This is a genomic window from Microbacterium sp. NPDC078814, from assembly GCF_040702645.1.
Taxonomy (GTDB): Bacteria; Actinomycetota; Actinomycetes; order Actinomycetales; family Microbacteriaceae; genus Microbacterium.
Window position 1 is genome coordinate 227,534 of record NZ_JBFBLT010000002.1, and the last position, 54,845, is coordinate 282,378.

Sequence of the window (54,845 nt, forward strand, 5' to 3'; positions counted from 1 at the left end):
GGGCGACCGCGACGAGCTCGCCGTTCAAGCCGCGTGCGAACTGGGCGTCGATGAGATCGTGCCGTGGCAGGCGGGTCGCAGCGTGTCGCGCTGGGAGGGGCCGAAGGCGGTGAAGGGACGCGAGCGCTGGGCGACGATCGTCCGCGAGGCCGCGAAGCAGGCGCACCGTGCCTGGGTGCCCGAGGTGGCCGCCCCGGAGACGACCGCACAGCTCGCGACCCGCGCGGCGACGCAGCGCGTGCTCCTGCTCGACCCGACCGCGCCCGCGCGGCTCTCCGCCCTGGTGCCGGATGACCGTGACCTGGTGCTCGTGGTGGGTCCGGAGGGCGGGATCGCTCCGGAGGAGCTCGAGAAGCTCACCGCCGCCGGCGCCGAACGCGTGCTGCTCGGTGACACCGTGCTGCGCACGTCCACGGCGGGCCCCGCGGCCATCGCCGTGCTGTCCGCGGCCCTCGGGCGCTGGTGACCGGCCGCGCCTCGCGTCCCCCCCAGTAAGCTGAGAGCATGAGCCAACCCTCGATCTTCACGCGCATCCTCACCGGGGACATCCCCGGGGAGATCCTGCTCGACACGGGCCGCGTCTTCGCGATCCGCGACATCGATCCGCAGGCGCCGCTCCATGTGCTCGTCATCCCCAAGACCGAGGAGTACCGCGACGTGACCGAGCTCGCGGCCGGGGATCCCGCGCTGCTGGCCGAGATGGTCGCCGCCGCCAAGCGCGTCGCGGAGGAACACGCCAACGGCGAGTACCGCCTCATCTTCAACAACGGCGCGACCGTCGCGCAGTCCGTCTTCCACGTGCACGCCCATGTGCTCGGCAACCTCGAGGAGAACAAGCTCGTTGGCTTCTGACGATCAGGAAAACGTCACCGAACGGCTCTACGCCGACGGCGTCGCGATGGTGCAGCTGCTCGGTCCGCAGGACCGGCTGCTGCGGATGCTCGAGCGCGAGCACCGCGACGTGCAGGTGCTCGTCCGCGGCAACGAGATCACGCTCACGGGCGCGCGCGAGGCCGTCGCCAAGGCCAAGACCCTCGTCGACGAGCTCCTCACGATGACCAAGGCCGGGCACGATCTCGCCCCGAGCGACGTGTCCAGCTCGGCGCGCATGCTGCGTCAGGACGGCGGCCCGCGGCCCAGCGAGGTGCTGGGCGAGGCGATCCTCTCCACGCGGGGCAAGGTGATCCGGCCGAAGACCCTCGGTCAGAAGGAGTACGTCGACGCGATCGAGGAGAACACGATCGTGTTCGGCATCGGTCCGGCCGGAACGGGCAAGACCTACCTGGCGATGGCGAAGGCCGTCCAGGCGCTGCAGCGCAAGGAGGTCACCCGCATCATCCTCACCCGTCCGGCGGTCGAGGCGGGGGAGCGCCTCGGGTTCCTCCCCGGCACGCTCACCGACAAGATCGATCCGTACCTGCGGCCGCTCTACGATGCGCTCAACGAGATGATGGATCCGGAGATCGTGCCGCGCCTGATGGCGACGGGCACCATCGAGGTCGCGCCCCTCGCGTACATGCGCGGACGCACCCTCAACGACTCCTTCGTCGTGCTCGACGAGGCGCAGAACACCACGCCCGAGCAGATGAAGATGTTCCTCACGCGTCTCGGATTCGGCACGAAGATGGTCGTCACCGGCGACATCACCCAGGTCGACCTTCCGCAGGGCGCCTCCGGCCTCCGCCTGGTCACCCGGGTGCTCGACGGCATCGACGACATCCACTTCTCCCGTCTCACCAGCGACGACGTGGTCCGGCACTCCCTGGTGGGGCGCATCGTCGACGCCTACAGCGAGTACGACGAGCGGCGCGTGGCGCAGCGGGCGGAGCGCGAGCAGGCGCACGAGTTCGCCAACCGCGCCGAGCGCCGCGGCGCCCAGCGACCCGGACCACGCGACCGCATGCCGAAACGAGGGCTCTCATGATCGAGATCAACAACGAGTCGGCCATCGATGTCGACGAGACCGTGCTGCAGCGGCTGACGGACTTCAACCTCGCGCAGCTCCACGTCAGCGCGGACGCCGAGGTGGCCATCGTGCTCGTCGACGAGGGCGCCATGGAGGCGCTGCACGTGCAGTGGATGGACGAGCCGGGGCCGACCGACGTGCTGAGCTTCCCGATGGACGAGCTCCGGCCCGGCACCGAGGACCGTCCGACGCCTCCCGGGCTGCTCGGCGACATCGTCCTCTGCCCGCAGGTCGCGGAGACGCAGGCGCAGGCCGCCGGCCACACCCTCATGGACGAGCTCATCCTGCTCACGACGCACGGACTGCTGCACCTGCTCGGGTTCGACCACGCCGAGCCGGAGGAGGAGCGGGAGATGTTCGGGCTGCAGAAGCAGCTCATCCAGGGCTTCGCCGCGTCCGAGCGCCGCCGGCGATGACGGAGCTGCTGCTGCTCGTCGCCGCGGTGCTGCTGGTGGCGTTCGGCGGCCTCATGGCCGCGATCGACGCGGCATACGGCGTGACCTCGCGCGCCGGGCTGGAGGACATGGCCACCGAGGGACGCCGTGCGAAGGCCCTCGGGCGCATCGCCGCCGACCTCGACGCGCACGTCAACGCCGTCGCCTTCATCCGTGTCCTCGCGGAGGTGACGGCCGCCGTGCTCGTCACCGTGGCGTTCACGATCGTCTTCGAGAACATCTGGTGGGCGATGCTCGCCGCCGCCATCCTGATGACCGGCATCACCTTCGTCCTCGTCGGGGCGAGTCCGCGGACGTTCGGTCACCAGCACGCCGAGAGCATGATCCGCGGGAGCGCGGCCATCGTGCGCGGACTCCGGATCATCCTCGGTCCCATCGCCCAGGGGCTCGTCGTCCTCGGCAACCGTGTCACGCCGGGGACCGGACGCAGTTCGTTCTCCAGCGAGGACCAGCTGCTGAGCATGGTCGACGAGGCCGCGTCCAACGACCTCATCGAGGAGGACGACCGCGACCTCATCCACTCGGTGTTCGACTTCACCGACCAGTTCGTCCGGGCGGTGATGGTGCCGCGCACCGAGATGGTCACCGTGGGTGCGGAGGCGACGACTGACGAGGCCATGTCGCTCTTCCTTCATCGCGGGGTGTCCCGCATGCCCGTCGTCGACGATGAGGCCGACGACGTCGTCGGGGTGCTGTACCTCAAGGACCTCGTGCAGTTCGCGTACCGGGACGACAGCGCCTGGCGCGCGGCCTCCATCCGTCCGATCGCCCGGCCGGCCACGTTCGTCCCCGAGTCGATGCGCGCGGAGACGCTGCTGCAGCAGATGAAGCGCGACGCCGTGCACGTCTGCCTCGTGATCGACGAGCATGGCGGGATCTCCGGCCTGGTGACGCTGGAGGACCTCATCGAGGAGCTCGTGGGGGAGATCTCGGACGAGTACGATCAGGTGTCCGCCGAGTTCGTCGACCTGGGCGACGGCCGCTATCGCGTGAGCTCCCGGCTCTCGCTGGAGGACGTGGGCGATCTGTTCGGTCTGGAGCTCGAGGACGAGGACGTCGACTCCATCGGCGGCCTGCTCGGCAAGACGCTCGGCCAGGTCCCGCAGCCCGGTGCGACGGCGACCGTCCACGGGCTCGTGCTCACCGGAGGCGCGTCGCGCGGCCGGGGGCGCGGGATCGCGACGGTGTTCGTGGAAAGGGCAGCAGAGCCCGAAGAAGTGCAGGATGAAGGAGAGCGGCGCGATGACTGAAGACACCCGGAGCGGGTTCGTGACCTTCGTCGGGCGGCCGAACGTGGGCAAGTCCACGCTCACCAACGCCCTGGTCGGCGAGAAGATCGCCATCACCAGCGAGAAGCCGCAGACCACGCGCCGCGCGATCCGCGGCATCCTCAACCGTCCGGACGGGCAGCTCGTCATCGTCGACACCCCCGGCATCCACAAGCCGCGCACACTCCTCGGCGAGCGGCTGAACGATCTTGTCGAGCAGGTCCTGGGCGACGTCGACGTGATCGGCTTCTGCGTGCCCGCCACCGAGAAGGTCGGTCCCGGCGACCGCCGGATCGCCGCCTCGCTGGACGGCTACCCGCGGGCGCAGAAGATCGCCATCGTCACGAAGACCGATGCTGCCGGGCGCGATGAGATCACCGAACGACTCATGGAGGTGGACTCCCTCCGCGAGGACTGGGCGGCGGTGATCCCGCTGTCGGCGCTGACGCGGGATCAGCTCGAGGTGCTGGCGGACGAGATCCTGCAGCTCATGCCGGAGGGGCCCGCGCTCTACCCCGAGGGCGTCACCACCGACGAGTCCGCCGAGGACCGGATCGCGGAGATCATCCGCGAGGCCGCCCTCGACGGCGTGCGCGACGAGCTCCCGCACTCGATCGCCGTCGTCGTCGATGACATCGCCCCGCGCGAGGACAGCGACCTCACCGACGTGCATGCCTCCATCGTCGTGGAGCGGGACAGCCAGAAGGCGATCATCATCGGCCACAAGGGCAAGCGCCTCCGCGACGTGGGAGCGCGCGCCCGCGCCGGCATCGAGGAACTGCTCGGGACCCGCGTCTTCCTCGGGCTCCATGTCAAGGTCGCGAAGGAGTGGCAGCGCGATCCGAAGCAGCTCGGGCGGCTCGGGTTCTGACATGCCGGGCAGCAGGACGTCGGAGGCGGCGGGCCGACCGCCGACCCCACCGACATGATCGGCCGCGGCGAAGACCCGAGCTCGCTGCGGAACGAGGTCTTCACACGAGTGTTCGACGAGCACTGGGCGACGGTGCGCCACCACATCGAGGGCGTCGTCCCCGATGACGACGAGGTCAGTGAGATCGTGTCGGAGGTGTTCCTCGTCGCGTGGTCACGACTGCGCCCGACCCGTCCCCCCGGGAAGGTCTGGCTGCTCCGACAGACGGACCGCCACCTTCGTGCCCGCGCTCGGCGTTCTCCCACCGCGCACGGTGCGATCGATGCCGTGCACGCGGGGCTCTCCGGCGACCCGGAGACCCTCGGCGGGTTCGGCCGCAGCGAAGTCCTCCGAGCTTTGGGTGTCCTCACTCCCGGGCAACGGCGTATCATCATGCTCACGTACTGGGATGGACTCGCGGTGGGGGAGATTGCGGAGCTGCTGCGCGCTTCGGAGTCCCGGGTGCGGAAGACGCTGGCGCGGGCCGAGGAACGGCTGCGCGCCACGCTGGGACTGGAGGAGACGGGGAGTGCGTGATGCCTGAGAATGCCCTGCTCGAGCGCGTGCTCGTCGAGGCCGATCCCGCGCGCACGCCGCGCGACGCCGAGCCGGACGCGCGCGCGATCGCCGCGCGCGACCGCATCATCCGGTCCGCTCCCGCGCCGCAGCGCCGCCGGCGGACCCGGACGATCGGCTGGGCCGCAGGGCTGACCGCCGCCGCCGCGGCGGTCGCCATCGCCTTCGCGGCCCTCACTCCGCCGCAGTCCGCCGTCGCGGGTGCTCCGTCGCCGCTGGTCTTCGAGAGCACCGGCTCGCTGAGCGACATCGTGGCCGACGCGGAGACCGAGCTGACGGTGTTCGCGCCGCCCGCCGACCCGGAGCGCTCGGTGCGGACCGCGTCCTGGTCGTTCAACGCGGAGATGGACACGGGGCGCACCGAGGTCATGCCGCAGTTCTCGACGTTCACCTGGCGGGAAGACCTCTCCGGGGAAGCCCTCGCCATCAACGGCGTCCCCTACGATCCCGAGGACGCGGTCGCGAACGGCGACTCCGAGATCGTGAGCAGCGGCGAGGTGGCCTCGCGCGTGACCTTCGCCCCCGGCGAGTTCGAGACCCCGGTCGTCGCCGCGCCGGGGGAGTCCGCCGCCGACGTGCGGGCGCTCCTGGAGGCGTTCGACATGCCGGACGACCCGACGGCCTTCGAGGTGGTGACCGCCCTCACCTCGGTCTTCGGTCAGTGGACGCTCACCAACGCGCAGCACGCCGAGGTGTTGACGCTCATCGAGGCCTCCGGAGGAGCGCAGGCGCTCGGCGAGTCCACCGACCGCCTCGGGCGTCCTGTCGCCGGTATCCGCGTGCTGTCCGCGGACGGCATCGTGAGCGACGACCTTCTGGTGTCCCTCGACACCGGCCGCATCGTCGGCATCGAGCGAACCGTCCTGAAGGACGACGGCGTCTTCCCGGCCGGTGCGGTCGTGGACTACCGGATGTGGGACATCCCTGAGGAGGTCGTGCAATGAAGCACTCGCGCCCGCTGACCGCGGTTCTCGTGGCCCTGGCTCTCGTCGTGACCGGCGGCCCCACCGTCGCGGCAGCCGAGGAGCCCGTCGATCCCCAGCTCTCCCAGTTGCTCGAAGAGGTTCCCGGCGGTGTGGTGACCGACGGCGGCAGCGCCGTCTGGCCGAAACTCGACATGGAGTACCGACCGGCCCCGGCGTCGTCGCGGGTCGCGGCGCGCTCCGTCGGCTCCTGCGCGACCGGGCGGATCTGCGCGTACAACGCCTCCAACCTCGGCGGTGGCATGCTGAGCTGGGGGAGCTGCACCACCATCACCATCCCGTCGTCGTTCGCCACACGTTCCGCGGCGAACGCGCGGACCTCGGGGTACATGCAGGTGCGTAACGGGGCCTCGGTGCTCGCGACCGTCAACGCCAATGCCTGGGGCAACGTCTCGGGTTCCGCGACCAACATCCGCTGCTTCCTCTGAGAGCCGGGGCGGGCCGGTACAGGAGACGATGAGGGGCGAGGGCATGGCGAAGCACTGGGTGGCGACGACGGCCGGGCCTCCCGAGTCGTGGGCTTTCGAGGAGTACGTGCCCGCGCCGCCGCGCCAGGGCGAGGTCACGATCCGGGTGCGCGCCGCCGGGGTGAATCCGGCCGACGCGAAGCATGTGGCGGCCGCTCGGCCGGGGCTCGAGTTCCCGGTCGCCATCGGGTACGAGGTCTCGGGTGAGCTCGTGGCGATCGGCCCCGGGACCCGCATCGGCTCGGGCGACGCCGGGGTCGGCGACGAGGTCGTGGCCTTCCGCGTCCGGGGCGGGTACGCGACGGAGCTCACGGTGCCGGCTGCCACGGTCTTCGCGAAGCCGACGACGCTCGCGCACCCCGAGGCGGCGAACCTCCTGCTCGTCGGCACGACCGCTGCCGAGATGCTCGCCGTCACCGGTGCGGCCCCGGGGGAGACGATCCTGTTGCACGGAGCGTCCGGTGCGGTGGGGGTCAGCGTGCTGCAGCAGGCCCGGCTGCGGGACGTCCGGGTGATCGGTACGGCGAGCCCTGAGCGCTTCGACGAGGTGCGGCGGTTCGGCGGCATCCCCGTGGCCTACGGTGCCGGGCTCGCGGAGCGGGTGCGCGCGCTGGCGGACGGTCCGGTCGCCGCGGCTCTCGATGCGGTGGGGACCGACGAAGCCGTCGACGTCTCCCTGAGCCTGGTGGCGGACCGCCGGAGGATCGTCACGATCGCGAACCCGTCACGGGCGTCCGCCGAGGGTTTCCTCGCGATCGCCGGGTCGATGCCGGACAGCGCCCGGTTCCGCGACGAGGTGCGCAGCGAACTCCTCGCTCTGGCGCAGAACGGCGACCTCGTGGTCCCTGTGGCACGGACCTTCCCGATGGCCGAGGCGCCGGAGGCCCATCGCCTCCTCGCCACCGGGCACCCGGGCGGCAAGCTCGCGCTGATCCCCGAGGGCTAGCCGATCTCCTGCAGTGCCGAGGTCACGATGACGACGCCCTCGCCGTACTCCTCATCCGCGACGTTCTGCATGGAACCGTCATCCCAGACGACCTGGAGCCAGACGTAGCCGCGATCGATGGACAGTGCGAGAGCCTCCGCGCCGAGGCGGCCGGCGATGTCGTTCTGCACGCGGTCGAGCTCCTCCGCCGTGCTGGTGCCGTCCACGCCGCCGGTGGGGTCCTCCGGCGCCATCGGATCGTAGAGCGCGAGGAGAGCAGGCGGCTCGGTCACCGTGAACCGCTCGCCGTCCCAGGCACCGGTGACCGCATAGGCCCCCCACTGCGTCTCTCCGGACGTCTCGCGGCCGTCCACGCCGTCCCAGCTCCACCCGTCGAGCGGCACACCGTCGCACTGCGGGGGATACGACTCGCGGATCGCGCCGAGGCACAGCCGGACATCCCCGGACTCGTCGAGAACGGTTCCGGTGCCGACCACGGGTCCTGTCGGTGGCGCGTGCTCCGCCTCCTCCCAGCGCGTGTCTGACGGCACCGTCGTGCTGGTCGGCGGTGCGGACGCTCCCGGCGCGGTGGTGCAGCCGGTCAGGAGCAGCAGAGCCGTCGCGGCGCCGACGGCGAGGGGAGAGCGATCGCGGAAGGACCTCATACCGACCAGTGTCGCGCGTGCACGGATCGTCTCAGGTGCTAGCATGACCACATGCCTTTCGGCGGTCTGCTTCTTCTTAGCTGCCGCGACGAGTCCTAGAGCTAGGGCCTTCCTCGTCGCGGCGCTTGTGTTGGCCCGTTCATTGTGACGAAGAGAAGAAGCCCCATCATGCAGAACACCCAGCGCCCGTCCGCGATGCCGATCCACAAGTACCGGCCGTTCCACGAGCAGATCGCCGTCCACCTGCCTGACCGCACCTGGCCCGACGCCCGCATCACCGAGGCGCCCCGCTGGTGCGCGGTCGATCTCCGCGACGGCAACCAGGCTCTCATCGACCCCATGTCGCCCGAGCGCAAGCGCGTCATGTTCGAGCTGCTCGTCGGCATGGGCTACAAGGAGATCGAGGTCGGCTTCCCCTCGGCGAGCCAGACCGACTTCGACTTCGTGCGTCAGTTGATCGAGGAGAACCTCATCCCGGATGACGTCACGATCCAGGTCCTGACGCAGGCGCGCGAGCACCTGATCGCCCGCACCTACGAGGCCATCGCCGGTGCGAAGCAGGCCATCGTGCACCTGTACAACTCCACGAGCGTTCTGCAGCGCGAGGTCGTCTTCCGCACCGACAAGCAGGGCATCATCGACATCGCGCTCGAGGGCGCCCGGCTGTGCCGCCGGTTCGAGAAGACGATCCCGGACACGCAGGTGTACTACGAGTACTCCCCGGAGAGCTACACCGGCACCGAGCTGGAGTTCGCGGTCGACGTCTGCAACCAGGTCATCGAGATCTTCGAACCCACGCCGGACCGCAAGGTCATCATCAACCTCCCCGCGACGGTGGAGATGGCGACGCCGAACGTCTACGCCGACTCGATCGAGTGGATGAGCCGTCACCTGAACCACCGGGAGAACGTGATCCTGTCGCTGCACCCGCACAACGACCGCGGTACCGCGATCGCCGCGGCCGAGCTGGGGTACATGGCCGGAGCCGACCGCATCGAGGGGTGCCTGTTCGGCAACGGAGAGCGCACGGGCAACGTCGACCTCGTCGCGCTCGGCATCAACATGTTCACGCAAGGCATCGATCCGCAGATCGACTTCAGCGACATCGACCAGGTCAAGCGCACGGTCGAGTACTGCAACCAGCTGCCGGTGCCCGAGCGCAGCCCGTGGGCCGGTGACCTCGTCTTCACGGCGTTCAGCGGCTCGCACCAGGACGCCATCAAGAAGGGCTTCGAGGCCATGGCCGCCAGGGCCGAGGCGCAGGGCGTGACGGTCGACGAGATCGAATGGGCCGTGCCGTATCTGCCCGTCGACCCGAAGGACCTCGGTCGCTCCTACGAGGCCGTCATCCGCGTGAACTCCCAGTCGGGCAAGGGCGGCGTCGCGTACCTGCTCAAGTCCGACCACGCGATCGACCTGCCGCGCAAGCTCCAGATCGAGTTCTCCGGGGTCGTGCAGGCCAAGACGGATGCCGAGGGCGGCGAGGTCACCAGCGAGCAGATCTGGTCGATCTTCACCGACGAGTACCTGCCCGCCGTGGACACCGAGGCGAAGTGGGGCCGGTTCGAGTTGCTCGCCACGCAGACCCGGAGCGACATGTCCGGCGACGTCGTGCTCGACGTCGTGCTGCGGGACGACGACCAGGAGGTCTCCGTGTCGGGCAACGGCAACGGTCCGGTCGCCGCGTTCGTCGAGGTGCTGCGTGGTCAGGGCTTCGACATCACGGTCTACGACTACGTGGAGCACGCTCTCAGTGCCGGCGGGGACGCGCAGGCCGCGGCCTACGTCGAGCTGCAGGTGGGCGACCAGCGCCTGTGGGGCGTCGGCATCGACGGCGACATCTCCACCGCATCGCTCAAGGCGATCGTCTCGGGTGTGAACCGTTCGATCCGCAGCCGTCAGCAGGAGCTGGCCGCCGTCTGAGCCTCGTTCGAATCGCGCGATTGGTCGTCTCCGGCCGCCGGATGGAGCCAATCGCGCGATTCGAAGCGGGGGATCAGTCCACCCACTGCACCAGCTGCCAGATGAGGCCGTTGGGGTCGGCGAACTGGCAGTACCGCTCGCCCCAGGGTTCGGTCTCGGGAGGGGTGACCACGCGAGCGCCCGCGGCGGCGATCCGGGCGAACTCCTGGTCGATCTCGTCGACGACGAAGACGATCAGAGTTCCCTGACCGGCGGATCCGGCGATCTCCTCCGGGCGGAACGTCGACAGCCCCGTCTCGAGGAAGATGACGTTCGGCACCGGCCCCGGGTGCTGCAACGAGACGAAGCCCTCCGCGGACATCGCCTCCTCGAACCCGAAGTGCGTCATGGCGAAGGCGGCGGAGGCGGCAACGTCGGGGACGTTGAGCGAGAGGGCGGTCTGCGTGATGTTCACGGTTCTCCTTATCGAAAGTCTGTACAGCGTACAGTGTTACGGCGCGAGCGGTCTAGGCTATTCCCGATGACCAAGAACCTCGTCGATCTGCTCTGGCGGCACAGCCCCGTGGCTCCCGCGACCCCACAGCGCGGACCGAAGGCGCGTCATTCGACGGATGACGTGGTCGACCGCGCTGTCGTGTTGGCTGACGCCGACGGGCTCGGCGCGGTGACCATCCGGTCTCTCGCGCAGAGCCTCGACCTGACGCCGATGTCGATCTACACGCACGTCAACAGCCGCGCCGACCTGCTCGTCCTGATGGCGGACGCGATGCACGCCAGGATGCTGGTCGCGCCTGCGCAGGCCTCCGGATGGCGTGCGGCGGTTCGGGCGATCGCCGAGGACAACCTGCGCCTCTTCCGCACCCACCCGTGGCTCATCGATGTCCGGGATCCGCGGGTCGCACTCGGCCCCGGCACCATCGCCAAGTACGACCGGGAGCTCCACGCCTTCGACGGCCTCGGCCTCGGCGCCGTGGAGCGCGACGCGGCGTTGAGCTTCGTGCTGGACTTCACCCTCTCCGCGGCGGCCCGCATGCGGGAGCAGCAGAGTGCCGAGTCGTTCGCGGCTTCCTGGGCGGAGGCGGCACCGCGTCTGGCGGCCTACCTGGGCGACGACCTGCCGCTCGCCCGGTCGGTGGGCCAGGCTGCCGGCGAAGCCATGGGCGCGCCCTACGACGCTCGAACGGCGTGGGAGTTCGGCCTCGCGCGCGTGATCGATGGGCTCGCCGCCACCTGATCGTCGTTCGAATCGCGCGATTGGTCGTATTCAGCGGCGGGATGGAGCCAATCGGGCGATTCGAAGTCAGTCCTGGGGCTTCACGATCGGGATGGCACCGGTCTCGGCGGCGACCTTGCGGCGGTAGAGACGGCGCTGCTCGGGAAGCGAAACATCGAACGTCACGGCGAGGATCCGGATCACGGCGGTCACGACGATGCCGATGACGGCCGCGAGGGGGATGGGCATCCCGACGGCGTTCGCCACGACGATGAACGTGCATCCGGCGGCCGCGGCCACGGCATACAGCGAGCCGACGTGCATGATCGCCGTCGGCAGGCCCATCAGCATGTCGCGGAGCACACTCCCGCCGACCGCGGCGCAGACCCCGATGAACACCGCGGGCACTTCCGGGATGCCGAAGGCGAGCGCCTTGCTCGTCCCGAAGGCGCCGAACATGCCGATCACGACGGCGTCCAGCACCACGATCGCGGTGTTGAGCCGCGTGAAGAGTCCGGCCAGCAGCATGCCGAGCAGGGCGGCACCCGCGGCCGTGACCAGGTACCACTGGTTCTGCAGGGTGGCGGGCGTCTGTCCGAGCAGGATGTCGCGGATGAGACCGCCGCCCATGCCGATCATGATCCCGATGATCGCGACGCCCAGCCAGTCGAGCCGGCGCTGGCCCTGGAATCCGGCGGCGAACATCGCGCCCTGCACTCCGCCGAGGCCGACGCCGAGGAGGTCCGCCCACAGCGGAATGGTGAAGAGCGGTTCGGTCACGCGTCCATTGTCGCGCACGGAGGATAATCGAAGGGTGCCCACCTACCGAGACGAAGCGGTGATCCTGCGCACCCACAAGCTGGGCGAGGCGGATCGCATCGTCACGATGCTGTCCCGGCGGCACGGCAAGGTGCGCGCGGTGGCCAAGGGCGTGCGGCGCACCTCGTCGAAGTTCGGCTCCCGCCTCGAGCCGTTCATGGTCGCCGACGTGCAGCTCTACGAAGGCCGCTCGCTCGACATCGTGCAGCAGGCCGAGTCGCTCGGAGCCTACGGCACGGACATCGCCGCGCACTACGACCGGTTCACCGCCGCGAACGCCATGGTCGAGACGGCGGATCGGCTCAGCGACGCCGAGGCCACCCCGGAGCAGTACCTCCTGCTCGTCGGCGGGCTGCGGGCGCTGTCCCGCGGCGAGCACGCTCCGCGCAGCATTCTCGATTCGTACCTGCTGCGGGTCATGTCCCTCTCGGGGTGGGCACCGTCCCTCGAGGACTGCGCGCGCTGCGGGGCTCCGGGGCCGCACTCCGTCTTCGTCGCGCAGCTCGGCGGCCTGGTCTGCCACGCCGATGCACCCGCCGGGAGCCCGCGGATCGCCGAGAAGACCCTGACACTGCTGCGCGCGCTGATCCGCGGCGACTGGGACCTCATCGACGCGGCGCCGCACGCTGACACCGCCGCCGCCTCGGGTCTCGTCGCGGCGTACGCCCAGTGGCACCTGGAGCGGGGCATCCGCTCGCTCGCGCACGTGTCGTCCACCCCCGGAGAAGGAGCACGGTGAGCCCGAAGCCCTACACGCACAAGGACGCCGTGCCGTATCGGCCGATCGACTGGACCGGCGTGTACCCGCCCGCGTTCCCGGCCGTCCCGGAGCACGTCGCCATCGTCATGGACGGCAACGGGCGCTGGGCGAACCGCCGGGGCCTCAACCGCATCGAGGGCCACAAGGCCGGGGAGGAGGTGCTGCTCGACGTCGTCGCCGGCGCGATCCAGGCCGGCGTTAAGCACCTCTCCGTCTATGCGTTCTCCACCGAGAACTGGGCCCGTTCCCCCGAGGAGGTCCGCTTCCTCATGGGGTACAACCGCGATGTGCTGCACCGCCGCCGTGATCAGCTCAACGAGTGGGGTGTGCGTGTGCGGTGGGCGGGGCGCAAGCCGCGCCTGTGGGGGAGCGTCATCAAGGAGCTGCAGTACGCCGAGCAGCTCACCCGCGACAACGACGTGCTCACCCTCACCATGTGCGTCAACTACGGCGGTCGGGTCGAACTCGTCGACGCGATGCGGGCCATCGCGGCCGATGTCGCGGCCGGGCGGGTGAAGCCCAACGCGATCAGCGAGAAGACGATCCGTCGTCACCTCTACGTCCCCGACATGCCGGACGTGGACCTGTTCCTGCGCAGCTCGGGGGAGCAGCGCACCTCCAACTTCCTGCTGTGGCAGTCGGCCTACGCCGAGATGGTGTTCCTCGACACGCTGTGGCCGGACTTCTCGCGCGAGGAGCTCTGGCGCGCGATCGGGGTCTACCTCTCCCGTGACCGACGCTTCGGCGGCGCCGTGGACACCCCGACCTCGGCCTGAGCCCGCAGCCAGCGCTCCGTCTCGCGCGGATGCGTCAGCCGCACGATCGTGAGGTGGGGGAAGCGCTCCTGCACCGCGGGAAAGCGCTCGGACCAGGTTCGCAGCGTCTTCGTCTGCCAGGCCAGGATGCTCTCCTCCGGCGGGGCCCCCAGCATCCGCCAGATCGGCTTCTCGACGTTGCCGTTCCACATCCGGGTGCGGAGGATGCTGCGGCTGAGGGTGCGCCGGAGCAGACGCGACCGCACCACGCGGTACGGGTAGTCGAGCCAGAGCGCGAGCTGCGCTCTCGGGGTCAGGATCTCGTCGGTGCCCTTGCTCGTGTACTGCCACTCGGTCACCCAGCGCTCCTCCGCGGCGAAGGCGCGCACGTCGTCGAGGAACTCCGCCCGCGGGGTCCAGTCCGGCCCGTGGAACAGGCCGTCGATCTCCACGTGACGGAGGTCCCAGAGGGCGGCGAGCCGTCGGGACAGAGTCGTCTTCCCCGACCCGGTGACGCCGGCGACGAGCACCCGTGCGGGACGGAAGGGCAGGGGATCGTCGGCGGCGAGCATCCGAGGATTCTACTGACGGAATACGTCGGACGCGCGGACGGTTGAGCACGGTGTGACTGAACCCATCGCCATCGACATCTGGTCCGACATCGCCTGCCCCTGGTGCTACATCGGCAAGCGCAACCTCGAGAAGGGGCTGGAGGCGGTCTCCGCCGACGAGGACGCTCCGCAGGTCACGGTCACCTTCCACTCCTTCGAGCTCTCCCCGGACACCCCGGTCGACTTCGACGGTGACGAGATCGACTTCCTCTCCGGGCACAAGGGGATGCCGCGGACGCAGGTCGAGCAGATGCTGGCCAACGTCACGAACGTCGCCGCGAACGCAGGCCTGCAGTACCGGTTCGACCTGCTGCAGCACACGAACACCGTGAAGGCGCACGAGCTGCTGCACTTCGCGAAGGCCGAGGGCCGCCAGCACGAGATGGAGGAGCGGCTCATGTCCGCCTACTTCACCGAGGGCAAGCACGTCGGACGCATCGACGACCTCGTCGCCCTCGCCGCCGAGGTGGGCCTCGATGCCGATCGCGCCCGCGCCGCACTCGAGAGCGAGCAGTACCTCGCCGACGTCCGCCAGGACCAGGCGCAGGCTCGCGCCTACGGGATCCAGGGGGTGCCGTTCTTCGTGGTCGACGGTCAGTACGGCATCAGTGGCGCGCAGCCGCCGGCGGCGTTCGAGAACGTGATCCGCGACCTCTGGGCGCAGCGCAGCGCGGCCGTCGAGGCCTGACCCGCATCGACAGACGACGGCGGGGACCCCGGGTCGGGGGTCCCCGCCGTTCTGCTGCCCGGGCTCAGAGGCGCTGCTGGCGCGGCCCGAGGGGGAGCGGCTCCATCGGCTGATCGTTCGCCGTCAGGTCGATGCCGAGGTCCCGCGCATAGACGACGCGCGTGGCGATCGTGACCTCCTCGCCGGCCTCCGCCAGCTCGAACACCCGGCCGCCCCGGAGGCGATTGCGCTCCGCGCCGGCCAGACCGTAGGCGCCGAAGCCGGTGCCGGGAGCGTATCCGAGCATCACGCCGTAGTAGTCGCCCATGTAGTCGTTGACATGGTCGTGGCCGACGAACACGCCCTTCACGTCGCCGCGCTCGAGGATCGCGTTGAACATCCCCGAGTTGAACGGCCCGGGGCATCGTCCTCGTTGCGCTCCCCGACGATGCCGTGGCGGGCCCTGCCGCGGGCGGCGTCGGCCGCCGTGCGGGTGTCCACACCGCCCCACCACATGAAGCGGTGCTCCCACAGGGCGATGTGGAGGAACATCAGGCCCGGGACCTTGCGCCCTCGGCGCTGCTCCAGCCGCTGCGACTGGTCGCGGTACCAGGCGACCTGGTCCATGCGCAGCCAATCCCATGCCGGGTAGCCGGCGAAGTCCTGGCCGTCGATGGCGTCCGGCGCGTAGCGGCCCGAGTCCATCAGCCAGAGCGCGAAGGCCTCCCGGTTCTTCTTCGCGGCGGAGCCGATCGTCACGATCGTGTTGCTCGTGCCCGTCACGCCGCGCGTGTTCTCGGCGTTCACGTTGTACTCGTACGACCGGTAGATCTGCAGCATCCCCGCCTCATCGACGCCGGACTGCGGCAGCGAGTCCTCGTCGTGGTTGCCGTAGGTGACCGCCCACGGGATGCGACGGGACTCCATCGGCATGACGACGTTGTTGATCGCCTGCTTCACCGCCAGCCGCGTCTCGCACCCGCCCGTGATCACATCGCCGTTGATGACCACGAAGTCCGGCTTCTCCTGGTCGAGCACCTTCTCCATCAGCTCGACGGTGCGGCGGTCGGTGAGCTCGTCGTCCTGCGTGTCGTTGAACTGCACGACCTTGAAGGTGCCGTCCGCGCGGAAGCGCAGGGTGCGCGCCTGGGCCGCGCCGGGCGATGCCGGGACGGTCACCGCGGCGGCGGGAGCGGCTCCGAGGGGGAGGGCGGTGCCGAGCGCGCCGAGCGCTCCGGCCGTGAGGACAGTTCGCCGGCTGAGGGGCAGTCGGTCGGGCATTCGTGGTCTCCTTCGTCTTCGGCGCGTGTCGCCGCGGTGAGACTAGGGACGCCAGATGTCCGCGGAGAGACCGGACGGTGAACGAGGGCGGCCTCGTCGAGCGCCGGAACGCGGTGCGCGCGTGACGCGGAGGTGAATGACGCTCAGCGGGGGAGCGCGGCCTCGATCGCCTGGACGATCTCCGGCGCATCGGGCTTCTGCTTCGGGCGGAAGCGCAGCACATCCCCGTCCGGGAGCACCAGGAACTTCTCGAAGTTCCACTCGACGCGGCCGGCCTTGCCGCCGGCATCCGGCGTCTCCTTGAGAGCCTTGTACAGCTCGGCGGCGTTCTTGCCGTTGACCTTGACCTTGTCGTTCACCGGGAAGGAGACGCCGTACGTCGTGGAGCAGAACTCGAGGATCTCGTCGACCGAACCGGGCTCCTGACCGAAGAACTGGTTGCAGGGGAAGCCGACAACGGTGAAGCCGCGGTCGCCGAAGCGCCGCTGCAGCTCCTCCAGCTGCTCGTACTGCGGGGTGAGCCCGCACTTCGAGGCGACGTTCACCACCAGCACCACGTCGGCGCCGAGATCGTCCAGAGTCTTCTGCTGGCCCTGGGCGTCGGTGAAGGGGATGGAACGGAGGGCGGGATCGGTCATATGCACAGCTTAGGTCGCCGCATCCCCACCGGCTCCGGGTCTGGGAGAATGGACACGCCATGACTCTCGCCACCGCCACCGCCCGCCCCCTCCGCATCGGCCCGATCGACCTCGACGTGCCGGTCGTCCTCGCGCCGATGGCCGGGATCACGAACACGGCTTTCCGACGCCTGTGCCGGGAGTACGGGGCCGGCCTCTACGTGAGCGAGATGATCACCTCGCGCGCGCTGGTCGAACGCAACGAGACCACGATGCGTCTCATCCGGCACCATGAGTCCGAGACGCCGCGCTCCATCCAGCTCTACGGCGTCGATCCGAAGACCATCGCCGAGGCCGTCCGCATCATCGTCGCGGAAGACCACGCCGATCACATCGACCTCAACTTCGGCTGCCCGGTCCCCAAGGTCACGCGCAAGGGCGGCGGCGCGGCGCTGCCGTGGAAGTCGAAGCTCTTCGCCGACATCGTCGATCAGGCCGTCAAGGCCGCCGGTGACATCCCGCTCACCGTCAAGATGCGCAAGGGCATCGACCGGGACCACCTCACCTTCCTTGACGCCGGACGTGCCGCGGAGGATGCCGGGGCCGCCGCCGTGGCGCTGCACGCCCGGACCGCGAGCGAGTTCTACTCCGGTCACGCCGACTGGAGTGCGATCGGCGAGCTCAAGCAGGCCGTGACCAGCATTCCCGTGCTGGGCAACGGCGACATCTGGTCGGCGGATGACGCCGTGCGCATGATGGCGGAGACCGACTGCGACGGCGTCGTCGTCGGCCGCGGGTGCCTGGGCCGTCCGTGGCTGTTCGGACAGCTGGCTCTCGCCTTCGGGGGAGAGGGCAAGACGGTCGACGCGACCCTCGGTTTCGTCGCCGACGCCTTCCGCCGACACGCGGAGCTGCTCGTCGATTTCTTCGAGGACGAGGATCGCGGCTGCCGCGACATCCGCAAGCACGTGTCCTGGTACTTCAAGGGCTACCCGGTGGGCGGCGACATCCGCACGGGCCTCGCCACCGCGTCGAGCCTGCAGGAGATCGACGACCTCCTGGGCCGACTCGACCGTGCGGCTCCGTACCCCGGCGCGGACGCCGAAGGGCAGCGCGGTCGCGCGGGACACCCGAAGAAGACGGCCCTTCCGGAGAAGTGGCTGGAGTCGCGCGAGCTCGCCTCGTCGGCGTCGGAGATGATGCGTGGAGCGGAGATCGAGAACAGTGGCGGATGACCCCCGGGTCGGCGCGCGCGCCGACGGCTATGACCCGCGCGACGCGGAGCGCTTCATCGCGGAGACCCATCGTTCCGAGCGGGACGACTTCGCCCGCGACCGCGCGCGCGTGCTGCACTCGGCGGCTCTGCGGCGGCTCGCCGCGAAGACGCAGGTGCTCAGCCCCGCCAGCACGGCCGACTTCGCCCGCAACCGTCTGACCCACTCGCTCGAGGTCGCGCAGGTCGGCCGGGAGCTCGCCGCGGCGCTCGGGGTCTCCGCGGACGTGGTGGACACCGCGTGTCTGAGCCATGACCTCGGCCACCCGCCGTTCGGCCACAACGGCGAGCGGGCGCTGAACGAGTGGGCGGCGGCCATCGGCGGCTTCGAGGGCAACGCCCAGTCGCTGCGCATCCTCACCCGGCTGGAGGCGAAGGTGCTCGACGCCGACGGCTCCTCCGTCGGCCTGAACCTCACGCGGGCCAGTCTCGACGCGACCTGCAAGTATCCGTGGACCGTCGACAGCCCCGTCCCCGACCCGGGGGGTCGGCTCAAGTTCGGCGTGTACCCGGAGGACGAGGCCGTGTTCCGCTGGATGCGCGACGGGGCACCGGGGCGGCTGCGCTGCATCGAGGCCGAGATCATGGACCTCTCCGACGACATCGCCTACTCGGTGCACGACTTCGAGGACGCGATCGTCAACGGCTACGTCGACGTCGCGCAGCTCGCCGACCCGGCGGCGCACGAGGCCCTGCTCAGCCGGATCCAGCAGTGGGTCGGCTACGACTTCACGCGCGACGAACTCGCCGACGCCCTCTACCGGCTCGCCTCGCAGCCGATGTGGCTGGCGTCCTTCGACCGTTCCCGACAGGATCTCGCCCGGCTCAAGAACCTCACCAGCGACCTCATCGGCCGGTTCGCGCGCGCGGCGGTCTCGGCCACCCGGGAGGCCTTCGGGGGCACGCGCCTGGTCCGCTACAACGCGCACGTGATCGTGCCCCGCGTCGTCGAGGTCGAGATCGCGGTTCTCAAGGGGATCATGGGTCAGGCGATCGTCACGATCGATGCCCGGAAGGGCGTCTACAAGGAGCAGCGGAGGGTCCTCAAGCGGCTGGCCGACGCCCTGTGGTCGACCGACACCCTGTGGTCGGCCGGCGCCGACGTGCTGGAGCCCGCGTTCGCCGCCGACTTCGTCGCCGCCGAGAGCGACGCGGAGCGGGCGCGGGTCGTCGTGGATCAGATCGCGAGCTTGACCGATCAGAGTGCGATCGACTGGCACAACCGCCTGGTCGGGGAGATCGACCCGGCGGAGGTCGGCATCTGGACGCCGCGTCATGCGCGCCCCGGCGCGCGCACGCCTGTCGAGAGGCGGCCCGTCGCAGAAGGCGCCCGCTGATGCCCCGCATCCGGCAGGCCGACGTCGACGAGGTCAAGGCCCGCACCAACATCGCGGACATCGTGGGGGAGCGCGTCGCCCTCAAGTCGGCGGGGGTGGGGTCCCTCAAAGGACTGTGCCCGTTCCACGACGAGAAGAGCCCCAGCTTCCACGTGCGTCAGCAGGTCGGCTACTACCACTGCTTCGGCTGCGGGGAGTCGGGCGACGTGTACTCCTTCCTCCGCGCGATGGACCACGTGAGCTTCACGGAGGCGGTCGAGCGGCTCGCGGGCCGCATCGGCTACACCCTGCATTACGAGGACGGAGGGGCGGCGCCGGAGACCAGTGGCCGCAGCCGGCTGTACGCGGCGAACACGGCCGCGGCGGAGTTCTTCCGGTCCCAGCTCCTGTCGCCGGATGCGGAGGCGGCCCGCCGGTTCCTCGGGGAGCGCGGCTTCGACGCCGGGGCGGCGGCGCACTTCGGCGTCGGCTTCGCCCCTCGGGGATGGGACGGCATGCTCAAGGCGCTGTCCACCCAGGGCTTCACGCGCGAGGAGCTGAGCACCGCAGGACTCGTCTCCACGGGACAGCGCGGTGTGTACGACCGGTTCCGCGGCCGCCTCGTCTGGCCGATCCGCGACGTGTCGGGGCAGACCATCGGCTTCGGCGCCCGCAAGCTGTTCGATGACGACCAGGGGCCCAAGTACCTCAACACCCCCGAGACCCCGATCTACAAGAAGGCCCAGGTGCTCTACGGGCTCGACCTCGCCAAGCGCGACATCGCCCGCGGCGACCCGCGCCGGGTCGTGGTCGTCGAGGGCTACACCGATGTGATGGCCTGCCACCTCGCCGGGCTCACGACCGCGGTCGCGACCTGCGGCACCGCGTTCGGCGCCGAGCACATCAAGGTGCTCCGCCGGGTCATGGGCGACGACAACGCGTCCGGTGAGGTGGTGTTCACCTTCGACGGCGACGAGGCGGGACAGAAGGCCGCGCTGCGGGCGTTCACGGAGGACGACCGGTTCAACGCGCAGACCTTCGTCGCGGTCGCCCCGGACGGCCTCGACCCGTGCGACCTCCGGCTGCAGCGCGGGGACGCGGCGGTGCGCGGCCTCATGGACGCGAAGCAGCCGATGTTCGAGTTCGCCATCGACCGCAAGCTCGCGGGTTTCGACCTTTCCACGGTCGAGGGCCGGGTCGGCGCCCTCCGTGCCGCGGCCCCGATCGTGGCGGAGATCCGCGACCGCCTGCTGCGCCCCGGCTACGAGCGGGTACTCGCACGCCGACTCGGCATGGACCCGACCGAGGTGCATGGGGAGGTCGAGCGCGCCGCGCGCGGTGCGCAGGCGGCCGCTCCTCAGGCGCGTCGGGAAGCCGCGCCGCGGGTCGATCCCGCCACGGGCGGGCCGGTCGTCGCGGCCGTGACGCTCGCCAGCCTGCCCCGTTCACCCGACGTCGCCGTGGAGCGCGATGCGCTCATGGGCGCCCTGCAGTACGGTCACCAGATCGATGCGGCGCTGCTGACGCGAGCGCTCGCGGAGCCGTTCCGCACCCCCGGCCTCGATGCCGTGCGCGAGGCGGTCGCCGCCGCCCCCGATCGCAGCCGTCCCGGCTGGGTGACGGACGCGGTGAACAGCGTGCGCGAGCCGTACCGCTCGCTCGCGGGCGAGCTGCTGATGACGCCGTTCCCGGCACGAGACGAGGCCGGCGCGGTGGCGTCGGCGACGGATCTCGCCCGACGACTGGTGGTGCGGCAGCTCGAGCACGAGAAGCAGGAGCTGCTGGGCGCGGTCCAGCGCGTCCCTGCCGACTCCGATGGCGGGCGCGCGCTGCGGGTACGGCTGCGGGACATCGACGTGGAGCGGCAGCGGTTCTTCGCCGAGTCGTAACCGGAACGGTCCCGGACGAGACGGCAGGATGGACATATGCCCCGCACGCCCGAATCCTCGAATGCGATCGAGTGCTCCGATCTGGTCATCGACCGGATCGGCCACGGCACGCCCAATCGCGCGGTCGACGGCGTGACGTTCTCGCTCGCCCCCGGCGGGCTCATCTGCGTCGCGGGGCCGACCGGCTCGGGCAAGTCGACCCTCGTCGCCGCGCTCGCGGGTTCCACCGATCCCTCGGTGCGGGTCGTCGGCGGCCGGGCGCAGGTCTGCGGCATCGACATCCGTCGTCCGGGTCGCAAGCACCGCATCCTCACCTACCGCACGGGCTTCGTGCCGCAGGGTGCCGGGGCGGACCTGCCGCCGCAGCTGACGGTCAACGAGGTCATCGCCGAGCCGATCCTCATCCGGGAGAAGCGCGTCAACACCCGGGCGCTCTCCATCCGGGTGGCGACGCTCCTCGACGAGCTCCACCTGCCGCTCGGGACCGCCGCGAAGTTCCCCTACGAGCTCAGCGCGGGCATGCGACAGCGCGTCGCGATCGCCCGTTCCTTCGTGCTGGAGCCGCGGGTGCTCATCGCCGACGAGATCCTCGCGAACCTCGATCTGGAGGTTCGACCTGTCGTCTTCGACGCCATCACCCGGCGCCGCAAGGAGGAGGGGATGGCGGCTCTCCTCGTCACCAACGACGCGGACTTCATCCGCGAGCTGAACGCGGAGACGCTCATGCTGCGCGGGGGTCACGTCGTCGCGCGGGGCGTCGGCAAGGACCTGCTCTGGGTGCCGAATGCGGAGTCGGATTCCCGCCGCTGAGCGCGACACGCCCGAGGGTCGCGGAAGGCGCCCCGGTGTCACGAACAGCGTCTCGAGTTTGCTAAGCTTGACGAGTTGCCCGCACCGCGGCGCACATTCCTCGGTAGCTCAATTGGCAGAGCAGCCGGCTGTTAACCGGCAGGTTCTTGGTTCGAGTCCAAGCCGGGGAGCCAACGAGAGAAGCCCCCTCCACGGAGGGGGCTTCTCTCGTTCCCGAACCGCTCGTCTGCGCCGCGGGACACAGGAAGAGCCCCTCCTCGCGGAGGGGCTCTTCCTGGCGGGGAGGACGGTTCAGCCGACGCCCTCCATGGCGCTCGTCTCGGTGTTGCCGATCCGGGCGATGACGTCAGGGCGACGACGGGCGAGGTAGGCGTACCGGGTGAGCGCGAGAGGGACGGTCACGAGGAACACGTACGGGATCACGTTGTAGGGGAAGGCAGGCACGGGCCACACGTTCGCGAAGAAGACGTACGCCATCGTCACGACCGCGACCGTGGCGCACACCTTCACGAGGCCGTTCCGCATCTTCGCCCGCTGCGTGTAGACCACGCAGGCGATGGCGACGAGGGCGTAGGCGACCATGTAGCCGTAGGTGCCCCAGGTGTTGACCCAGACGAGGATGTCGCCCGTCGCCGCCCCCGCCACCAGCAGCACGATGTCGACGGTGATCGCCGCGGCGCCCGCGAGGATGAGCACGCGGTGCGGCGTGAGGTGCTGCTCGTGCGTGCGGCCGAAGCGCTCCGCGACGACGCCTTCCTTGCCCATCACGTAGACGATGCGACCGATCACGTTGAGCGGGGCGACGACGACCGCGAAGAACGACGCCGAGACACCGAACGTGAGCACGGCCGCGAACCAGCCCGGCATGCCGATGAGGGCGGACATGCTCTCCAGCGGGCTCGCGGCGGTGGCGAGGTCGTCGCCGAGGACCGCGATCTGCGTGTAGGCGGCGAAGACGTAGAGCACGCCGACGCCGAGGGCGCTCCACATGATGGCGCGGGGGATCGCCTTGTACGGCTCCTTGGCCTCGCGCCCGAGGGCGTCCGCAGAGGAGAAGCCGACGAAGCCCAGGATGCCCAGGACCATGCCGGACGCGATGCCCTGGAACGACGAGCCGGTCGCGAGCACCTGCGCGGGGTCCCAGGCGGAGGGGCCCGCCCACGCGAGCGCCGCGATGAGGAGCACGAGGATGATGCCGACGGAGAGCAGCTCGAGGACGAGCGAGACCCGGGCGGAGAGCCGGATGCCGCGGATGGTGAACAGCGTCGCCAGCCCGCCGAGCACGATCGCCAGGCCGATGTCCCAGCCGAGTCCCTGGGCGGGGAAGCCCAGCATGCTCAGGAACTGCCCCATGTAGCTGACCGAGCCGCTGAGGGAGGCCGCCGCGATGCCGAAGCAGCCGATCAGCAGCGTCACGCCGGCGAGGAAGGCGCCGAACGGGCCGAGGCCCTTCGACACGTAGGTGTACAGCGAGCCTGCGGAGGCGTGCTTGCGGGCGAACACCACCACGCAGTAGCCGACGCACAGGATCACGATGGTGGCCAGTGTGAAGGCGTAGATGGTGCCGTTCCCGGCGCCGAGGAAGATGGCGGCGGCCGTGAAGGCGATGACGGCGCTGGGGGCGATGTTGGCGATGGCCTGGGCGGCGAGCTCGGGTCCGCTCATGACGCCGGTGCGGAGCCCGGCATCCTGCGGGGCGCCGGGCGGGGCGACGACGGTGTCTGACATGGTTCTCCTGGATTCGGGTTTCAGGGATGGGGGCCGCGCGTGGCGGTCAAGGGATGAGGAGGGTGCGCAGTGCCGAGCCGCCGTCGAGGTCGTCCAGGGCGGCGGCGGCCTCGGAGAGCGGACGGCGACCGGAGATCAGCGGATCGATCTTCAGCTGCCCGTCCATGTAGCGGTCCACGAGCGCGGGGACGTCGATCGACGGCCGCACCGAGCCGTAGTTCGAGCCGAGGATGCGCTGGTCGGCCTCGGCGAGGACGAGCGGCTCGAACGAGGCACGGGCTCCCGTGGGCGGCAGCCCGACGATGACGGCGGCGCCGCCGAGTCCGAGCATCTGGATGGACTGCTCGGTCGTGGAGGTGCGTCCGATCGCGTCGAAGGCATAGTCGACGCCGTCCGGGATGAGTTCGCGCAGCTGGGCCACGGCATCGCCCTGGGAGGCGTCGATGCGGTCCGTGGCCCCGAACTGCAGGGCCATCTGCGTCTTCTCCGGCCGCACGTCGATCGCGACGATGCGCTCGGCACCGGCGAGCCGTGCGCCCTGGACGACGTTGAGGCCCACGCCACCGCAGCCGATGACGGCGACCGTCGACCCCGGTTCCACGGCGGCGGTGTTCAGGACGGCGCCGACACCGGTCGCGACCGCGCAGCCGACCACGGCGATGACGTCGAGGGGCGCGTCGTCGCGGACCTTCACGGCTCCGGATGCGGGGACGACGACCTCCTCCGCGAAGGACGAGACGCCCAGGTAGTGGTGCAGCTGCTCGCCGTCGCGGCTCAGCCGGGATGTGCCGTCGAAGAGCACGCCGAGGGGAGCGACCACGGTGGCGACCTTCTGACAGCGCGCCTCGTGACCGGCGCGACAGTAGCGGCACTCGCCGCACGGCGGCACCCAGCTCAGCACGACGTGGTCGCCGACAGCCAGCGTGGTGACGCCCTCGCCCAGCTCGGTGACGACGCCGGAGCCCTCGTGGCCCATGACCAGGGGAGCGGCGGCATCCCACTCGCCGCGCTTGACGTGCAGGTCGGAGTGGCAGACACCGGCGGCGGCGATGCGCACGCGCACCTCACCGGCGCGGGGCGGAGCGAGGTCGACGTCGACGAACTCGATGGGCGACTGGGGGTCGCGGAAGACAACAGCTTTCATGACATCCTTCGGGAAGTGGGGATGCGCACGATGCTAGGAGAGAGCGGAAGCCCTCGGCATCCGACAGAAGGGTGAACAGAGTGAGCGCTCTTCGACAATCTGTATGATCGGAAGGTGGCTCGTGACGTCGCCTCCGTGGCCAGGTATCTCCGTGCGGAACTGCTGCCGGGCGCTGTCCCCGGAGCGCGGCCGGTCAACGCGGTCCTTCCCCTCGACGACTTCGGTCCGCCGGTGGATCCGCTCCATGCGACGCTCGTCGTGGCCGAGGAGGCCGCGCTCCTCGGCGTCGCCGGCGACCGCCGTGCCGCGCTGGGCGAGACCGTGGTGGTCACGAGCGCCGACAGCCCCCGCCTTCGCGAAGCCGTGCGGGACGCGGGGATCACGGCGATCGTCGGGGCGCCGATGCCGCCGTCGCTGCTCGTCCCGACGCTGACCTCGCTCCTCGCGGTCGATCAGGCGGCGGAGGCCCGCGCGATCACCTCGGCGATGAGGGTGCTTACCCTGGCGGCGCGGCGCAGCGGCATCACCGGCGTCATCGCGGAGCTGGCGCACCGCATCGACGGGTGGGCGGTGCTGCTGGATCGGCACGGCGAGGTCATCACCACCGCAGGAGCAGGGAGCCTGCACATCGACGACGCGATCGCCGTCGCCGTCGGCCGCCCGGTGCGGGTGCGGCATCGCGCTCTGCAGGTGCACCCGGTCGGTCCGGGCCAGGACATCACCGCGCAGCTCGTGACCGCTCCGCGCAACGACAGCTCCGGCCGTGGTCGGGAACTGAGCTCGCAGGCCGCGGCGCTGCTCGATCTCCTGATGCGCACCCGGGACAGCAGTCAGCTGGAGCGCCTCGGCCGCTCCATGATGTTCGAGACCGTGCGCGAGGGAGGGGAGGAGGCCGCTCGTCTGCTCCGCCGCTGGGGCGTGCACGAGCGCGTGCTGGTGGGCTTCGCCCTCGCCTCCCGCACCAGCGGTGTCGACGTCGAGCATCTGCTCGGCCTCTGGCTCGACGAGCTCGGTGCGGAGCACGTCTTCACGTCGCAACGGGGAATCGTCCAGGGTGTCGTTCGCGAAGACCACGCCGAGCAGATCGCGCATCGCGCCCGGGCGTTCGCATCGACGCTCTATCTCGGTCTCGGCCGACCGGCGGGCACGGATGCCCTCGCCCGCAGCATCGACGAGGCGCGGCACGCCTGCGAGGCCGCGCGCACCGGCGGCGAACGCGTGGTCCGCTACGAGGCCATTCCGACGGTGTCGTTCGTGCTCGGGGCGCTGGACCCGGATCAGATCACTCGCCTCGCGCGTCTGCTCGACCCCCTGCGCGCGGCCGAGCGGCCCGCCGAGCTCCTCGACACCCTCCGGGTGTTCCTCGCGTGCAACGGGGCGTGGAGCGAGAGCGCGGCGCGGCTGCGCATCCACCGACAGACGCTGACGACCCGCGTCCGACGGATCGAGGATCTCACCGGGCTCTCCCTCTCCGATCCGGACGACCGCGTCGCCGCGTGGCTCGCCCTCCGCGCCTCCGACGGCTGACGAGCCACCGGGACGACGAAGGGCCCCGCCTTGCGGCGGAGCCCTTCGTGCAGACGCGGTCGGATCAGCGCGCGGCGCCCTTGAGCGATCCCTCGACCTGGCCGGCCGGGTCGACGATGATGCACTGGATCACGCGGTCGTTGGCCTGCTCCCACGAGTCCTGGCTGGGGGTGAGCGTGGTCACGTCCAGAGCGGAGTCCTGGTACGAGACGCCGACGAAGGACGTGTACGCGTCGCCGATGCACTCCTCGGACGCGGCGCTGATGGCGTCCTCCGAGTACTCGCCGTCGTCCATCTTGATCTCGTAGAAGACCTCTTCGTCGTGCGGCTCGGAGCACGGCACGACGTTCGCGTCGGTGAGCATCCCGGAGCCGGTCTCGAGCATGCAGTCGCCGAGCTTCACGGAGAAGACGTCGATGTTCGCGCTCTCGGTGACCTGGCCGGTCTCCTCGTCGCGGTCGGCGTCGGCGCGACCGCCGCCGAGGATGCTGTTGATCGCGCTGCAACCGGTGAGAGCGAGCGAGACGGCGACGGCCGAACCGGTGAGCACGAGTGCGCGACGGGTGCGCGACTTCATCATGGATTTCCCCTTCAGAGCGTGACGCGGGGCATGCTGAATATCCCCGCCGCGAACACGCTATAGTGCCCGGAGTCTATGACGCAACTTGAAGGATGCTGTGCGCCGGCTGAACGCGATCAGCCTTCGAGGTCGTCGACGCCGGGCAGCCAGCTGGCCCCCGGGCGCCCCCAGCCCCGCTTGCGGGCGATCTTCTGCGTGGTCTTCCAGTCGGAGTCCGAGAGGCGATCGATGTAGAGCACGCCGTCGAGGTGGTCGAACTCGTGCTGCATGATGCGAGCGCGCCAGCCGTCCACCTCCAGCGTGACCGGGCCGCCGTCCAGATCGGTCGCCGTCACGCGGACGCGATCGGAGCGACGCAACGGGAACCGTTCGCCCGGGAAGGACAGGCAGCCCTCCGACTCCAGCTCAGGGTCGGGCGCGCCCGGCTCCGGGGGCGTCATCCACAGCTCCGGATTGATGAGCACACCGCGCCAGGGCTGGTCGTCGTCGTCGACGTAGGAGTACGTGTAGATCCGCAGCGGCACGCCGACCTGAGGGGCGGCGAGGCCGACGCCGGGCGCGGCGTCCATGGTCTCGAACATGTCGGCGACGAGGGTGCGGATCTCGTCGGTGATCGCCTCGACGGGGGAGGCGGGGGAGTGCAGGACGGGATCGCCCATGATGCGAATCGGAAGGACAGCCACGTCACAACCCTAGTCGGCGGCACTCTCCGGGTAGGGTCGTACTGTGAGCGCAGGGGTGTGGATGGGGACGGTCGAGGACGTCGGCGACCAGCTGGTCGGAGCGTTCCAGAACCCCGGCCTCCTCCTGGGGATCCCGCTGGCCCTCGCCGGTGCGGTGTTCATGTCGCTCGGCGCGCAGTACCAGCACCGGGGCGTGGAGAAGGTCGAGCGGCTCAGCGGCTCCGACGGCGCCGCCGGTCTCAGCCTCGATCAGCTCAAGCGCCTGTTCACGCGACCGTCCTGGGTGATCGGGACGCTCATGCTGGGCCTCGCGATCGTCTGCCAGCTCGCGGCGCTCGTCAAGGCGCCGCTGATCGTGGTGCAGCCGCTCGGCGCCATCGCCCTGGTCATCACGACGCTCCTCAACGCCCGCATCTCCGGTCACGCCCCCACGAGGCAGTCCCTCACCGCGATCATCGCCTGCGTCGGCGGCATCTTCCTCTTCGTGTTCTTCGCTGCGATCTACGCCACGGAGAAGGAGGTCACGGACCGCGAGCTGTTCGTCATCCTCGCGATCCTGCTCGTCGTGATCATCGTGCTCGGGGCGTGCTGGCTCATCCTCCGGCATCGGATGCGCGCGCTGTTCTACATCATCGGCGCCGGCATCCTCTACGGCTTCGTCGCCACCCTCGCGAAGGTCATCATCAAGCGCATCGAGGCCGGCCAGTTCGAGTGGATCACCGCGGTCTGCCTGCTCGCGCTGCTCTCGGCGGGTGCCGTCGGCGCGTACTTCGTGCAGACCGCCTACAGCTCCGGTCCGCCCGACCTCGTCATCGCGGGCCTGACGGTGGTCGACCCCATGGTGGCCGTTCTCATCGGCATGCTCGTGCTCGGTGAGGCCGCCGCGGCGCCCTGGTGGGTCTTCATCGTCTTCGGCGTCGCCGGCGGCATCGCGGTCTGGGGTGTGGTCGGACTCGCCCGCTTCCATCCGCAGGTCCTCAGCGAGAGCCAGGACCTCGGGATCACCCGGGGCAGCGACCCGGTGGCCCCTCCGACCTCGCCGGCGCCGAGCGCGCCGGAGCACCCGGACACGCCCGAGAGGCGCGACCCCGACGCTCAGTAGGCCTGGTCGATGAGGTCGGGGGAGACCTCGGATGCCGCGGCCTCGTCGACGAAGAAGACCGTCCGCTTGCGCCCCTTGGCGCCGGCCGCGGGAACGCTCGTGTAGCTGGCACCGGCGAGGGCGAGGCCCAGCGCCGACGCCTTGTCGGCGCCCGTGAGCACGAGCCAGACCCGCTTGGAGGCGTTCAGCACCGGGCGGGTGAGGGTCACCCGCTCGGGCGGGGGCTTGGGGGAGTCCCGCACCGGGAGCGCCGCGGCATCGGTCACGGTGACCTCTTCGCGGTCCGGGAAGAGCGAGGCGATGTGGCCGTCCGGTCCGACGCCGAGGAAGCACACGGCGAAGGACGGCCAGGGGTGGTCGTCGGTGCCGAAACGGGCGAGCTCGGCGGCGTACGCCGCGGCGGCCTCATCGAGCTCGAGACCGCTGTCGGAGCCGGCGACCTCGTGCACGTTCTCCGCGGGGACGTCGATGTGGTCGAGCAGTGCCTCCCGGGACTGGAGGGCGTTGCGGTCCGCGTCGTTCCGCGGCACGTACCGCTCGTCCCCCCACCAGAAGTGCACGAGGGACCAGTCGATCTCGGCGGACCGCGGGTTGTCCCGGACGGCGCGCAGGACGGCACCGCCCATCGACCCGCCCGTCAGCGCGATGTGGGCCAACCGCCCGTTGCGCGTGCGCGCGCGGACGCGGGTGAGGAAGCGATCGGCGACCCGGAGGGCGAGGGCGGTCGGGGTGGCTTCGACCACGACCCGCTTCTCTGCGGACGATCCCGGCATCGAGGTCACTCTCCTGTCTCGGGCGGACCGAGCTTCTCCCAGCCCTCCGTGATCACTCGACCGTACAGGACGTCGGGGTCGAGCCGGCGCAGCTCCTCCGCGAGGCACTCGCGCAGCGTCCGCCGCGGCAGGTGCAGGTCATGGTCGGGCTGGTTCGGCTGGGTGAGCACGGCGACGCCGGGCGACGGGCGCTCGAGGAGGATGTCGCCGGACTCCCGGGTGAGGCGCACCGACTTGATGCCCTCCTGCCAGTGCTCCGGGTCCTCGTACGACCACCGCACCGGGACGTCCAGTGCCATCTGCAGCCACGCGGCGAGCAGCGCGGTGGAGGGCGAGGCGCTCCCGCCCCGGACCTCGACGGCGGTGATGGTCTCGTACGGCGGCTGGTCCAGCACCGCGGCGAGCTGCTCGCGCCAGTGCGTCAGGCGCGTCCAGGCGAGATCGGTGTCACCAGGGGCGTGCGTGCGCCCGAGGAGGGCGAGCCGGTCGCGGACGTCGGGCGAGGTGGCGGCATCGGTGATCCGGCGCTGGGCGATGCGGCCGAGCGGGGAGGTCGCGGGAGAGGTGGGGGCCTCGTCCGGCCACCAGGCCACGACCGGGGCGTCGGGGAGGAGCAGGCCGGTCAGCAGGCTCTCCTCGTTGCTCGCGGCGTCGCCGTGCGCGTGCAGCACGACGACCTCGCTGGCTCCGGCGTCTCCGCCCACGCGGATCTGCGCGTCGAGACGGGACTCGCCGTCGCCGGTGGTCAGCACGATCACGCGCATCGGGTGCTCGCGCGACGCATCGTTCGCGGCGTCGATCGCGGCCTCCGCGACGCCCTTGCGGGCGGCGATGACCAGGGTGAGGACGCGGCCGAGGGCGACGGCGCCGCCCTCCTCGCGCACCTTGACGAGCTGCTTGGCGACCTGGCTGACGGTCGTGTCGGGAAGGTCGATGATCACGGGCGTCTCCAGACTCGTCCGTCGCGGGCCAGCAGGTCGTCGGCCGAGGCCGGTCCCCACGAGCCGGGCGCGTACTGCTCCACCGGACCGCCCTGGGCGGCCCAGTACTTCTCCACCGGGTCGAGGATCTTCCAGGAGAGCTCGACCTCCTCATGCCGCGGGAACAGCGGCGGGTCGCCCAGGAGGACGTCGAGGATCAGACGCTCGTACGCCTCCGGGCTCGCCTCCGTGAACGCGTGGCCGTAGCCGAAGTCCATCGTCACGTCGCGGACGTTCGTGCCGTTGCCCGGCACCTTCGAGCCGAAGCGGATCGTGACGCCCTCGTCGGGCTGGACGCGGATCACGAGGGCGTTCTGCCCGAGCTCCGAGGCGTTGCCGCGGCCGAACAGGTGCTGCGGCGCACGGTTGAACACCACCGCGATCTCCGTCACGCGACGGCCGAGGCGCTTGCCCGTCCGCAGGTAGAACGGCACGCCCGCCCAGCGACGGGTGTCGATCTCCAGCTTGATGGCCGCGTAGGTCTCCGTCGTCGACTCGGGGTTCATCCCCTCCTCGTCGAGGAAGCCGGTGACCTTCTCACCGCCCTGCCAGCCGCCGGCGTACTGTCCGCGCGCCGTGGCGAGGGAGAGATCCTCCGGCACGTGCACCGCGGCGAGGACCTTCTCCTTCTCGGCCCGCAGATGCTCGGCGGAGAGGCTGATGGGCTCCTCCATCGCCGTGAGCGCGAGGAGCTGGAGCAGGTGGTTCTGGATGACGTCGCGTGCGGCGCCGATCCCGTCGTAGTACCCGGCACGACCGCCGACGCCGATGTCCTCGGCCATCGTGATCTGCACGTGGTCGACGTAGTTGCGGTTCCAGATCGGCTCGTACAGCTCGTTCGCGAAGCGCAGCGCGAGGATGTTCTGCACCGTCTCCTTGCCGAGGTAGTGGTCGATGCGGAAGATCGAGTCGGCGGGGAACGCCACTTCGAGGGCCGCGTTGAGAGCGCGCGCCGACTCGAGGTCGTGCCCGAACGGCTTCTCGATCACGACGCGCCGCCAGCGCTCGTCGTCGTCCGCGTCCTCGCCCACGAGCCCCGAGTCCTTGAGCTGCTTCGCGACGAGCGGGAAGTCCTTCGGCGGGATCGAGAGGTAGTAGGCGTGGTTGCCCATGGTCCCGCGTTCCACGTCGAGCTTCTCGACGGTCTCCCGCAGCTTGCGGAAGGAGTCGGGGTTGTCGAACTCGCCGGAGACGAACCGGATGCCCTGGAGCAGCTGTGTCCAGGTCTCCTCGCGGAACGGCGTGCGGGCATGCTGCTTCACCGCGTCGTAGACGACCTGGGCGAAGTCCTGGTCCTCCCAGTCGCGGCGGGCGAAGCCCACGAGCGCGAACCCCGGAGGCAGGAGCCCCCGGTTCGCGAGGTCGTAGACCGCCGGCATGAGCTTCTTGCGGGACAGATCACCCGTCACGCCGAAGATCACGAGGGCGCTGGGCCCCGCGATCCTGTTGAGACGACGATCGTCGGGGTCGCGCAGCGGGTTGTGCCCGCGCGAGATGGGTACAGACATCGGTGGGGGCTCTCCTGCGGTTACTTCTGTGCGGCTTCGAAGAGGGTGAGCACGTCGTCCGAGGACTCGGTGATCGTCAGCGAGACGACGGGCCGTCCGTGCTCCGCGAGCACACCCGCGTCACCGGCCGCCTGCGCCTGGATGAGCTGCCCGAACGTGAACGGGCGGTCGGGGATCTCGAGATCCACGTCCGTGCGCTCCAGGATCTGCAGGAACACGCCCTGGGCGGGGCCGCCCTTGTGGTACTGGCCCGTGGAGTGCAGGAAGCGCGGTCCCCATCCGAACGTGGTCGGACGCCCCGAGTCGGCGGCGACCAGCTCGCGCAGGCCCTGGAGCTGCGGCACCTCGAGGCGGTTGACGTAGGCCTGGATGGACACGTAGCCGTCGGTGGGGAGCTGGGCCCACAGGGCGTCCAGCACGCCTTCGACGGTGCCCGACACGGCGAGGGCGGGATCGGAGACCCGCACCTCGACGCCGTTCTCGACGAACGCGGGCGCCGTCGGCTCCGGGCGGGCGTCGAGCAGGCCCCGGGCGGCGACCTTGGCCGACTCGACGTCGGGCTGGTCGAACGGGTTGATGCCGAGGAGGTGCCCGGCGATGGCCGTCGCGTACTCCCAGACGATGAACTGCGCGCCGAGCGTGCCGCTGACGAGGATCTCGCCCTCGTGCCGCTCGTGCAGGTGGAACTCGTTGGCGTCGTCGACGAGGCGCACGATCTGGAGGTCGGCGGGGACCGGGTCGAGCTCCGGCGAGACCGGGAGCAGGACGACCGGGAGGATGCCGGTGCCCTCCTTGCCCGTGGACTCGGCGATCAGCTGCTCGATCCAGTCCGGCAGCCCCTTGATGTGCGTGCCGTCGGTGATCAGGCCCAGCTTGTCGCGGCGGGGGCTCGTGGCGGCGATCGCGGCCCCGAGACGGAGCGCGGGGTTGTCGGCGGAGTCCACGGCCACCTCGAGCAGGGAGGCCTCGGCCTCGTCGAGGAGCTCGTCGATGTCGACGCCGGCGAGTCCCGACGGCACGAGGCCGAAGGCGGTCAGCGCCGAGTAGCGGCCGCCCACGTTCGGGTCGGCGTTGAAGACCCGGTAGCCGGCCTCGCGCGCGGAGGCGTCGAGCGGCGAACCGGGATCGGTGACCACGACGATCCGCTCGGTGGGGTCGATGCCGAGGTCGCGGAAGGCGGCCTCGAAGGTGCGGCGCTGCGAGTCGGTCTCGACCGTGGAGCCCGACTTCGAGGACACGACGAGGACCGTCTCGGCGAGACCCTCGTCGAGCGCGGCGAGCACCTGTCCCGGGGCGGTGGAGTCGAGGATCGTGAGCGGGACGCCGGACGTCTGCGCGATCACCTCGGGAGCGAGCGAGGAGCCGCCCATCCCGGCGAGGACCACGCGGGTGACGCCCTTCGCCGCGAGCTCCTCGCGCAGTGCGACGATCTCCGCGACCAGCGGGCGGGAGACCGAGACGGCCTGGACCCAGCCGAACCGGACCGACGCCTCGGCCTCGGCGGCCGGACCCCAGAGCAAGGCGTCGCCACCGGTAATGCGGGAGGCGACGAGGTCGTGGACCAGGGCCGGCACGGTCTCCTCGATGGCGACGCGCGCCGCGCCCGATGCGTGGATGGCGAAGGTCATCGCTGTGCCTCCAGAGCCTCGGTGACCTGCGCGAGCAGGTCGTGCCAGGAGTCGATGAACTTCGCGACCCCCTCCTCCTCGAGCACCTCGGTCACCGCGTCGAAGTCGACGCCCACCTCGGCGAGCCCGGCGAAGACCTCGCGGGCCTCCTCGTAGCCGCCGGTGATGGTGTCTCCGGTGACGACGGCGTGGTCGAACGTCGCCTCGAGGGTCTTCTCCGGCATCGTGTTCACGACGCCGTCCGCGACCAGTTCGGTCACGTACAGCGTGTCGGGGAGGTTCGGGTCCTTGACGCCGGTGGACGCCCACAGCGGGCGCTGGACGTTGGCGCCGGCGGCGAGGAGATCCTGCGCGCGCTTCTCGGCGAACGTCTTCTCGAAGAGCTCGTAAGCCAGTCGGGCGTTCGCGAGGCCCGCCTTGCTCTTCAGTGCGGCGGCCGCGTCCGTTCCGATCGCGCTCAGGCGCTTGTCCGTCTCCGTGTCGACCCGGGAGACGAAGAACGAGGCCACGGAGTGGATGGTGGACAGATCGATGCCCGCCTCCTTGGCGCGCTCGAGTCCCGTGAGGTACGCCTCGATGACCTCGGCGTAGCGCTCCAGGCTGAAGATGAGGGTCACGTTGACGCTGATGCCGTTCGCGATCGCCTCGGTGATGGCCGGGAGCCCCGCCTTGGTCGCCGGGATCTTCACGAGGAGGTTGGGGCGGTCGATCCGGTCCCAGAGCTCCTTGGCCTGCGCCACGGTGCCGTCGGTGTCGTGGGCGAGGTCGGGGGAGACCTCGATCGACACGCGTCCGTCGACGTGGCCGGACTCCTCCCACACCGGGCGGAAGACGTCGAGCGCGGCACGGACGTCCTGGGTCGTCGCGGCGAACACCGCGTCCTCGGCCGAGGCTCCGGACGCGGCGAGCTCGGTGACCTGCGCGTCGTAGGACGTGTCGTTCTTGTCCGTGATCGCGTTCGCGAAGATGGTCGGGTTCGTGGTGACGCCCACGACGTTGCGCGACGCGATCAGCTCGGCGAGGTTGCCGGAGGAGATCCGGGTGCGCGAGAGGTCGTCGAGCCAGATGCTGACGCCGGCGGCGGCGAGCTGGGCGGTGGGGGTGCTCATGCGTTCTCCTTGATGGTCTCGCGGGCGGCCGCGACGACGGCCTCGGTGGTGATGCCGAACTTCTCGAAGAGGGTCTTGTAGTCGGCGGAGGCGCCGAAGTGGTCGATGCCGACCGACCGGCCGCGGTCGCCGACGATGCCGCGCCACGTGAGCACGGAACCGGCCTCGACCGAGACGCGGGCGGTGACGGACGACGGCAGCACGCTCTCGCGGTAGGCCTCGTCCTGCTCCGCGAACCACTCCAGCGAGGGGGCGGAGACCACGCGGACGTTCACGCCCTCGCCGGCGAGCACCTCGCGGGCGTTCACCGCGAGCTGCACCTCGGAGCCGGTGGCCACGATGATGACGTCCGGAGTGCCGTTCGGCGCCTCGGCCAGGACGTAGGCGCCCTTGGCGGCCTGGGCGGCGGAGGCGAAGGTGTCGCCCGAGGCCTCGCCCTCGCCGCGCGGGAACACCGGGATGTTCTGGCGGGTCAGCGCGATGCCGGCCGGGCCCTCGTGGCGCCGGAGGATCTCGAGCCACACGGCGGCGGTCTCGTTGGCGTCCGCCGGGCGGACGACGGCCAGGTTCGGGATCGCGCGCAGCGTCGCGAGCTGCTCGATCGGCTGGTGCGTCGGGCCGTCCTCGCCGAGGGCGACGGAGTCGTGCGTCCAGACGAAGACGCTCGGCACGTTCATCAGCGCGGCCAGGCGCACGGCCGGACGCATGTAGTCGCTGAAGATGAGGAACGTGCCCCCGAAGGCGCGCGTGGGCCCGTGCAGCACGATGCCGTTGACGATCGCGCCCATGGCGTGCTCACGGATGCCGAAGTGCAGCACCCGGCCGTACGGGGTGCCCGACCACTCGTGGGTCGACCACTCGGCGGGGATGAACGACGGCGCGTCCTTGATCGTCGTGAGGTTCGACTCGGCGAGGTCGGCGGAGCCGCCCCAGAGCTCGGGGAGCTGCGCGGCCAGCGCGTTGATGACCTGGCCGGACGCGGCGCGGGTCGAGACGTCCTTGCCGGCCTCGAAGACGGGGAGCGCGTCGGCGATGTCGGCGGGGAGCTCGTGGGCCTCGACACGGTCGAGCAGGGCCTTGCGCTCGGGGTTGGCGGCCGCCCAGGCATCGAACGACTCCTGCCAGGCGGCGCGGGCCTCGGCGGCGCGCTCCGCGAGGCCGCGCGTGCGCTCCAGCACCTCGTCGGCGACGACGAAGGTCTGCTCCGGGTCGAACCCGAGGACCTTCTTGGTGGCGGCGAGCTCGTCGGCTCCGAGCGCCGATCCGTGGATCTTCCCGGTGTTCTGCTTGCCGGGAGCCGGCCAGCCGATGATGGTCTTGAGGATGATGAGCGACGGCTTGTCGGTCTCGCCCTTGGCCGCCTCGATCGCGGCGTGGAGCTCGGCGACGTCCTCCACGTACTCGCCGGTCTTCTTCCAGTCCACGGTCTGCACATGCCAGCCGTAGGCCTCGTAGCGAGCGGCGACGTCCTCGGTGAAGGCGACGTTCGTGTCGTCCTCGATGGAGATCTGGTTCGAGTCGTAGATCGCGATGAGGTTGCCGAGCTGCTGGTGGCCGGCGAGCGAGGAGGCCTCGCTGGTGACGCCCTCCTGCAGGTCGCCGTCGCCCGCGATCACGTAGACGAAGTGGTCGAACGGGCTCGTGCCCGCTGCGGCCTCGGGGTCGAAGAGCCCGCGCTCGTACCGGGCGGCGTACGCGAAGCCGACCGCCGACGCGAGGCCCTGGCCCAGCGGGCCCGTGGTGATCTCGACGCCCTTGGTGTGGCCGTACTCGGGGTGTCCCGGGGTCTTCGAGCCCCAGGTGCGGAGTGCCTTGAGGTCGTCGAGCTCGAGCCCGAACCCGCCCAGGTAGAGCTGCACGTACTGCGTCAGCGACGAGTGGCCGACCGAGAGGATGAAGCGGTCGCGGCCGAGCCAGTCGGTGTCGGTCGGGTCATGCCGCAGCACCCGCTGGTAGAGCAGATAGGCGGCGGGGGCCAGACTCATCGCCGTGCCGGGATGACCGTTGCCGACCTTCTCGACCGCATCGGCCGCCAGAATCCGGGCGGTGTCCACCGCGCGTCGATCGATCTCGTCCCACTGCAATTCCGACACGTTCATGCCCTTTCCGACAGTTTCGAGGGCGCCGGTATTCCCTGGCGCATCCGCAACTTCCCTGGCGCATCCCGCACCGTCCGGGAGACGGGCGGGGTTGTGCGCAGCACCGGGCGCGCGAGTGCTCTCAGCATAGCGGGGACGGTCCCGGCGACTGAGGGGGGGAAGGCGCGGAACGCGTCACGGCGTGTCATACACTGGAGAGGTTGTCCGGTAACGCGCGCGGAGGAGGCGATCGAGATCTCGACGATGTCTGATCAGACCGTACGGAAGTCGTCCATCCGTCGCACGGTGAGCGCCTACGTCACTCTGACGAAGCCCCGGGTCCTCGAACTCCTCCTCGTCTCGACCGTTCCGGTCATGTTCCTCGCGCAGGGCGGACTGCCCGATCTCTGGCTGGTCCTCGCGACGGTCATCGGCGGATCGATGAGCGCCGGTTCGGCCGGCGCGTTCAACATGTACCTCGACCGCGACATCGACGCGCACATGCACCGCACGGAAAACCGGCCGCTCGTGACCGGCGAGGTCAGCCCGCGCGGCGCCCTGATCTTCTCGTGGACGCTCGCGATCGTGTCGACCGTGTGGCTCTGGTTCACCACGAACCCGCTCACGGCGATCCTGTCGGCCTCCGCGATCTTCTTCTACGTCGTGATCTACACGATGATCCTCAAGCGCCGCACCGAGCAGAACATCATCTGGGGCGGCATCGCGGGGTGCTTCCCGGTCCTCATCGGCTGGTCCGCCGTCACCGGTTCTCTCGACTGGCCGGCCTTCATCCTCTTCCTGCTCGTCTTCCTCTGGACGCCGCCGCACTACTGGCCGCTGTCCATGAAGTACAAGGACGACTACGACGACGTCGACGTGCCCATGCTCGGCGTCACCCGCAACGCGTCGCAGGTCGGCCTGCAGGTCATCCTGTACGCGTGGGCCACGGTCGCCTGCTCGCTGCTGCTCGTGCCGATCGCCGGCATGGGCCTCGTCTACACCGTCTCCGCGCTGGTGTTCGGCGGCTGGTTCATCTATGAGTCGCACCGCCTGTACAACCAGGCAGTGCGGGGGACCGAGGCGCGGCCGATGCGAGTCTTCCACGCCTCGATCACTTACCTGACGCTGCTGTTCGTCGCCGTGGCGATCGACCCGCTGCTGCCCTTCTGATCCTCGTCGGCCTGGGGCTCGTCAGCCTGAGGCTCCGCATCGACCTGCGGCTCTGCGAACTCGGCATCGGCGGTCCGGAGAGCGGGCTCGTCGCGCGGGACTGAGACCGTCTCGATCGTCTCGTCCTGGATGCTCGGCGCCTCGTGCTCGACGACCGGCGCGGCGGTGACGGGCGTGGCGACGAGCGTGCGCGCGGCGACGAGGCCGAGCGACAGGAGCAGGCCCACCAGGCCCGCGCCGAGGACGACCGCGCCGACGACGACGAGCGACTGACCGACGTACACCTCGACACCGGTGGCGGTGCCGTCCATCAGGGTCGTGGTCATCGTGCCGACCTGTCCGGCGATCATCCAGCCGCCGACCCCGACCGCGGCGAGGGAGACGACGATGAGGAGCCAGAACCCGGCGCTGCGGGTGAGTGTCTTGTTCATGTCGACCACGATGGTCGATGCGGTGATGAGCGCCCGGTGCGCGCGCTATGGATCGTCTGTGCGGCAGGTCAGTCGACGTGGGCGGGTACGACGGCCGCGGTGCGCTTGAGGTGCAGCACGACGACCGTGTACGTCGCGGCCGACAGCGATGCCAGGACCATGTGGATGCCCACGAGCACGGGCGGCAGCCCCTCCCGCGCCTGCCAGACGCCGACGGCCACCTGCACGAGGATCGCGATGACGAGCACGAGCAGCCACCGGCGGGGCTCGAGGCGCAGGACCCAGGCGGACACCGTCAGGAAGAGCACGAGGGCGGCCAGGATGTAGCCCGGCCAGGAGTGGACATGGGCGAGGACCGTGGCGTCGAAGCCGCGGCGAAGCACGTCGGCGTCGCCCGAGTGCGGGCCCGATCCGGTCGTCAGCACGCCGAACAGGATGGTCACGGCGAGGGCGAGGCCGGTGACGTGCGTCACGATCGCGAACCAGGTGGGGACGGCCCGCTCGCGCGGTCCTTCCGGAGTCGCCAGCCGCACGAGGAACGCGGCGGTGATGCAGACGAGCAGGAGCGACGACGTGTAGTGGAACCCGACGATGAAGGGGTTCAGGCCGGTGAGCACGGTGATGCCGCCGACCAGGGCCTGTGCGACGACGCCGATCAGCACGAGCCAGGCGAGGAGGACGAGATCCCGCCGGGCGGGCGTCGTGCGCACCGAGTGGACCGCCGCCGCGATCACCGCGACCAGGAGGACGGCGGACGCGACGGGGAACGCCGGGAAGTCGGTGAGCGAGACCAGGGCGAAGGCGACGGCCGCGCCGGCGAGACCGCCGACGGCGAACCACAGGGCGTCGATGAGCGCCCGGCGGCCGCTGATGGTGTGCAGGACGAGCAGGACGACGGCGATCGCGATGATCCCGACGACGCCGGTCATCAGCCGGTTGCCGAACTCGATCATCCCGTGGATGCCCTGCACCTCGACGATCGGGACGAGCGACTCGGGCGTGCACAGCGGCCACTCGGTGCAGCCGAGGCCGGATCCAGTCAGCCGCACGGCGCCGCCGGTGCCGATGATGATCGTCTCGCTGAGGAACGACAGCCACGCGAAGACGGTGAGCGCACGACCCCACACCGCGGAGCGGGGGGAGGCGGTCGCCCCGGTCGTCGAGGGGGCGGGGATGGTCGTCTCGGGCATAAGTCCTCCGGCCCGTCGAAGACGTGGCGCACGGCCCGTCCGTCAGGCGGAACCTGTAGAATCGGATTGTTGCGATGAGCGCTGACAGCGCTGAAGCATCGTCAACAGTTTAGGCGCGATGGAAGCGCCCGTGATGAGGGCCCCACCAACGGCACCCGCTCCCGCAGACTCGACGGGGATCAGGTGTGTCGGGGCGGATGACACCGTTTGGGACCTGTGAGGAGAGTGTTGCATGTCGGATGTGCTGATCGACCGCCCGGAGCTCGATGGTCTGGGGGTGTACGAATTCGGCTGGCACGATGAGGATGCCGCGGGTGCCGTCGCGAAACGCGGGATCTCGGAAGAGGTCGTCCGCGGGATCTCGGCCCTCAAGAACGAGCCGGAATGGATGCTGAAGACCCGTCTCAAGGGCTATCAGCTCTTCGGCCGCAAGCCGATGCCGACCTGGGGTGCCGACCTCAGCGACATCGACTTCGACAACATCAAGTACTTCGTCCGCTCCACCGAGAAGCAGGCGCAGAGCTGGGAAGACCTCCCCGAGGAGATCCGCGAGACGTACGAGCGCCTGGGCATCCCCGAGGCCGAGCGTCAGCGCCTCGTCGCCGGCGTCGCCGCGCAGTACGAGTCCGAGGTCGTGTACCACCAGATCCGCGAGGACCTGGAGGCCCAGGGCGTCATTTTCATGGACACCGACACCGCCCTGCGCGAGCACCCCGAGTTCTTCGAGGAGTACTTCGGCACGGTCATCCCCGCGGGCGACAACAAATTCGCCGCGCTGAACACCGCCGTCTGGTCGGGCGGCTCGTTCGTCTACGTCCCCAAGGGCGTGCACGTCGAGATCCCGCTGCAGGCCTACTTCCGGATCAACACCGAGAACATGGGCCAGTTCGAGCGGACCCTGATCATCGCCGACGAGGACAGCTACGTCCACTACATCGAGGGCTGCACGGCCCCGATCTACAAGTCGGACTCCCTGCACTCGGCCGTCGTCGAGATCATCGTGAAGAAGAACGCCCGCGTGCGCTACACGACGATCCAGAACTGGTCGAACAACGTCTACAACCTGGTCACCAAGCGCGCCGTGGCGCACGAGGGCGCGACCATGGAGTGGGTCGACGGCAACATCGGCTCCAAGGTGACGATGAAGTACCCGTCGATCTACCTGATGGGTGAGCACGCCAAGGGCGAGACCCTCTCCGTCGCCTTCGCCGGCCCCGGCCAGCACCAGGACGCCGGCGCGAAGATGATCCACATGGCGCCGTACACGCAGTCGTCGATCGTCTCGAAGTCGATCGCCCGCGGCGGTGGCCGTGCCGGCTACCGCGGCGAGGTCCGTGTCGACGCCGCCGCCCATCACTCGGCGAACACCGTCCGCTGCGACGCGCTGCTCGTCGACACCAAGTCCCGGTCCGACACCTACCCGGCGATCGACATCCGTGTCGACGACGTGCAGCTCGGCCACGAGGCCACGGTCTCCAAGGTCAGCGAGGAGCAGCTCTTCTACCTGCAGTCCCGCGGCATGCCCGAGGACGAGGCGATGGCGATGATCGTGCGCGGCTTCATCGAGCCGATCGCGCGCGAGCTGCCGATGGAGTACGCGATGGAACTGAACAAGCTCATCGAGATGGGCATGGAAGGATCGGTCGGCTAAATGGCGGCCTCGACGACAGCGCCCAGCGAGGCGCAGCACACGAACGCGCACATCGACCCGGCCGCCCAGGTGGCGGACGCCGGATTCGTCCCGGTGCAGACCCGCTCCGAGCGTCCGCACTCGTTCGACCCGGACGACTTCGGCACGCCGACCGGTCGCGAGGTGAACTGGAAGCACACGCCGGTGGCCGCGCTCACGCCGCTGTTCCGCACTGCGGAGGGCGAGGACGGCGTGCAGTACTCCTTCACGTCCGGCGAGCAGTACGTCGCCGCACCGCTCACGGCGGGCACCGCTCCGCGCGGTGAGGTCTTCCTCGCCGAGGACATCACCGCCGCCGTCGCGTGGCAGGGCGCCTCCGAGGCCCTGCACATCCGCATCCCGCGCGAGGAGGAGGTCGCGGCGCCGATCTTCCTGTCGCTCACGGGCGCCGGTGCCGACCGCCGGGCGGACGCCCACATCGTGATCGAGGCCCTCGAGCACAGCGCCGCCACGGTGGTGCTGCAGCACAAGGGCTCGGCGCAGTACGCCCAGAACGTCGAGATCATCGTCCGCGACGGGGCGAAGCTCACCGTCGTCTCCGTGCAGCAGTGGGACGACGACGCCGTGCACGCGGCCGCCCACCAGGCGCGGGTCGCGGCCGACGCCACCCTCAAGCACTTCGTCGTGAGCTTCGGCGGCGGCGTGGTGCGCGTGAACCCGAGCGTCGAGCTCGCCGGCGCCGGCTCCGAGGGCTACCTCTACGGGCTTTCCTACGCCGACTCCGGTCAGCACCTGGAGAGCCAGGTGTACCTGCACCACAAGGGCCCGCACACGACCGGCGACGTGCTCTACAAGGGCGCGCTGCAGGGCGAGAGCGCCCACAGCGTGTGGATCGGCGACGTGCTGATCGGGGCGGAGGCCACCGGCACCGACTCCTACGAGGCCAACCGCAACCTGGTGCTCACGGAGGGCGCACGCGCCGACTCCATCCCGAACCTCGAGATCGAGACGGGCGACATCGTCGGCGCCGGGCACGCGAGTGCCACCGGCCGCTTCGACGACGAGCAGCTCTTCTATCTCCAGGCCCGCGGCATCCCGGAGGACGAGGCCCGCCGACTGGTGGTGCTCGGCTTCCTCACCGACATCGTGCTGCGCCTCGGCATCCCCGACCTGGAGTCGGAGCTGCTGGCCGCCATCGAGGCCGAGCTCGCCGAGGTGGACGCGTGACCGCGCAGCGCGTCTGCGGCGTCTCCGAGCTGGAGCAGGACACGCCGCTGCGCGTCGAGCCGGACGGTGTGCCGATCACGGTCATCAAGGACGGCGAGGGCGTCATCCACGCCATCGGCGACACCTGCACCCACGGCGACATCTCGCTGTCCGAGGGCTTCGTGGAAGGTGACACGGTGGAGTGCTGGGCCCATGGCTCGGCCTTCTCCCTGATCACCGGCAAGCCCCAGAATCTCCCCGCATATGAGCCCGTCCCGGTCTACGTCGTCGAGATCGACGGCGACGACGTGCTCATCGATCCCGCTGTGACGAAGGAAGTCTGAAGAATGTCTGTTCTCGAGATCCGCGACCTGCATGTGACGGTCGAGACCGAGGCGGGGACCACCCCGATCCTCAACGGAATCACCCTCACCATGAACACCGGTGAGACCCACGCCATCATGGGCCCCAACGGCTCCGGCAAGTCCACCCTGGCCTACACGATCGCCGGCCACCCGAAGTACACGGTCACCTCCGGCTCCATCACCTTCGACGGTGAGGACGTCCTGGCGATGAGCGTCGACGAGCGCGCCCGCGCCGGTCTGTTCCTCGCCATGCAGTACCCGGTCGAGATCCCCGGCGTGACCGTGACGAACTTCCTGCGCACCGCGAAGACCGCGCTCGACGGCGAGGCGCCCTCGATCCGGCAGTGGACCAAGGACGTCAAGGAGTCCATGGCCAACCTCCGCATGGACCCGAAGTTCGCGCAGCGCAACGTCAACGAGGGCTTCTCGGGCGGCGAGAAGAAGCGCCACGAGATCCTCCAGCTCGAGGTGCTCAAGCCGAAGTTCGCCGTGCTCGACGAGACCGACTCCGGCCTCGACGTGGACGCGCTGAAGATCGTCTCCGAGGGTGTCAACCGCGCGAAGGAGTCCACCGGCCTCGGTGTGCTGCTCATCACGCACTACACCCGGATCCTCCGCTACATCCACCCCGACTACGTGCACGTGGTCGTCGCGGGCAAGATCGTCGAGGAGGGCGGCCCCGAGCTCGCCGACCGTCTGGAGAACGAGGGCTACGACCGATTCCTCGACCCCTCCGCTCCCATCGAGGCGTAGGCTGATCGCATGACAGCGACCCTGACGGACGAGAAGTACGACGCGGTCACCGAGGCTCTCAAGGACGTGATGGATCCTGAGCTCGGGATCAACGTCGTCGACCTCGGACTCATCTACGACCTCGCCTGGGATGACGAGAACGACGCTCTCGTCATCCACATGACGCTGACCAGCGCGGGTTGCCCGCTCACGGATGTCCTCGAAGACCAGACGGCGCAGGCCCTCGACAACGTCGTGGACCGCTTCCGCATCAACTGGGTGTGGATGCCGCCGTGGGGACCCGAGCGGATCACGGACGACGGGCGCGACATGATGCGTGCGCTCGGTTTCGCGATCTGAGCGTTCCGGTCACCTGACCACCAGACGAAGCGGGCGTGCCGGGCACGCCCGCTTCGACGTCTCCGCATCGACGCGGGGAGAATCGGAGGACGAATGCTGTCGGTGAAGGCCCTGCCGCTGTCGGAGCTGCGTGAGCGCACCAGCGAGAAGTGGCGGGAGTATCCCGAGGACGTGCTGCCCCTCTTCGTCGCGGAGATGGACTTCCCGCTCGCCCCGGCGATCACCGCCGCACTGCAGCGGGCGCTGGATCTCGGGGACACCGGGTACATCGCCTCGCGGACACCGCTGGCGGAGGCGTATGCGGGTTTCGCGGAGCGTCGCTTCGGCTGGCGCCCCGACCCGGCGCGGATGCGCAGCACGGCGGACGTGAGCATGGGCATCGTCGAGATCCTCCGTCGCGTCACGCAGCCGGGGGAGCGCGTCGTCGTCACGCCGCCGGTCTACCCGCCCTTCTACGACCTCGTCGCCGAGGCCGGTGCCGAGGTGCAGCGCGTCCCGCTGCGCGACACGGGGACCGGCTGGGAGCTCGACCTCGACGGGATCCGCGCCGCCTTCGAGGACGGCGCGACGGCCATGCTCCTCTGCAACCCGCACAACCCGACCGGCACCGTGCACGATCGGGAGACGCTGTCCGCGCTGGCCGAACTGGCCGAGGAGTACGGCGCGACGATCGTCTCCGACGAGATCCATGCGCCGCTCGCCCAGCCGGGCGCGGGATTCACGCCGTTCCTCGCCGTGAGCGACGCGGCGGCCCGCATCGGCTATGCGGTCGTCAGCGCGAGCAAGGCGTTCAACCTCGCGGGGCTGAAGTGCGCGCTCATGGTCACCGCCGCGGAGGAGACGTCCGCGGTCGTGCGCGACCTGCCGGTCGAGGTGGAGTGGCGGACGGGGCAGTTCGGTCTGCTCGCCGCCGTCGCCGCGTTCTCGGAGGAGAGCGACGCGTGGCTCGACGGCCTCCTGCGCACGCTCGACGAGAACCGTGTCCTGCTGGAGGACCTGCTCGCCCGTCACCTCCCCGCCGCCCGCTATCGCCTTCCGGACGCGGGATACCTCGCGTGGATCGACCTCTCCGCCCTCGGCTGGGGAGACAACCCCGCCCGGAAGATCCTCCGCGAGGCGAAGGTGGCGTTGCACTTCGGCCCGGCCTTCGGCGAAGAAGGGGCCGGGCACGTGCGACTCAACTTCGGCACGAGCCCGGAGGTCCTCACCGAGGCGATCGAGCGCATCGCCGCGCTCGTCGAGCGATGACGGCGGCGGATCCCACCGCCACGATCTGGGACCGCAGCCGGTTCTGGGTGACCCTGGGTGCCGTCGCCCTGATCTTCCTTGCCGCGATCGAGGCCCTGGCGGTGACCACGGTCATGCCGATCGTCAGCGACGCCTTGGACGGGGAGTCGCTGTATGCGGTCGCCTTCGCCGGCACGCTCGCGACCAGCGTGATCGGGATGGTCGCGGCGGGGTCCTGGTCGGACACGCGTGGTCCGCGCGGCGCGCTGTACGCCGCCGTCGCCCTCTTCATCCTGGGGCTGCTGATCTCCGGGTTCGCGACGACGATGCCCCAGTTCCTGATCGGACGACTGGTGCAGGGGCTGGGCGCGGGTGGGCAGACAGTGGCCCTGTACGTCGTGGTCGCGCGGCTGTATCCGCCGCACCTGCACGGCCGGGTGTTCGCGGCGTTCGCCGCCGCCTGGGTGGTCCCGTCGATGATCGGGCCCTTCCTCGCGGGAGCGGTGGCGGAGTACCTCGATTGGCGCTGGGCTTTCCTCGGCGTGGCGGTCCTGACCGCGATCGCGTTCTCGATGATCGCGATCCGTCTGCGGGGTGTCGATCTCGGCCGCGGGGAGCCGCAGGACCGCCGGGCGCTGCTCACCCGGCTGCTGCTGGCCGTCGTCGTGGCGGTGCTCGCGGTGGTGATCGGACTGTCCGCCGAGCTCGATCCGGCGATCGGGTGGCCGGTGGCACTGGGGGCCGTGCTCGCGATCGGCGTCGTCGTGCTCCCGCTCCTGCCACGACGGACCCTCCGAGCCGGTGCCGGGCTTCCCAGCGTCGTGCTCATGCGTGGGGTGGCGGCCGGGGCGTTCTTCGCCGCCGAGGCCTACATCCCGTACCTGCTGATGCGGAAGTTCGACTTCTCCGCGACCTGGGCCGGAGTCGCCTTGATGCTCGCGGCCTTCGCCTGGGCCGGGGCGTCGGCTGCGCAGGGCCGCTACGGTGAGCGGCTGGGCAATCACCGCATCACGGCGCTCAGCCTCGGCGCACTGCTCGTGGCGATGCTCTGCGTCCTGGCCGCAGCGGCGTTCGATGCCTCCCCGGTCTTCGTGATCGTCGGGTGGGCGTTCGCCGGGGGCGGCATGGGGCTGCTGTATCCGCGGCTCACCGTGCTGACGCTGGCCTACTCGGACGAGACGAACCAGGGATTCAACTCCTCGGCGCTGTCGATCTCGGATGCCACGGGTTCGGCGGTGGCCATCGCGCTGGCGGGGCTCGCCGTCGCCACCCTCGGCGGCGGCGCGGACGCGTTCGCCGTCGTGTTCGTCCTCGGTGTCGGGCTGGTGCTGCTCGCGGTGATCCCCGGGCTCAGGCTCGGGCACGCCGCGGAGTCATCGGTGCGCTGAGCTCACCGGCCAGGGCGAGGACGCCGAGGTCGAACACCCGGTCCAGGCCCGCGGTGACGTCGACCTCGCCGGAGGCCGGGAGTGCGCCATGGCTGTCGGCGTGCATCCGCTGCTGGACGAGGGTGGCATGGCCGAGCACGAAGTGCAGGATCGCCGCCCCGCGGTCCTCGGCATCGGCGGCCCCCTCGGTGCGGAGCGCGGCGACCAGGGCGTCGCGGGCATGCGCGGAGCCGAGCTGGAGCGCGTAGGTGCTGAGGACGAGCTCGGCGCCGTCCCGGTAGGCGAAGAGGGCGTCGCGGAGCGCGCGGGCGGTCGCGAGGACGCCCTCCGCTCCGTCCGGGACGGTCGCGGTGATCCGATCGGCGAGGTCGGCGAGGAGCTCCTGCTTGTTCGCCACGTGCCAGTAGAGAGCGCTCGGCTGCACGTCGAGCCGGGCCGCGATGCGGCGCATGGAGAGATCGGCCAACCCCACCTCGTCGAGAAGGGCGAGGGCGGTCCGTGCGACGCTCTCCCGATCGTGACGGGCGGGATTCGTCTCGGGACTCATGCCCCCACTATAGTGAACGGCGTTCAGGTGAACGGTGTTCAGGAGGATGCATGCGCTGGCGGGAGCGGGACGCGACGACGATCGCGGAGCCGGGGACGCTGCGTCTCGACGGCGTGGGCGTGACCGTCGACGACCGCGTGCTCCTCGACGACGTGACGCTGGAGCTCACCGCACCGCGCATCGCCGTTATCGGAGCGAACGGCTCGGGGAAGTCGACGTTCGCCCGGCTGCTGAACGGCCTCATGACGCCGACCACAGGAACGGTCACCGTCCACGGCCTCGACGCGCTCCGGGAGCGGACCGCCGTGCGCCGCCGGGTGGGCTTCGTCTTCACCGATCCGGATGCCCAGATCCTGATGCCGACTCCGGCCGAGGATCTGGCGCTGTCGCTCCGAGGGCGGCCCCGTGACGAGATCGCCGCCCGCGTGCAGGAGACCCTGGAGCGCCACGGTCTCGGTGCCCACGCCGACATCCCGGCGTCGTCGCTCTCGGGAGGACAGAAGCAGATGCTGGCCCTCGCCGCGGTGCTCCTCGCCGAGCCGGCGCTGATCGTGGCGGACGAGCCGACGACACTCCTCGACCTGCGCAACGCGCGGCGGATCGGAGACCTCCTTCTGTCGCAGGAGGCGCAGGTGCTGATCGTCACCCACGATCTCGAGCTCGCGGCCCGCTGCGACACGGCCGTCCTGTTCGACGGCGGGCGCGTCGTCGAACAGGGAGAGCCCGAGGCGGTCATCGCACGCTACCGCCGGTTGTGCGCATGATCCTGCCGTCCCCGGTCGGTGCGGGACTGATGCATCGGGTGCCGGCCGGTCCGAAGCTCGCCGGGCTCGCCGTCGCGGCGCTCGCGTTGACGCTGTTCCCGCACGGGCCGCTCAGCATCGCGGTCTGCCTCGCGACCGTGCTCGCGCTCTACCCGATCGCGGGGGTGCCGCTCTCCGCCGCGGTGACGGAGCTGTGGCGGCTGCGTGCGGTCCTGCTCGTGCTCGCGATCGCCCTCGCCGTCTTCGTGTCTCCCGTCGCCGCCTGGGTGAGCACCGGGCGGGTCGCCGTGCTGCTGCTGCTCGCCGCCCTCCTCACCCTGACCACGCGCATGTCCGATCTCCTGGCCGTGCTGCAGCGCCTCCTGTGTCCGCTGCGGCGCGTCGGGGTCGATCCGGAGGCGGTGTCGATGGCGGTGTCGCTCACGCTGACCATGGTTCCCGTCGTGGCCGGACTCGCGCAGCGGGTGCGGGACGCGGAGCGCGCACGAGGAGTCCGCCTGGGCGTGCGCGGCGTGGTGCCGCTGCTCGTGCTGACGCTGCGCCACGCGGATCAGGTCGGCGATGCCCTCGCGGCCCGCGGGGTCGGCTGACGGTCACACCAGGACGGGGCTTTCGGAGCGTCCCGCCAGCCGCAGCGCCGCGACCAGGAGCAGCACCGCGAGGGCGGCGGTGGAGACGGTCGTGCCGAGGACGAGCAGCAGCACCACTCCGGTGAGGCCGAGGACGGTTCCCACGGCCAGGCGGCGCCGCGAGGACGTGGCCTGCGGCGAGGGGTGATTCTCGAACCGGTCGACACGGACCGCGACCATCGCGGTGAGGACGACAGCGGTCAGGAGCCACAGCGGGCGGGCGGCCCACCACTCCGCGCTGTCGAGCGCGGGCAGAGTGAATCCGCCGAGGAGAGCGACCAGCGCCGTCGCCCCGGCCATCGCCAGCAGCACCGGCATGTGCCAGAGGTAGATCGTCATCGTCCGCCGGGTGACGAAGGCGGTGAACGCGGCCACCGGACGGCGACGACTGAGGCGCCCGATGTGCGCCCGGTACAGGGAGAACAGGATCGTGTGGATCAGCCCGACCAGCAGCAGGGCGAACGTGGGCGGGTTGATGTTGGCGATGAGGTCGGGGGAGTACGCGCCGATGAGGAACAGGGCGACGAGCACCCCGAGGGCGCCGATGCCGATCGTGACGCGGGTCCGGCGACGAAGGGCGTCCACGCGGCCGTCGGCGAGGAGGAATCCCAGCTGCTGCATCGTCAACCACACGAAAGCGAGGTTGAGGAAGCCCACGGCGTCCGTCCCGGTCACGGCCCGCAGGACATCGACCGCCACGGCCGCACCCGCGAGGAGGGTGATCGTACGCAGGGGCGCGCGGTCGTGCAGGGCGACGAACGCGGGGAGCAGCGCCTGACACAGCAGGAAGACCCCGAGGAACCACAGCGGCTGTGCGTATCGGAAGCCGGCGACGGCGATGAGATCCGGCGCGACACCGAGGACGGTGAGCACCGCGAGCGCGACCCCGACCGCGCCGACCGTGAACAGGGCCGGGCGCAGGAGCCGGTGCACCCGACCGGCCACGAAGGCGGTCGCGCTCCCGCCGCGGGCGCGGAGGCGGCGGTACGCGAGGAGCCCGGAGAATCCCCCGATCACGAAGAAGAGCGGCATCACCTGCAGCAGCCAGCTCAGCGGGGCGATCCAGCTCGTGCCGTCGCTCGCATTCTCGAACACCGGCCCGGTCTCGGACACCGTGACCCCGACCATGACGGCGTGCAGCAGGACGACGCCGAGCACGCAGACGGCGCGCACGACGTCGATGCCGGTGTCGCGGTGACCCGCGTGGCCGGATGAAGCGGGGGCGGGGGTGCTGAGGCGTGGAGCCGCGGCGATGACCATGAGTCCTCCTGGGAACGGTGTCCTCGGAGGCTATGGAGGCGGTGGTGGGCGGGACATCACTCCGTGGTGCCGTCCTGACCCCCACGCAGGGGTGACTCAGGCGGAGGGCTCGACCAGACCGGTGTCGTACGCGAGGATGACGGCGTGCACGCGGTCGCGGAGACCGAGCTTCGCGAGCACCTTGCCGACATGGGTCTTCACGGTCTGCTCGGCGATGAACAGGTCGCCCGCGATCTCGGTGTTCGACCGGCCCTTGCCGATGAGGACGAGGACCTCCCGCTCGCGGTCGGTGAGCTCGGCGAGGGCCGTCGCCGACCGCCGCGAGGCCGGCCGCCGTCCGGCGAACTGCTCGATCATGCGCCGGGTCACGCTGGGGGCGAGGAGCGCATCGCCGCCGGCCACCACGCGGACCGCATGGACGAGCTCCTCCGGCAGAGCGTCTTTGAGGAGGAACCCGCTGGCCCCGGCGGCGAGGGCGTCGTAGACGTAGTCGTCGATGTCGAAGGTGGTGAGCATGAGGATCCGCGGCACGTGCGCGGCCGGGTACGACGGACCGAGGATGCGGCGGGTGGCCTCGATGCCGTCGAGCTCCGGCATGCGGACGTCCATGAGGATGACGTCGGGATCGAGCCGCGCGGCGAGCGTCACGGCCTCCGCGCCGTCGGCCGCCTGGCCCACCACGCGGATCCCCTCGTGCGCGTCCAGCAGGGCGGCGAAACCGGCGCGGACCATCGCCTGGTCGTCGGCGATGAGCACGCTGATCGTCACGGGTTCTCCTTGTCTTCCGCCGAGGCGGTCGGGGTGGGCGGTGCGGCCGTTGCAGACAGCGGCAGGGTGGCCTCGACGGTCCAGCCGCCGTCGTCGGAGGGCCCGGCGGCGAGGCTTCCGCCGAGCAGTTCGGCGCGCTCGCGCATTCCCCGGAGGCCGTAGCCGCCGGAGGGGCTCTCGGTCGGCTGCGGCGGTGCGGCGTTGTGCACACGGATGTGCAGGGCATCGGCGTCGGCATGGAGCCGGACCGTGACGCGGGCACCGGGCGCGTGGCGGACGGCGTTGCTCAGCGCCTCCTGCACGATGCGGAAGGCGGCGATCTGCACGCCGGGTCCCGCCGCGGAGGCCGCTTCCATCCCCTCCAGCACGAGGCCGACCTCCACCCCTGCCCGGCGCATCGTGTCGACGAGGGCCGGGACGTCGTCCAATCCCTGCTGCGGTGCGAGCTCGGCGTGCTGGTCCTCGGTGCGGAGCACTCCCAGCATGCGCCGCATCTCGGTGAGCGACGTGCGCGCGGTGGCGGCGATGTCGTCGAACTCGGCGGCGGCCTCGGCGTCGAGGTCCGCGATCCGGTAGCGCGCGGTCGACGCCTGCACCTGGATCACCGACATGCTGTGCGCCACGACGTCGTGCAGCTCCCTGGCGATCCGGGTGCGCTCCTCCACGAGAGCGCGCCGGGATTCCTCCAGCGCGCTGTGCTCCTTCTCCCTCGTGAGCTCCGCCGCGACACGCACGCGACCGGCGACGAGGACGGCGATGAGCAGCATCGCGGCAGCGACCGAGGTCGTCACGATGAGATTGGCGGTGGCGCTGCCGGAGCTTGCCGGCGTCGCCACCATGTCCGGGCGCAGCAGCGGCGCCGTCAGCGAGGTCAGTGCGCCGATCACGAGGGTGAGGCCTCCGAGGCGGGCGTCCTGCACGAAGGACATCACGCCCACGAGGAGGACGAAGGCCAGGAGCGCCGGTACCGACCAGGGCCAGGGGGAGTGGATCGCGCGCGCCGGCTCGACGAGGAGCGGCAGCAGGAAGGCGCCGGCGGCGAAGACGACGATCGCCGTCCGCGGCCGGGAGGGGACGAGGAGGGGAGCGCCGCACACGGCGGCGCCGAGCAGGAAGGACAGGGGCAGCGGCGTGCCGGAGAGCACCGTCTGCAGGGAGACGAGGAGCGCGTACAGCACGACGACCGCCGCAGTCAGAGCCACGAGGGCGCCGGTGCGACGGCTCATCCGTGGCGGGCGCGGGGTGCGCTCTCGGCGGCGTGCCATGCGTCTCATCCTGCCAGGTGCGCGACCGGCGTACGGCGTCGGCGGAGCGCCGCGATCCGGTCGATGATCACACCGACGAGCAACGCGACGACGATGCCGATCGCGGCGCTGAGCACGGGCTGGTCGTGCAGCCAGGCGCCGGCGAGCAGCCCGATCGCGAGACTGAACACGCTCCAGCTCACACCGGCGATGAGGCTCAGCGGGAGGAACCGCCGCCAGGGGAACCCGAGCGCTCCGGCGGACATGTTCACCGCGACGCGTCCGATCGGGATGTAGCGGGCGCCGAGGATCAGCGTGGCGCTGCGGCGGTCGAGGGCGCGCTGCGCGAAGGCGAAGGCGCCGGCGACGCGGGGGCGCCGCATCCAGGCGAACCTCGTCGTGCCCAGTCGGCGCCCGATGAGGAACGCGATGTTGTCGCCGATCGCGGCGCCCAGGGCGGCGACGGCACCCAGCAGCACGATGTCACCGTCACCGGTGGACGCGGCCACCGCCGCCGCGGCGACGAGGACCGTCTCGCTCGGGACCGGCGGGAAGAACCCGTCGATCACGGTCACCGCGAACAGCACGGCGTACAGCCAGGGGGAGGCGATCGCCTGCAGGATGAGGTCGTTGAGGATGTCCACTCCGGCACCGTAAGCAGCGGGTGGGGAGAGGGGCATCACTCCGGGGTATCGCCTCGGTCACCCTGGAGAGGGATATCCGTGGCGGGCGTCGCCACAGGCACGGCGGCATATACTGGTTGGCTGGCCGGTCGGCCATCACCCTCCTCCCGAACGAACGGACGTCCGCTGTGCTTGCCGTGCACGACCTCGAGATCCGCGTTGGCGCGCGCCTGCTGATGGAGAACGTCTCGTTCCGTGTGTCCGACGGCGACAAGATCGGCCTCGTCGGACGCAACGGTGCGGGCAAGACCACGCTCACCAAGGTGCTCGCCGGCGACGTGCTGCCCTCGGGTGGCACCGTCACCCGGTCCGGCGAGCTCGGCTACCTGCCGCAGGACCCCCGTTCGGGCAATCCGGAAGACCTCGCGCGTACCCGGATCCTCGACGCCCGCGGCCTCGGTCAGCTCAACCTCGGCATGACGGAGGCCTCGCTCGCGATGGGGTCCGACGACCCTGCGGTCGCTGCCAAGGCGATGAAGCGCTACGCCGCGCTCACCGAGAAGTTCGAGGCGCAGGGCGGCTACGCGGCCGAGGCCGAGGCCGCGTCGATCGCGCACAACCTCTCGCTGCCGGACCGCATCCTCGACCAGCCGCTGTCGACCCTCTCCGGAGGCCAGCGTCGTCGCATCGAGCTCGCGCGCATCCTCTTCTCCGACGCGCAGACGATGATCCTCGATGAGCCGACCAACCACCTCGACGCGGACAGCGTGGTGTGGCTGCGCGAGTTCCTCAAGAACTACAAGGGCGGGCTGATCGTCATCAGCCACGATGTCGAGCTCGTGGGCGAGACCGTCAACCGGGTGTTCTACCTCGACGCCAACCGCCAGGTCATCGACATCTACAACATGAACTGGAAGAACTATCTGCGGCAGCGCGCCGCGGACGAGGAGCGTCGCAAGAAGGAGCGGGCCAACGCCGAGAAGAAGGCGACGACCCTGCAGCAGCAGGCGGCGCGGTTCGGAGCGAAGGCGTCGAAGGCGGCAGCAGCGCACCAGATGCTCGCGCGCGCCGAGAAGCTCCTCTCCGGGCTGGAGGACGTGCGTCAGGAGGACCGCGTCGCGAAGCTGCGGTTCCCGAAGCCCGCCCCCTGTGGCAAGACCCCGCTCATGGCCTCCGGGCTATCGAAGTCGTACGGCTCGCTGGAGATCTTCACCGACGTCGACCTCGCGATCGACCGCGGTTCCAAGGTCGTCGTGCTCGGTCTCAACGGTGCGGGGAAGACGACGCTGCTGCGCATGCTGGCAGGTGTCGACAAGCCGGACACCGGGCAGCTCGAGCCCGGACACGGTCTCAAGGTCGGGTACTACGCGCAGGAGCACGAGAACCTCGACGTCAGCCGCTCGGTCCTCGAGAACATGGTGTCGGCCGCTCCGCACATCACGGAGACGGAGGCCCGCAAGGTCCTCGGCTCCTTCCTGTTCACCGGTGACGACGTCCTCAAGCCGGCGGGTGTGCTGTCCGGAGGCGAGAAGACCCGGCTGTCGCTGGCGACGCTCGTCGTGTCGTCCGCGAACCTCCTCCTGCTCGATGAGCCCACGAACAACCTCGATCCGGCCTCCCGCGAGGAGATCCTCGGGGCGCTGGCCCACTACGAGGGCGCGGTGGTGCTCGTGTCGCACGACCCCGGCGCGGTGCAGTCGCTGAACCCCGAGCGTGTCCTCATCCTGCCCGACGGCGTCGAGGACATCTGGAGCCAGGAGTACCAGGACCTCATCGAGCTCGCGTAGCGGGTCGTGGCATAGTCGGAGGATGGCGGCGCACCCGATCCTTCCTCCCTCGGAACTCGCGGCGTGGTTGCGTGCGCAGCCCACCCTCACCGGGACGGCGCCGCCGCTGCACCTCGACGACCTTCCCGACGATCCGGTGCTGCTCTTCCGGGAGTGGCTCCGCGCGGCGGCCGCGGCCGGCGTCCCCGAACCGCATGCGGCGACGCTGGCGACGGTGGACACGGACGGCATCCCGGACGCGCGCACCCTGATCCTCAAGGACGTGGACGCGCGCGGCTGGGCGTTCGCCGGGGCCCGGTCCTCCCGGAAGGCCGCGCAGCTCGACGCGCATCCTGCTGCGGCGCTGAACCTCTGGTGGCAGCCGCAGCGGCGTGCCGTGCGCGTACGGGGAACCGTGCACGAGGCGTCGGCGGCCGAGAGCGACGCCGACCTCGCGGCCCGCTCCGAGAGCGCCCGCGCGGGTCTCCGACCGGGGGACTGGGTGCTGTGGCGGGTGGTTCCGACGCGGGTCGAGTTCTGGCAGGGGGCGTCCGAC

At 70.5% G+C, this 54,845-nt stretch carries 57 protein-coding genes and 1 tRNA gene (2 of these 58 running past the window's edge); 34 read left to right on the forward strand and 24 right to left on the reverse strand.

Annotation, left to right across the window (positions count from 1 at the left end; translation table 11 throughout):
• The 10 genes in view from AB0300_RS04320 to AB0300_RS04365 are tightly spaced (at most 54 nt apart) and all read left to right on the forward strand, a layout consistent with a single transcriptional unit that may run on beyond the window.
• On the forward strand, window positions 1–466 hold the 3' portion of the coding sequence (locus AB0300_RS04320; RefSeq protein ID WP_366215530.1) for a 16S rRNA (uracil(1498)-N(3))-methyltransferase. It extends 263 nt beyond the left edge of the window; only the last 466 of its 729 coding nucleotides appear in the window; its start codon lies off the left edge, out of view; it ends in the stop codon at window positions 464–466.
• A 38-nt stretch (window positions 467–504) separates the two neighbouring features.
• A complete protein-coding gene (locus AB0300_RS04325) occupies window positions 505–852 on the forward strand; it encodes an HIT domain-containing protein (RefSeq protein WP_366215531.1) in 348 nt (115 codons plus the stop codon).
• 46 nt (window positions 853–898) lie between these two features.
• Window positions 899–1,924, forward strand: coding sequence for a PhoH family protein (locus AB0300_RS04330; RefSeq protein ID WP_231919667.1), 1,026 nt, complete (start codon window positions 899–901; stop codon window positions 1,922–1,924).
• Window positions 1,921–2,382 (forward strand): rRNA maturation RNase YbeY, encoded by a 462-nt coding sequence (ybeY, locus tag AB0300_RS04335; protein WP_062766620.1) that lies wholly within the window; start codon window positions 1,921–1,923, stop codon window positions 2,380–2,382. Before AB0300_RS04330 ends, ybeY begins: the two co-directional genes overlap by 4 nt.
• Window positions 2,379–3,671 (forward strand): hemolysin family protein, encoded by a 1,293-nt coding sequence (locus AB0300_RS04340; protein ID WP_025103687.1) that lies wholly within the window; start codon window positions 2,379–2,381, stop codon window positions 3,669–3,671. Before ybeY ends, AB0300_RS04340 begins: the two co-directional genes overlap by 4 nt.
• Window positions 3,664–4,560 carry a GTPase Era gene (gene era / locus AB0300_RS04345; RefSeq protein WP_062635160.1) on the forward strand — a complete coding sequence of 299 codons (897 nt, stop codon included), beginning with the start codon at window positions 3,664–3,666 and terminating at the stop codon, window positions 4,558–4,560. Before AB0300_RS04340 ends, era begins: the two co-directional genes overlap by 8 nt.
• Before the next feature lie 54 nt (window positions 4,561–4,614).
• On the forward strand, window positions 4,615–5,136 hold the full coding sequence (locus tag AB0300_RS04350) for a sigma-70 family RNA polymerase sigma factor (protein WP_025103685.1): 522 nt from the start codon (window positions 4,615–4,617) through the stop codon (window positions 5,134–5,136).
• Entirely contained in the window at window positions 5,136–6,119 is a 984-nt protein-coding gene (locus AB0300_RS04355) for a hypothetical protein (protein WP_366215532.1), read from the forward strand. Before AB0300_RS04350 ends, AB0300_RS04355 begins: the two co-directional genes overlap by 1 nt.
• On the forward strand, window positions 6,116–6,586 hold the full coding sequence (locus tag AB0300_RS04360) for a hypothetical protein (RefSeq protein ID WP_085607737.1): 471 nt from the start codon (window positions 6,116–6,118) through the stop codon (window positions 6,584–6,586). Before AB0300_RS04355 ends, AB0300_RS04360 begins: the two co-directional genes overlap by 4 nt.
• A gap of 43 nt (window positions 6,587–6,629) precedes the next feature.
• Window positions 6,630–7,571: an NADP-dependent oxidoreductase gene (locus tag AB0300_RS04365; protein ID WP_126893063.1), complete on the forward strand. Its 942-nt coding sequence runs from the start codon at window positions 6,630–6,632 to the stop codon at window positions 7,569–7,571.
• Here the strand turns inward: AB0300_RS04365 and AB0300_RS04370 are convergent.
• The gene (locus tag AB0300_RS04370) at window positions 7,568–8,215 is read right to left on the reverse strand and encodes a hypothetical protein (protein ID WP_126893064.1); all 648 of its coding nucleotides are present in this window, start codon (window positions 8,213–8,215) and stop codon (window positions 7,568–7,570) included. The genes AB0300_RS04365 and AB0300_RS04370 overlap by 4 nt on opposite strands.
• Before the next feature lie 168 nt (window positions 8,216–8,383).
• Between AB0300_RS04370 and leuA the strand changes: the two genes are divergently transcribed.
• Window positions 8,384–10,138, forward strand: a complete 1,755-nt coding sequence (leuA, locus tag AB0300_RS04375) for a 2-isopropylmalate synthase (protein WP_025103680.1) — start codon at window positions 8,384–8,386, stop codon at window positions 10,136–10,138.
• A 73-nt stretch (window positions 10,139–10,211) separates the two neighbouring features.
• Here the strand turns inward: leuA and AB0300_RS04380 are convergent, their stop codons facing one another.
• A complete protein-coding gene (locus tag AB0300_RS04380) occupies window positions 10,212–10,592 on the reverse strand; it encodes a VOC family protein (protein WP_126893065.1) in 381 nt (126 codons plus the stop codon).
• Between the two features lie 66 nt (window positions 10,593–10,658).
• On the opposite strand from AB0300_RS04380, the gene AB0300_RS04385 reads away from it, so the two are divergent.
• Window positions 10,659–11,372 (forward strand): TetR/AcrR family transcriptional regulator C-terminal domain-containing protein, encoded by a 714-nt coding sequence (locus tag AB0300_RS04385; protein ID WP_126893066.1) that lies wholly within the window; start codon window positions 10,659–10,661, stop codon window positions 11,370–11,372.
• 66 nt (window positions 11,373–11,438) lie between these two features.
• Here the strand turns inward: AB0300_RS04385 and AB0300_RS04390 are convergent, their stop codons facing one another.
• On the reverse strand, window positions 11,439–12,131 hold the full coding sequence (locus tag AB0300_RS04390) for a TRIC cation channel family protein (protein ID WP_025103677.1): 693 nt from the start codon (window positions 12,129–12,131) through the stop codon (window positions 11,439–11,441).
• Window positions 12,132–12,165: 34 nt separating this feature from the next.
• On the opposite strand from AB0300_RS04390, the gene recO reads away from it, so the two are divergent.
• Window positions 12,166–12,909 carry a DNA repair protein RecO gene (gene recO / locus AB0300_RS04395; RefSeq protein ID WP_025103676.1) on the forward strand — a complete coding sequence of 248 codons (744 nt, stop codon included), beginning with the start codon at window positions 12,166–12,168 and terminating at the stop codon, window positions 12,907–12,909.
• Window positions 12,906–13,706, forward strand: a complete 801-nt coding sequence (locus tag AB0300_RS04400; protein WP_062634275.1) for an isoprenyl transferase — start codon at window positions 12,906–12,908, stop codon at window positions 13,704–13,706. The genes recO and AB0300_RS04400 overlap by 4 nt, the downstream gene beginning before the upstream one ends.
• Here AB0300_RS04400 and AB0300_RS04405 read toward each other — a convergent pair.
• Window positions 13,649–14,257: an AAA family ATPase gene (locus tag AB0300_RS04405; RefSeq protein WP_126893067.1), complete on the reverse strand. Its 609-nt coding sequence runs from the start codon at window positions 14,255–14,257 to the stop codon at window positions 13,649–13,651. The two genes, AB0300_RS04400 and AB0300_RS04405, sit on opposite strands and share 58 nt — an antisense overlap.
• 52 nt (window positions 14,258–14,309) lie before the next feature.
• Between AB0300_RS04405 and AB0300_RS04410 the strand changes: the two genes are divergently transcribed.
• On the forward strand, window positions 14,310–14,984 hold the full coding sequence (locus AB0300_RS04410; RefSeq protein ID WP_126893068.1) for a DsbA family oxidoreductase: 675 nt from the start codon (window positions 14,310–14,312) through the stop codon (window positions 14,982–14,984).
• Window positions 14,985–15,048: 64 nt separating this feature from the next.
• On the opposite strand, the gene AB0300_RS04415 is transcribed toward AB0300_RS04410, so the two are convergent.
• From AB0300_RS04415 to AB0300_RS04425, 3 genes are all read right to left on the reverse strand, one after another.
• The gene (locus tag AB0300_RS04415; protein ID WP_366215533.1) at window positions 15,049–15,363 is read right to left on the reverse strand and encodes a hypothetical protein; all 315 of its coding nucleotides are present in this window, start codon (window positions 15,361–15,363) and stop codon (window positions 15,049–15,051) included.
• Window positions 15,330–16,244, reverse strand: a complete 915-nt coding sequence (locus tag AB0300_RS04420) for a metallophosphoesterase (protein WP_366215534.1) — start codon at window positions 16,242–16,244, stop codon at window positions 15,330–15,332. Before AB0300_RS04420 ends, AB0300_RS04415 begins: the two co-directional genes overlap by 34 nt.
• Window positions 16,245–16,387: 143 nt before the next feature.
• A complete protein-coding gene (locus AB0300_RS04425; protein WP_025103671.1) occupies window positions 16,388–16,882 on the reverse strand; it encodes a glutathione peroxidase in 495 nt (164 codons plus the stop codon).
• 59 nt (window positions 16,883–16,941) lie between these two features.
• Here AB0300_RS04425 and dusB point away from each other — a divergent pair, with 59 nt between their 5' ends.
• The 5 genes from dusB to AB0300_RS04450 all read left to right on the forward strand — a co-directional run bounded on the left by dusB (window position 16,942) and on the right by AB0300_RS04450 (window position 22,322).
• Window positions 16,942–18,096, forward strand: coding sequence for a tRNA dihydrouridine synthase DusB (gene dusB / locus AB0300_RS04430; RefSeq protein ID WP_126893069.1), 1,155 nt, complete (start codon window positions 16,942–16,944; stop codon window positions 18,094–18,096).
• Complete coding sequence (locus tag AB0300_RS04435) at window positions 18,086–19,471, forward strand: deoxyguanosinetriphosphate triphosphohydrolase (RefSeq protein WP_126893070.1); 1,386 nt, start codon at window positions 18,086–18,088, stop codon at window positions 19,469–19,471. Before dusB ends, AB0300_RS04435 begins: the two co-directional genes overlap by 11 nt.
• Window positions 19,471–21,339, forward strand: coding sequence for a DNA primase (gene dnaG, locus AB0300_RS04440; protein WP_366215535.1), 1,869 nt, complete (start codon window positions 19,471–19,473; stop codon window positions 21,337–21,339). The genes AB0300_RS04435 and dnaG overlap by 1 nt, the downstream gene beginning before the upstream one ends.
• A 36-nt stretch (window positions 21,340–21,375) precedes the next feature.
• Window positions 21,376–22,149: an ATP-binding cassette domain-containing protein gene (locus AB0300_RS04445; RefSeq protein ID WP_025103667.1), complete on the forward strand. Its 774-nt coding sequence runs from the start codon at window positions 21,376–21,378 to the stop codon at window positions 22,147–22,149.
• Between the two features lie 97 nt (window positions 22,150–22,246).
• A tRNA-Asn gene (locus AB0300_RS04450) sits at window positions 22,247–22,322 on the forward strand.
• 118 nt (window positions 22,323–22,440) lie between these two features.
• Here AB0300_RS04450 and AB0300_RS04455 read toward each other — a convergent pair.
• On the reverse strand, window positions 22,441–23,877 hold the full coding sequence (locus tag AB0300_RS04455; RefSeq protein ID WP_366215536.1) for an APC family permease: 1,437 nt from the start codon (window positions 23,875–23,877) through the stop codon (window positions 22,441–22,443).
• 46 nt (window positions 23,878–23,923) lie between these two features.
• Window positions 23,924–25,021 carry a Zn-dependent alcohol dehydrogenase gene (locus AB0300_RS04460; protein WP_025103665.1) on the reverse strand — a complete coding sequence of 366 codons (1,098 nt, stop codon included), beginning with the start codon at window positions 25,019–25,021 and terminating at the stop codon, window positions 23,924–23,926.
• Between the two features lie 114 nt (window positions 25,022–25,135).
• Here AB0300_RS04460 and AB0300_RS04465 point away from each other — a divergent pair, with 114 nt between their 5' ends.
• On the forward strand, window positions 25,136–26,548 hold the full coding sequence (locus AB0300_RS04465) for a helix-turn-helix domain-containing protein (RefSeq protein WP_366215537.1): 1,413 nt from the start codon (window positions 25,136–25,138) through the stop codon (window positions 26,546–26,548).
• Between the two features lie 64 nt (window positions 26,549–26,612).
• Here AB0300_RS04465 and AB0300_RS04470 read toward each other — a convergent pair whose 3' ends face one another.
• Complete coding sequence (locus AB0300_RS04470) at window positions 26,613–27,128, reverse strand: septum formation family protein (protein ID WP_025103663.1); 516 nt, start codon at window positions 27,126–27,128, stop codon at window positions 26,613–26,615.
• 116 nt (window positions 27,129–27,244) lie between these two features.
• Window positions 27,245–27,811, reverse strand: a complete 567-nt coding sequence (gene def / locus AB0300_RS04475; protein ID WP_025103662.1) for a peptide deformylase — start codon at window positions 27,809–27,811, stop codon at window positions 27,245–27,247.
• Window positions 27,812–27,872: 61 nt separating this feature from the next.
• Between def and AB0300_RS04480 the strand changes: the two genes are divergently transcribed.
• A complete protein-coding gene (locus AB0300_RS04480; protein ID WP_366215658.1) occupies window positions 27,873–28,913 on the forward strand; it encodes a DMT family transporter in 1,041 nt (346 codons plus the stop codon).
• On the opposite strand, the gene pgl is transcribed toward AB0300_RS04480, so the two are convergent.
• Genes pgl through tkt form a run of 6 tightly spaced genes read right to left on the reverse strand, consistent with a single transcriptional unit; the run spans window position 28,907 to window position 37,004 of the window.
• Window positions 28,907–29,686: a 6-phosphogluconolactonase gene (gene pgl / locus AB0300_RS04485; RefSeq protein ID WP_025103660.1), complete on the reverse strand. Its 780-nt coding sequence runs from the start codon at window positions 29,684–29,686 to the stop codon at window positions 28,907–28,909. The genes AB0300_RS04480 and pgl overlap by 7 nt on opposite strands.
• Before the next feature lie 5 nt (window positions 29,687–29,691).
• Complete coding sequence (locus tag AB0300_RS04490) at window positions 29,692–30,627, reverse strand: glucose-6-phosphate dehydrogenase assembly protein OpcA (RefSeq protein WP_025103659.1); 936 nt, start codon at window positions 30,625–30,627, stop codon at window positions 29,692–29,694.
• Complete coding sequence (gene zwf / locus AB0300_RS04495; RefSeq protein ID WP_025103658.1) at window positions 30,624–32,174, reverse strand: glucose-6-phosphate dehydrogenase; 1,551 nt, start codon at window positions 32,172–32,174, stop codon at window positions 30,624–30,626. The genes AB0300_RS04490 and zwf overlap by 4 nt, the downstream gene beginning before the upstream one ends.
• A gap of 20 nt (window positions 32,175–32,194) precedes the next feature.
• Window positions 32,195–33,802, reverse strand: a complete 1,608-nt coding sequence (locus tag AB0300_RS04500; protein ID WP_366215538.1) for a glucose-6-phosphate isomerase — start codon at window positions 33,800–33,802, stop codon at window positions 32,195–32,197.
• On the reverse strand, window positions 33,799–34,911 hold the full coding sequence (gene tal, locus AB0300_RS04505) for a transaldolase (protein ID WP_062634304.1): 1,113 nt from the start codon (window positions 34,909–34,911) through the stop codon (window positions 33,799–33,801). Before tal ends, AB0300_RS04500 begins: the two co-directional genes overlap by 4 nt.
• Window positions 34,908–37,004, reverse strand: a complete 2,097-nt coding sequence (tkt, locus tag AB0300_RS04510) for a transketolase (protein WP_025103655.1) — start codon at window positions 37,002–37,004, stop codon at window positions 34,908–34,910. Before tkt ends, tal begins: the two co-directional genes overlap by 4 nt.
• 249 nt (window positions 37,005–37,253) lie before the next feature.
• On the opposite strand from tkt, the gene AB0300_RS04515 reads away from it, so the two are divergent.
• Entirely contained in the window at window positions 37,254–38,159 is a 906-nt protein-coding gene (locus AB0300_RS04515; RefSeq protein ID WP_366215539.1) for a heme o synthase, read from the forward strand.
• On the opposite strand, the gene AB0300_RS04520 is transcribed toward AB0300_RS04515, so the two are convergent.
• Window positions 38,105–38,590, reverse strand: coding sequence for a hypothetical protein (locus tag AB0300_RS04520; RefSeq protein ID WP_025103653.1), 486 nt, complete (start codon window positions 38,588–38,590; stop codon window positions 38,105–38,107). The genes AB0300_RS04515 and AB0300_RS04520 overlap by 55 nt on opposite strands.
• 68 nt (window positions 38,591–38,658) lie before the next feature.
• Complete coding sequence (locus AB0300_RS04525; protein ID WP_366215540.1) at window positions 38,659–39,780, reverse strand: COX15/CtaA family protein; 1,122 nt, start codon at window positions 39,778–39,780, stop codon at window positions 38,659–38,661.
• A gap of 232 nt (window positions 39,781–40,012) precedes the next feature.
• Here AB0300_RS04525 and sufB point away from each other — a divergent pair, with 232 nt between their 5' ends.
• From sufB to AB0300_RS04560, 7 genes are all read left to right on the forward strand, one after another.
• The gene (gene sufB, locus AB0300_RS04530) at window positions 40,013–41,431 is read left to right on the forward strand and encodes a Fe-S cluster assembly protein SufB (protein ID WP_025103651.1); all 1,419 of its coding nucleotides are present in this window, start codon (window positions 40,013–40,015) and stop codon (window positions 41,429–41,431) included.
• On the forward strand, window positions 41,432–42,637 hold the full coding sequence (gene sufD, locus AB0300_RS04535) for a Fe-S cluster assembly protein SufD (protein WP_062634313.1): 1,206 nt from the start codon (window positions 41,432–41,434) through the stop codon (window positions 42,635–42,637).
• On the forward strand, window positions 42,634–42,960 hold the full coding sequence (locus AB0300_RS04540; protein ID WP_025103649.1) for a non-heme iron oxygenase ferredoxin subunit: 327 nt from the start codon (window positions 42,634–42,636) through the stop codon (window positions 42,958–42,960). The genes sufD and AB0300_RS04540 overlap by 4 nt, the downstream gene beginning before the upstream one ends.
• Window positions 42,961–42,963: 3 nt before the next feature.
• On the forward strand, window positions 42,964–43,734 hold the full coding sequence (sufC, locus tag AB0300_RS04545) for a Fe-S cluster assembly ATPase SufC (RefSeq protein ID WP_366215541.1): 771 nt from the start codon (window positions 42,964–42,966) through the stop codon (window positions 43,732–43,734).
• A 9-nt stretch (window positions 43,735–43,743) separates the two neighbouring features.
• Complete coding sequence (locus AB0300_RS04550; protein ID WP_017202280.1) at window positions 43,744–44,073, forward strand: metal-sulfur cluster assembly factor; 330 nt, start codon at window positions 43,744–43,746, stop codon at window positions 44,071–44,073.
• 93 nt (window positions 44,074–44,166) lie between these two features.
• Window positions 44,167–45,321 (forward strand): aminotransferase class I/II-fold pyridoxal phosphate-dependent enzyme, encoded by a 1,155-nt coding sequence (locus tag AB0300_RS04555; protein ID WP_085607705.1) that lies wholly within the window; start codon window positions 44,167–44,169, stop codon window positions 45,319–45,321.
• Window positions 45,318–46,688, forward strand: coding sequence for an MFS transporter (locus AB0300_RS04560; protein WP_085607703.1), 1,371 nt, complete (start codon window positions 45,318–45,320; stop codon window positions 46,686–46,688). The genes AB0300_RS04555 and AB0300_RS04560 overlap by 4 nt, the downstream gene beginning before the upstream one ends.
• On the opposite strand, the gene AB0300_RS04565 is transcribed toward AB0300_RS04560, so the two are convergent.
• Window positions 46,651–47,235 carry a TetR family transcriptional regulator gene (locus AB0300_RS04565; RefSeq protein ID WP_025103645.1) on the reverse strand — a complete coding sequence of 195 codons (585 nt, stop codon included), beginning with the start codon at window positions 47,233–47,235 and terminating at the stop codon, window positions 46,651–46,653. The two genes, AB0300_RS04560 and AB0300_RS04565, sit on opposite strands and share 38 nt — an antisense overlap.
• Window positions 47,236–47,285: 50 nt before the next feature.
• On the opposite strand from AB0300_RS04565, the gene AB0300_RS04570 reads away from it, so the two are divergent.
• A complete protein-coding gene (locus AB0300_RS04570) occupies window positions 47,286–47,999 on the forward strand; it encodes an ABC transporter ATP-binding protein (RefSeq protein ID WP_366215542.1) in 714 nt (237 codons plus the stop codon).
• On the forward strand, window positions 47,996–48,589 hold the full coding sequence (locus AB0300_RS04575; protein WP_366215543.1) for an energy-coupling factor transporter transmembrane component T: 594 nt from the start codon (window positions 47,996–47,998) through the stop codon (window positions 48,587–48,589). Before AB0300_RS04570 ends, AB0300_RS04575 begins: the two co-directional genes overlap by 4 nt.
• A 3-nt stretch (window positions 48,590–48,592) precedes the next feature.
• Here the strand turns inward: AB0300_RS04575 and AB0300_RS04580 are convergent, their stop codons facing one another.
• The 4 genes from AB0300_RS04580 to AB0300_RS04595 all read right to left on the reverse strand — a co-directional run bounded on the left by AB0300_RS04580 (window position 48,593) and on the right by AB0300_RS04595 (window position 52,580).
• Window positions 48,593–49,888, reverse strand: coding sequence for an acyltransferase (locus tag AB0300_RS04580; RefSeq protein WP_366215544.1), 1,296 nt, complete (start codon window positions 49,886–49,888; stop codon window positions 48,593–48,595).
• A 96-nt stretch (window positions 49,889–49,984) separates the two neighbouring features.
• Window positions 49,985–50,656, reverse strand: a complete 672-nt coding sequence (locus AB0300_RS04585; RefSeq protein WP_085607696.1) for a response regulator transcription factor — start codon at window positions 50,654–50,656, stop codon at window positions 49,985–49,987.
• Entirely contained in the window at window positions 50,653–51,921 is a 1,269-nt protein-coding gene (locus AB0300_RS04590; RefSeq protein ID WP_366215545.1) for a sensor histidine kinase, read from the reverse strand. Before AB0300_RS04590 ends, AB0300_RS04585 begins: the two co-directional genes overlap by 4 nt.
• Before the next feature lie 5 nt (window positions 51,922–51,926).
• Complete coding sequence (locus AB0300_RS04595) at window positions 51,927–52,580, reverse strand: VTT domain-containing protein (RefSeq protein ID WP_366215546.1); 654 nt, start codon at window positions 52,578–52,580, stop codon at window positions 51,927–51,929.
• Window positions 52,581–52,711: 131 nt separating this feature from the next.
• Between AB0300_RS04595 and AB0300_RS04600 the strand changes: the two genes are divergently transcribed.
• Window positions 52,712–54,310 carry an ABC-F family ATP-binding cassette domain-containing protein gene (locus tag AB0300_RS04600; protein ID WP_025103638.1) on the forward strand — a complete coding sequence of 533 codons (1,599 nt, stop codon included), beginning with the start codon at window positions 52,712–52,714 and terminating at the stop codon, window positions 54,308–54,310.
• A 22-nt stretch (window positions 54,311–54,332) separates the two neighbouring features.
• Window positions 54,333–54,845: the 5' portion of a pyridoxamine 5'-phosphate oxidase family protein gene (locus tag AB0300_RS04605; RefSeq protein ID WP_249521814.1), read on the forward strand. Its footprint extends 81 nt past the window's final position; 513 of the gene's 594 nt are visible here — the first part of the coding sequence; it begins with the start codon at window positions 54,333–54,335; its stop codon lies beyond the right edge, outside the window.

What these genes read in the sequence shown, in the direction of transcription:
- AB0300_RS04480 (WP_366215658.1), top strand. Translation starts at nt 27,873, where the DNA reads ATGGGGACGGTCGAGGACGTCGGCGACCAGCTGGTCGGAGCGTTCCAG.
- AB0300_RS04525 (WP_366215540.1), bottom strand. Translation starts at nt 39,780, where the DNA reads ATGCCCGAGACGACCATCCCCGCCCCCTCGACGACCGGGGCGACCGCC.
- AB0300_RS04550 (WP_017202280.1), top strand. Translation starts at nt 43,744, where the DNA reads ATGACAGCGACCCTGACGGACGAGAAGTACGACGCGGTCACCGAGGCT.
- AB0300_RS04590 (WP_366215545.1), bottom strand. Translation starts at nt 51,921, where the DNA reads ATGGCACGCCGCCGAGAGCGCACCCCGCGCCCGCCACGGATGAGCCGT.
- tal (WP_062634304.1), bottom strand. Translation starts at nt 34,911, where the DNA reads ATGAGCACCCCCACCGCCCAGCTCGCCGCCGCCGGCGTCAGCATCTGG.
- AB0300_RS04455 (WP_366215536.1), bottom strand. Translation starts at nt 23,877, where the DNA reads ATGTCAGACACCGTCGTCGCCCCGCCCGGCGCCCCGCAGGATGCCGGG.
- AB0300_RS04370 (WP_126893064.1), bottom strand. Translation starts at nt 8,215, where the DNA reads ATGAGGTCCTTCCGCGATCGCTCTCCCCTCGCCGTCGGCGCCGCGACG.
- AB0300_RS04580 (WP_366215544.1), bottom strand. Translation starts at nt 49,888, where the DNA reads ATGGTCATCGCCGCGGCTCCACGCCTCAGCACCCCCGCCCCCGCTTCA.
- AB0300_RS04420 (WP_366215534.1), bottom strand. Translation starts at nt 16,244, where the DNA reads ATGCCCGACCGACTGCCCCTCAGCCGGCGAACTGTCCTCACGGCCGGA.
- AB0300_RS04360 (WP_085607737.1), top strand. Translation starts at nt 6,116, where the DNA reads ATGAAGCACTCGCGCCCGCTGACCGCGGTTCTCGTGGCCCTGGCTCTC.
- leuA (WP_025103680.1), top strand. Translation starts at nt 8,384, where the DNA reads ATGCAGAACACCCAGCGCCCGTCCGCGATGCCGATCCACAAGTACCGG.
- AB0300_RS04520 (WP_025103653.1), bottom strand. Translation starts at nt 38,590, where the DNA reads ATGAACAAGACACTCACCCGCAGCGCCGGGTTCTGGCTCCTCATCGTC.
- sufD (WP_062634313.1), top strand. Translation starts at nt 41,432, where the DNA reads ATGGCGGCCTCGACGACAGCGCCCAGCGAGGCGCAGCACACGAACGCG.
- AB0300_RS04445 (WP_025103667.1), top strand. Translation starts at nt 21,376, where the DNA reads ATGCCCCGCACGCCCGAATCCTCGAATGCGATCGAGTGCTCCGATCTG.
- AB0300_RS04515 (WP_366215539.1), top strand. Translation starts at nt 37,254, where the DNA reads ATGTCTGATCAGACCGTACGGAAGTCGTCCATCCGTCGCACGGTGAGC.
- AB0300_RS04385 (WP_126893066.1), top strand. Translation starts at nt 10,659, where the DNA reads ATGACCAAGAACCTCGTCGATCTGCTCTGGCGGCACAGCCCCGTGGCT.
- AB0300_RS04330 (WP_231919667.1), top strand. Translation starts at nt 899, where the DNA reads ATGGTGCAGCTGCTCGGTCCGCAGGACCGGCTGCTGCGGATGCTCGAG.
- era (WP_062635160.1), top strand. Translation starts at nt 3,664, where the DNA reads ATGACTGAAGACACCCGGAGCGGGTTCGTGACCTTCGTCGGGCGGCCG.
- sufB (WP_025103651.1), top strand. Translation starts at nt 40,013, where the DNA reads ATGTCGGATGTGCTGATCGACCGCCCGGAGCTCGATGGTCTGGGGGTG.
- AB0300_RS04560 (WP_085607703.1), top strand. Translation starts at nt 45,318, where the DNA reads ATGACGGCGGCGGATCCCACCGCCACGATCTGGGACCGCAGCCGGTTC.
- dusB (WP_126893069.1), top strand. Translation starts at nt 16,942, where the DNA reads ATGACTCTCGCCACCGCCACCGCCCGCCCCCTCCGCATCGGCCCGATC.
- AB0300_RS04340 (WP_025103687.1), top strand. Translation starts at nt 2,379, where the DNA reads ATGACGGAGCTGCTGCTGCTCGTCGCCGCGGTGCTGCTGGTGGCGTTC.
- AB0300_RS04325 (WP_366215531.1), top strand. Translation starts at nt 505, where the DNA reads ATGAGCCAACCCTCGATCTTCACGCGCATCCTCACCGGGGACATCCCC.
- pgl (WP_025103660.1), bottom strand. Translation starts at nt 29,686, where the DNA reads ATGCCGGGATCGTCCGCAGAGAAGCGGGTCGTGGTCGAAGCCACCCCG.
- AB0300_RS04570 (WP_366215542.1), top strand. Translation starts at nt 47,286, where the DNA reads ATGCGCTGGCGGGAGCGGGACGCGACGACGATCGCGGAGCCGGGGACG.
- AB0300_RS04415 (WP_366215533.1), bottom strand. Translation starts at nt 15,363, where the DNA reads ATGTTCAACGCGATCCTCGAGCGCGGCGACGTGAAGGGCGTGTTCGTC.
- AB0300_RS04350 (WP_025103685.1), top strand. Translation starts at nt 4,615, where the DNA reads ATGATCGGCCGCGGCGAAGACCCGAGCTCGCTGCGGAACGAGGTCTTC.
- AB0300_RS04555 (WP_085607705.1), top strand. Translation starts at nt 44,167, where the DNA reads ATGCTGTCGGTGAAGGCCCTGCCGCTGTCGGAGCTGCGTGAGCGCACC.
- AB0300_RS04595 (WP_366215546.1), bottom strand. Translation starts at nt 52,580, where the DNA reads ATGCCCCTCTCCCCACCCGCTGCTTACGGTGCCGGAGTGGACATCCTC.
- AB0300_RS04425 (WP_025103671.1), bottom strand. Translation starts at nt 16,882, where the DNA reads ATGACCGATCCCGCCCTCCGTTCCATCCCCTTCACCGACGCCCAGGGC.
- AB0300_RS04405 (WP_126893067.1), bottom strand. Translation starts at nt 14,257, where the DNA reads ATGCTCGCCGCCGACGATCCCCTGCCCTTCCGTCCCGCACGGGTGCTC.
- AB0300_RS04500 (WP_366215538.1), bottom strand. Translation starts at nt 33,802, where the DNA reads ATGACCTTCGCCATCCACGCATCGGGCGCGGCGCGCGTCGCCATCGAG.
- dnaG (WP_366215535.1), top strand. Translation starts at nt 19,471, where the DNA reads ATGCCCCGCATCCGGCAGGCCGACGTCGACGAGGTCAAGGCCCGCACC.
- AB0300_RS04365 (WP_126893063.1), top strand. Translation starts at nt 6,630, where the DNA reads ATGGCGAAGCACTGGGTGGCGACGACGGCCGGGCCTCCCGAGTCGTGG.
- AB0300_RS04355 (WP_366215532.1), top strand. Translation starts at nt 5,136, where the DNA reads ATGCCTGAGAATGCCCTGCTCGAGCGCGTGCTCGTCGAGGCCGATCCC.
- AB0300_RS04470 (WP_025103663.1), bottom strand. Translation starts at nt 27,128, where the DNA reads ATGATGAAGTCGCGCACCCGTCGCGCACTCGTGCTCACCGGTTCGGCC.
- sufC (WP_366215541.1), top strand. Translation starts at nt 42,964, where the DNA reads ATGTCTGTTCTCGAGATCCGCGACCTGCATGTGACGGTCGAGACCGAG.
- ybeY (WP_062766620.1), top strand. Translation starts at nt 1,921, where the DNA reads ATGATCGAGATCAACAACGAGTCGGCCATCGATGTCGACGAGACCGTG.
- zwf (WP_025103658.1), bottom strand. Translation starts at nt 32,174, where the DNA reads ATGTCTGTACCCATCTCGCGCGGGCACAACCCGCTGCGCGACCCCGAC.
- AB0300_RS04565 (WP_025103645.1), bottom strand. Translation starts at nt 47,235, where the DNA reads ATGAGTCCCGAGACGAATCCCGCCCGTCACGATCGGGAGAGCGTCGCA.
- AB0300_RS04460 (WP_025103665.1), bottom strand. Translation starts at nt 25,021, where the DNA reads ATGAAAGCTGTTGTCTTCCGCGACCCCCAGTCGCCCATCGAGTTCGTC.
- AB0300_RS04575 (WP_366215543.1), top strand. Translation starts at nt 47,996, where the DNA reads ATGATCCTGCCGTCCCCGGTCGGTGCGGGACTGATGCATCGGGTGCCG.